Below are 48,478 nucleotides of genomic sequence, written 5' to 3'. Positions count from 1 at the left end.
GTATCAGACACCCTTGGAGTTTGCCTCCGCTCTCCGACTTGGAAAAACTGATTCAAAAGTAACGGACATTACTAGGAATCAGCTGGATTAAAGACTGGGGGCAGGTCAGCACAGCAATAGTTGGATCGCCATGCCGAAAAGAGAGCAATGAAGGATAATCCTAGAAAGCCCGCCAAAACATCAGCTTGGCCGACTGGACGACAGATTAAGCAGTTTGTGTGGATGTTAAGCACTTTGTGTGGCGATTGTTAAGTACATTGTGTTGTCGTCCACAAAACCGCCAATCAGGGCTTCGCGCAAGATCCTATACTACGCATAATGTATATTATGTTAAAAAAGGTATTGGCTCATCTTAGGTTACGTCCAGCTTTCCTGCCCTAAAGCCGCTCAATGGCCTTCAGCAGAGAACTGAAGGCTTTCGAAAAGCTGCGCTCTGCCATCCGATCCATCAATCTTCCAAGCAGTGGTACCTGCACAGCCCCCTCAGAGATCCAGACCACACGCGTCTGTTCACCTTCGGGCTGCAGAACAATTTCGCCCTTCGTGTGCTGCACCGGGAACGGGCTGGATTTCTCGATGCGATAGTCCATCCGGTTGGGTCTTTCAAACCGCGTAATACGTTCCGTCAGCTCGAGCCTGCCGGCGCCGATAAGCCGGAGCGCACCGGTGCCGTTTTTCTCGTCTTTTCCCTCTTCAAGTAGCACAGACCTGCTAACACCCGGGAAGCGGTCATAGCGACCATGGTCTGCGATGGCCTCGAACACCGTTTCAATGTCCTTTCCAAGCACCCGCTCGACGTGAATGCGAAACATAGCTCCCCCTTTAATGACGCGCTGGCTCAAACAATACGCTTACGCTGGTTCAACAGAATGGGTTTTTGATGCTTTGATACCTTCGTGATGATCGAAGTGCGGCGCTGTTTCGCCTCTGGCTACGGGCGAGCGCCAATGTCTGAACCATCCCGCTTCTACTCCGCCTGGATACCCTGCCCCAATGCGATCGCATGGAATGGATGGGCATCCGCCCCGCACACGGTGAGCAAATTCGTGGTGCAATCCGGGACGATGAGTGACAGAGTCGAAATTGATAAAGTGCTGATGAATTCAGGTTTCTCAGGAGTTCATCGCAGTGGAATCCAACAAGTCGGTGTAGGAGGCCCAAGCAAGATGATCATAGCTGTAATTCTGGCCCTTGGGGTCACCGGGTGGGTCCATTACCGCTTGGCTTTCCAGGTTCCGGGTACCCTCCAGCTTTGGGTCGGACGCATCATGCTTCTATTGGTTGGCGCGGGTTTTGGCTGGGCGATGAGCCAGGTTTACACAGACACCCAGGGGCTCGCCGCGACATGGGTTTTCATAACCTCTTTCGGCGTAGCTCATCTGCCCGCCGCCATCATCCTCTGGCTCAAAAAGCAGAGAGATAAGAACTGAACTCCGGCCGATTTCCGATCCGACTGCGGGAGACGGCTTCCCCCACCAGGCGAGTAGGTTCACTCGCTGCACGAGCTAAAAATCCCCTTCCGGGCCAGATCCTCCCGTGAAACTCAACCGGTGCATCGCTTTTAACCTGCGGCCTAGGATTTCCGCCAGTTCCGCGCTATCGGCCAAGGCGGGAGAAAACGCCACGTACAGCGCTTCCTTTGCCGCAAGCCCGGCATGTCTCAGCGGATTCTCGAGACCTCTTGATTGGAAGTGGTAATTGAGAACCTGCTCTTCTGCGACCAGAGCATCGATGCGCCCCAATTGCAGCATCTTGACGAGCCGCGGCAGGACCTTGTTGCCTTTCAGAACGGCCACCCGCGCCGGATCCGCCTCATGGGCACGGATGTAATCTTCGTAGAGGCTTCCGTAGGAATAATCCTGAATCACTCCAATGCGGACTTCATCCAGAGACTTGAGTCCGCGAAATGTCCAGGTTTGTGAAGGCAGCGTGAAAAAACTGTGGTGAGCAAATGCCAGAGGTTGTGAGGGAAAATGAAAGTCCGGTGTTTCGCGCAGCCCTACTCCAACAATCGCATCGTATACGCCATCCCGCACTCCGATGATCGCGCGGCTCCAGGGAATTTGAAGGTAGTTTATCTGGTAGCCGTCCTGTGCCAGGGCAGATTTCGCGCTGTCCACGAGCGTCCCCTGGGTGTTCGGAACAGCCAGGCAATTGAAAGGGCACCACTCGTCGCCCACCAGAGTGATCACTCGATCCTGGGCCAACGCCACCGTGCTCAGTAAGCAGAGCACAATCAGGGCGCTACTCCTCCATCTCTTCATGGCAGTATCCGGTCAGCGCGCACAGTCGATGCAGTAAAGATTGGTTGGGTCGATCTCCAGGCGTTTCGGATTGATGGGCTCGCCACATTCCAGGCATTCCCCATACTCTTCCCGCTCTATCCGGAGCAGCGCCGCGTCGATCAGCCGTAACTGGTGTTCCGCCCGTTCCTTGCCCGCCTGGGCCAGAGCCTGGCTTTGCAACGCGTCCATGCGTGACAGACGCCCGACGCTTTGCTGGTCCAGTTGAACCGTTGCGCTGGTTTCATCCCGCACTTCCCGAGTTGAAAGCAGATCGTCACGTCGCTCAAGCAACCGTTGGCGAAATTTCTCTTGTTCTCTCGGCCTCATTCGTTGATCTCCTGCCTGCGGGGCCACTTTGTACTCTACTTACAGGTCTAAAAATCACCCGGAAAACTTACTTTCAATATCACCTCTGGTATACTCCGCGCCCTCTTTTGCGTGATGCATTCACTTTAACCAAGACACTGACACCAGACTGTGACGATCCTTCCGCCCTAGCGTTCAAGCACTACCCCGCCCTCGGTTATCTGTTGAGCAAGGTTTACACCTCTACGGATTTTACCTGACCCGGTACCCGGACTGTCTTGCTCCGCTGCACGGATGATCAAGGTCCTGGTCCCTGAAAATCATGGTTTTTAACTCCAACCGGATTCACTGAATATGCTCAGTCGTATACGAAGCAACTGGTTTTCCAATATCCGCGGCGACCTGCTCGCCGGCATCGTGGTGGCCCTGGCGCTGATTCCCGAGGCCATTGCCTTCTCCATCATCGCCGGTGTGGATCCGAAAGTCGGCCTCTACGCGTCCTTCTGTATTGCGGTGGTGATCGCGTTCGTGGGCGGCCGGCCCGGGATGATCTCGGCGGCCACTGGCGCCATGGCGCTGCTGATGGTGACCCTGGTAAAGGAGCATGGCCTGGAATACCTGCTGGCCGCCACGCTGCTGACCGGTGTGCTGCAGATCGTCGCGGGTTACCTCAAGTTGGGGGCGCTGATGCGGTTCGTGTCCCGCTCGGTGGTGACAGGGTTCGTGAACGCCCTGGCGATCCTCATTTTCATGGCCCAGCTGCCGGAGCTGACCGGCGTGACCTGGCATGTGTATGCCATGACCGCCGCCGGGCTGGGCATTATCTATCTGTTCCCCCTGATTCCGGTGATCGGGCGCCTGGTGCCCTCCCCGCTGATCTGTATCGTGGCGCTGACGGCCGTTGCCATGATCTACAACATCGACATCCGCACCGTCGGTGACATGGGCCAGTTGCCCGACACCCTGCCGATTTTCCTGTGGCCGGACGTGCCCCTGAACCTTGAGACCCTGATGATCATCCTGCCCTACTCCGTGGCTCTGGCCGTGGTGGGTTTGCTGGAGTCGATGATGACCGCCACCATCGTGGATGACCTCACCGACACCAGCAGTGACCGCCACCGGGAGTGCAAGGGCCAGGGCATTGCCAACATCGGCTCCGGCCTGCTGGGCGGAATGGCTGGCTGTGCAATGATTGGCCAGTCCATTATCAATATAAAGTCCGGCGGCCGGACCCGACTTTCGACACTGACGGCAGGCGTCTTCCTGCTCATTATGGTTTTGGTGCTGGACGCCTGGCTGGTTCAGATTCCCATGGCCGCTCTGGTGGCGGTGATGATCATGGTGTCCATCGGTACTTTCAGCTGGGCTTCGGTTAAGAACCTTCGGGAACACCCGCTGTCCACCAACATCGTCATGGTGGTGACCGTGATCGTAGTGGTGGCAACCCACAATCTGGCTTTCGGCGTTCTGGCCGGCGTGCTTCTGGCGGCGCTGTTTTTTGCCAACAAGGTTGGCCACTACATGCTGGTGACCAGCGAGTATGACGAGGCCACTGACACCCGGACCTACAATGTGGTGGGCCAGGTGTTCTTCAGTTCGTCCGAGAAATTCATCGCCTCCTTCGACTTCAAGGAAGCTACCGACAGGGTCGTGATCGACCTGAGCCGGGCCCACTTCTGGGACATCACAGCCGTGGCCGCCCTGGACAAAGCCGTGGTCAAATTCCGCCGCGAGGGTGCCGACGTAGAGGTCATTGGCCTGAACGAAGCCAGCGCCACCATCGTCGACCGGTTTGGCGTACATGACAAACCCGATGCCGTAGAACAGCTGATGGGCCACTGACGGAGTTGAAGCTATGACAATCGAAGAACACAAGAGAGAGGCCCTTCAGACTCTGCACGTTGTCGCCTGCATTGACGGCTCCGAGGCAGCCCTGGCCGTATGTGACTACTCGGCCTGGGCCAGCCGCCGCATGGAAGCTCCGCTGATGCTTCTGCACGTGCTGGATGAGGAGAAATACCCCGCCAGAACCGATATGAGTGGTAACATCGGCCTGGGCAGCCGCGAGCACCTGCAGGAAGAGCTGGTGAACCTGGACCAGGAGCGCAACAAGCTTGCCCTCAAGCATGGTCACCTGCTGCTGGATGAGGCGGAACAACGGGTTATGGCCGCCGGCGCCGAGAAACCCGCCAAGCGCCAGCGCCACGACGACCTGGCGGGCTCACTGGTGGATCTGGAGCCCGAATCCCGGCTGTTTGTCATGGGGCTCCACGGCGAAAGCAGCGCCGCCGCGGGCCGGCATGTTGGCAGCCAGCTGGAGACCGTGATCCGCAGTGTGCACCGGCCGGTCTTCCTGGTGCCGGACGACTTCACCCCACCCCGCAGCGCGATGCTGGCGTTTGATGGCAGCCCGACGGCTTTCAGAAGCATTGAGTTGCTGGCCGGCACCCCGGTCTTCAGTGGCATGCCGCTTCATCTGGTGATGATCGGGTCGGACACCGATGAGCATCGGGCGCAACTGGAGCGGGCCAAGGCGGCGCTGGATAGCCATGGCATGGACATTCACATGGCCATTCGCGACGGCGACGTGGAGCAGGCGCTGCATGCCTACCAGGAGGAGCACGACATCGACGTGCTGATCATGGGCGCCTATGGCCACTCCCGCATCCGCCAGTTCCTGGTGGGCAGCACCACCACCAAGATGCTGGAAACGGCAAAAAAACCCCTGGTGATACTGCGCTGAGTGAGCGCTGGGCTGATCAGTGCAGGGTTCTGTACACGGCCGCGCGACGCCGCTCAGTGAACGGCAGCGACGGCCAGTTCAGGTAATCCGCGAAGAAGTCGGTCTGACGGGAAGCATCCAACAGAACAGCCACACAGCTCTCAAGCGCAGCACGATCGCCGGAGGGCGCTGTGTTAAGGGTGTCCAGCAGACTTTCCAGTGCCCGCTCGATGACCCGCTGGGCTCCCGCTGACTCGCCCTGGTTGCCAAGGACCCGGGAGACCAGGATGGCCGAAAGTGTCAGTTCTGTATGCATGCCGGTCTGGCCATCAACCAGATCCAGGCACGCCAGGTCGAAGGCGCTGCCCGACAGGCAGATCACATCCTTCCATTGCCCCTGCTCGCTGCTGGTGTAGGCGTTTTCCATCCAGAAGTGCCAGAGATCCCTGCGTTCCTGCGAGCTCAGGTCGGAAAACTGGCGGCGATGATTGGGGCACAAAAATTCCATGGGGCTCTCCCTGTCTGTTGGCTCAAATGATAATAGATATCATTCGCAAAACCTTCAAGGAGAATTGACTGCAATTCTTGCCGCCGAGGCCGTCGAGAATAACTGCGGCCTATTCGGTTTCCGGCTCTGACTCCCAATGCATGAAACTGACCCGGTCCCGGGCGAAGGTGACCTGGCTGCCGTCCGGCCGGGTGAGCACGAACTCCCGGGTGAACAGATTGACGCTCAGATCCCCGGTAAGCTCGCACTCGGTTTTCACGCAGTCGTCCAGCAGCACCGTGACATTCTGCTTGCGCTCGAACAGCGGCGCCAGAAACAGCGCAATGAGGACGATCAGCGGCAAGAGCCACCAGAACCGGATGTGGCGGGTCAGGCTGCCTGGCTCGTGGTTGAATAACATGGGATTGTTCCTGTCGGTGTCTTCCGGCCGCGGCTGGCCGTTTTCGGGCGCAAGAATAGCGCATCTGACCGCGTCACGTCCTATCAACTCGTTGATCGGGGCGCCGCTAATGGCGGTCATCATCGGTCTGGGCCGACTGGTATCCGACCACGGCTCACTCAAGGGTCTGTATCTACTGGCGCGCATCCGCCGGTCCGGCATCAGTCCGGATTACATGGCGCCCTCCATCTGAACCCGGTCGGACTTCCCTGTATTCGCTTTCTCGTATATTCTGTTTCCCGCATATACCGATAACGGCATATTTGAGGCCCGTGATGGAAAACCGCCGTCGTGTCCTGTTTGTCTGTACCGCCAACAGCGCCCGCTCACTGATGGCGGAAGCCATCCTCAGGGATATGGCGGGGGAGCAGTTCGAAGTGTCCAGCGCCGGCACCCAGCCTGGCGCGCCTCACCCCCTTGCCCTGCAAGCGCTGACAGCGGCCGGTTTGCCGGTAGATGGCCTTTACAGCAAGTCCCTGCAGGCGATGACCGGCGGCCACTGGGATTACGTCATCACACTGTGCGACAAGGCGGCCCGGGAGTGCGGGCCCCTGCCCTCGATGGGCCAGATGATCGCCTGGGACTTCCCGGATCCGGTGCCCGGTAACCGCCAGGCCACGTTTACCATGGTCATGAAGGAGATTCGTGAGCGCATCGGCCTGTTCGTGATGGTTCACCAGAAGGCCGTCCATCGGCCCGTCCGGTATTCCCCGGCGGGCATCTTCAAGGCCCTGGGGGACGACAACCGGCTGGCGACGCTGTTGCTCATCCAGCAGCAGGAAGAGCTCTGCGTGTGCGAACTCACCGCAGCCATGGCGCTGTCCCAGCCCCGTATCAGCCGCTATCTCGGGCAGTTGCGTGATCAGGTCCTGGTGGAGGATGAGCGCCGGGGCCAGTGGATCTACTACCGCCTGCACCCGGCCCTGCCGGACTGGGTGATCACCACCCTGCGAGCCGCCCGGGAGGAGAACCGGAGTGAACTCGAGCCCATGCTGGCCCGTCTGGCCGCCATGCCTGAACGCCCCAACCGCGCGGACTGCGCCTGACCCATCACTTCCTGAAAAACGGAGACAAGGAATGACCAAACTCAAAGTCGGCATCAACGGATTCGGGCGTATCGGGCGCTTGGCCCTGAAGGCGGCCTTCGACTGGCCGGACATGGAGTTCGTCGCCATCAACGACCCGGGCGCGGATGCGGCCACCCTGGCCCACCTGCTCAACTTCGACAGCGTGCATGGCCGCTGGCATCACGAGGCCACCGCCGACGGCGAGCAACTGGTGATCGGCAGTCACCGTATCCGGGTCAGCGCCAACACGGCCATCGCCGACAGCGACTGGTCCGGCTGTGACCTGGTGCTGGAGTGCAGTGGCCGGATGCGGTCGGTGCAGTTGCTGGAGGCGTACCTGCAACAGGGTGTCCGGCGGGTGCTGGTATCGGCGCCGGTGAAGGAAGCCGGTGCCAAGAATATCGTCATGGGCGTCAACGATCACGAGTACGACCCGTCCAGCCACCGCATCGTGACCGCAGCTTCCTGTACAACCAACTGCCTGGCTCCGGTTGTTAAAGTAATACATGAGACTTTGGGTATCCGTCACGGTTCCATCACCACCATCCACTGCCTGACCAATACCCAGACCATCCTGGATGCGCCACACAAGGATCTGCGCCGGGCGCGTGCCTGCGGCAGTTCACTGATCCCCACCTCCACCGGCTCCGCCACCGCCATCATCGAGATTTTTCCGGAGCTCAAGGGTCGGCTTGATGGCCACGCTGTGCGGGTACCGCTGGCCAACGCCTCGATTACCGACTGTGTGTTTGAGGTGGAGAAGGCAACGGACCGGGACACCGTCAACCGATTGCTGCGGGAGGCTTCTGAGGGACCGCTTCGGGGCATTCTCGGCTACGAGGAGCGGCCCCTGGTGTCCATCGACTACAAGACCGACCCCCGCTCCGCCATCATAGACGCGCCCTCCACCATGGTGGTCAACGGCACCCAGGTGAAGCTCTACGCCTGGTACGACAACGAGTGGGGCTACGCCAACCGTACCGTTGAGTTGGCCCGCAAGGTGGGTGCCGCCTGACATGGATGCCGCGGTTCGCCAGTACCTGATCATCACCGGCAACTACTGGGCCTTTACCCTCACCGACGGCGCCCTGCGCATGCTGGTGGTGCTGCATTTTCACCAGCTGGGTTATTCGCCGCTGGAAATCGCCCTGCTGTTCCTGTTCTACGAGTTGTTCGGGGTGGTGACCAACCTGGTGGGTGGCTACCTGGGGGCCCGCGTGGGCCTGAACCGCACCATGAACATCGGCCTGTTTCTGCAGATTCTGGCGCTGGCGATGCTGACGGTACCGGCGGCGATGCTGACCGTGCCCTGGGTGATGGCGGCCCAGGCGCTGTCCGGTATCGCCAAGGACCTCAACAAGATGTCGGCCAAGAGTGGTATCAAGCTGCTGGTGCCCGGCAGTGAACAGGGCAGGCTCTACAGATGGGTGGCCCTGCTCACCGGCTCCAAGAACACCCTAAAGGGCGTCGGCTTCTTCCTCGGCGGCGCGCTGCTTATGCTGGCAGGATTCCAGGGCGCGGTCGTCATCATGGCCGGGGTCCTGGCACTGGTGTGGCTGGCCAGCCTGGTGCTGCTGCGCCAGGAGCTGGGCCGCAGCAAGGCCAGACCCAAGTTCCGGGACATCCTGTCCAAGAGCCGGGCCATCAACATTCTGTCTCTGGCACGGATGTTCCTGTTCGGCGCGCGGGACGTGTGGTTCGTGGTGGCCCTGCCGGTCTACCTGCACACCGCATTTGGATGGGATTACTGGCGGGTCGGTGGTTTCATGGCCCTATGGATCATTGGCTACGGCGCCATCCAGGCCCTGGCCCCGACCCTGACCCATCGCAGGGCGGACGTTCTGCCCGGGCGCGGCTCAGCGGCTCTCTGGGCCGGGGCATTGACCATAATCCCCGCCACCATTGCCCTTGCGCTGGGCACCGGTATTTCGCCCCAGATGGTATTGGTGGGCGGCCTGTTGCTGTTCGGCGCACTCTTCGCCGTCAACTCCTCACTGCACAGTTACCTGATTGTCAGCCTGGCCCGTGCCGATGGCGTATCGCTGGATGTGGGCTTCTATTACATGTCCAACGCCATGGGCAGGTTACTGGGCACCCTGCTTTCCGGGGCCATCTTCCAGGTCTACGGCATCCAAGCCTGCCTCTGGGTCTCCTCGCTGATGCTCCTGGTGGCCACATGGGCGGTGGCACGGCTCCCCGAGGCCGCAGGCCCCACGCCTGCGTCAGCTGATCAGGAGCAGATTCTGTAGTAGCGACACTACAGGGTCACTCCGGGCCCGTGCTAACCTCATGACGCTGAGTGTCAGCACCTCGAGGCTGCCACCGACAGTAGTCTGCGACGGAGAGCCACACCCGGATGCACACCTGGCTGATCACGAATCCGAGATCCGGCTCCGGCGAGCGCAACGCGGCCTTCTGGGGGGCGCAGCTGCGGGAGGCCGGTTTCAGCAGCTGGACCGACTGCGACCTGACCGACACCTCCTGGTCCGACCGGGTGGAAGCCGGTGACCGCTTGCTCGTGGCCGGTGGCGACGGCTCGGTGAACCGTGCCGCCAGCCTGGCTCTGAAAACCGGCGCCATCCTCGGCGTACTGCCCTCCGGCACCGCCAATGACTTTGCCCGTCACCTGAACCTGCCGGACGATCCCATCGAACTCTGCCGCCTGATGTACCGGGCCCCCGTCCAGCGTGTGGACGTCTCCTGGCTCAATCAGCGGCTGTTCCTCAACGTGGCCCACATAGGTCTTGGCACCTGGCCGACCCGGGATGCGGATGACCGCAGCAAGCGCCTGCTGGGCCGGTTCAGCTACGGCGCCGTGCTCATCCGCAGGCTCTGGGTCCACCGGGGCTTCCACGCCGACATTCAGGGTGAGAACGCCAGGCTCAGCGGGCGCTGGCTCTCGATTGCCATAGCGAATGGTGTCTTCTACGGCGGCGGCAACCAGATTCCCGAGAGCCGCATTGATGACGGCTGCCTGGATATCGTGGCGGTCCGGCCACGCTCCCGCCTGAGGCTCATCGCCACCTACCTTGCGGTTGGACTGCTGCGGCTGCCGATCCAGAGTCAGTCCACGGTGGTGCACTTGAAAAGCCGGTGGTGCCGGATTCGCCCCCACCGTCAAAAACTGGTGACCGCCGACGGCGAAGAAGCCGGCCACAGTCCGGTCGACGTGCAATGCGACGGCGGCGCCCTGAAAGTGGTCAGCGCCGGCCTCTGGCGTCCCTTCTGACGTTAAACGCAACACTCCCGCTACTTGTCCGCTCGGGCCAGCCGCTGACTGAAAAACGTTCAGCGGTTGATACTGGAGAAATTGTCTACACATAAGAGGTAAGTGCTGGCGATCTTTCGTCAAGTCACTCGAATACAGCCAACAAGGAGACACGAATGATGGGGTATCGCATTCTGTTCAGCTTCGCGATTGTATCGATGTTGACGGCCTTTCCCGCCCTGGCGGCGAACAAGGCCCAACAGAACCCGGACAATGCCACAGTTGCCGTCAGCGGTACGGTCGCCAAGGCTGACGCCCAGGACAGCTTCGTGCTGGATTACGGCACCGGCACTGTCCGCGTGGAAATGGACGACTGGCACAAGGTCAACAAGCCCGGTAACGTCCTGGAAGGAGACAAGGTCAAGGTATACGGTCGTGTCGACCGTGATATCGAAGAGACCGCCACCATTGAGGCCAAAAGTGTCTACCTGCCGAATCTGGGTATCCGTTTCGAGCAGAGCGCCGCGGATGAAGAATCCATGGTAGGCGTTGATCTGGCTTCCGCTCAGTCCGTCAATGTGGGCGATGTGGCCGTCACCGGCCGGGTGGACAGCATTGACGACCGGGTGTTCACGCTGAATACCGGTTTTCAGGCGTTCACCGTCGACACTTCCCGGATGGACTACAACCCGCTCAAGAATCCCGGCCTCCGTGATCGCGCGGTGCGCGTCGGTGACCGGGTAACGGTCCAGGGCACCCTGTCCAGTGACCTCTTCGAGCTGGGCAAGATGAATGCGGATGCCGTCGTCATTCGCGTTAACAGCCGCTACGGCATCGACCAGCCGTGGGATGGGCCCAATCCACGGGCGCCGGCCACCCAGCCCAAGCCGGTGCTTTGACAGCGATGGGGGCCTGATCTGATCAGGAAGTAACTGGGGCGGTATGGCATGAGCCGTACCGCCCTTCTCTACTCCGGCGCAAAATACAGCCGCAGTTGCGGAAAGAAACTCAGGAAGTGCGCCTCCAGCGCCGCGTCCAGCGGTCTGATTTCCTCGATGATTCCGGCAAACTCATTGGCAAAGCGGATCCGACCGGCGACCCGGTCCAGGGCGAAGCCGATGTTTGTCAGGTCCTCATAGGATTCCAGCCAGTTATCCTCGATCATCCGTCTGGTCACCCGGGCCATGGCTTCGGGCATCAGATAGCGGCCCTGCGCCAGGTCCCGATAGGCGTTGTCGATGAACTCGGCCTTGGGGGTATTGGCGAAGGCGTCCCAGTGTCGCAGCAGGTAATGATCGAACAGGATGTCCAGGGCGACGCCGGCGAAACGGCGGCGCTTGCTGGAGAACAGGCGCTTTGCCGCCAGTACATCCGGGTGCTGGTCGGTGAAGGCATCGACGGCACGATGGTTTTCCAGGCCCCGGCGAACTTCCGCCGGCAACTGCTGGGGGTCCAGGCCCCGGGCAAAGTCACCGAGCAGATTGCCGACCCGGGCCTCCATGGAGGGCGGAGAAAGGTACAGGTGAGCGAGGTGGTTCAACCGGTCGCACCTCCGTTTTTTAACGCATGAGTGTCGATTTTGTGGCACTGTGAGAGTAACCTACCGGTTTTTCAAGGCTGACCCTGCTGAAGTGACCCTGTCAGAATGAAAGACCTATCACCGGTGACCTACATTGCCAGCATTATGCTCGTGTTGCTGAGCATTTTCATGTCACTTCCGGTGCTCATGGTGTTCTTCACGGAAGCCCCGAACGCTGTGGCGTTCATCAACTCCGCGATTTTCTCGCTGACCCTGGGCGTGCTGGGCCTGATCCTGACCCGGGGCCACTCCCGCTACCTGAAACCCCGCTCCATGTTCATCCTGACCGTGGGCAGCTGGTTGCTGGTTTCCCTGTTCTCGGCGCTGCCGTTCTATTTCAGCAATCTCAACCTGTCCCTCACCGATGCCCTGTTCGAGAGCATCTCCGGCATCACCACCACCGGCTCCACGGTGCTGACGGGGCTCGACCAGACCTCGCCGGATATCCTGCTGTGGCGGTCGGTTCTGCAGTGGATCGGCGGCATCGGCATCATCGGCATGTTCGTGGCGGTACTGCCCTTCCTCGGTATCGGCGGCATGCGGCTGTTCACCACCGAGTCGTCGGAGTGGACCGACAAGGCCCTGCCGCGGATGAAGACCCTGGGTCGCGGCCTGATGCTGGTGTACATCACCTTCAGCCTGGTGGCGGTGCTGACCTACTGGGCCTCTGGCATGACTTTCTTCGACGCGCTGAACCACGGCCTTACATCCATCGCGACCGGTGGCTTCTCCACGTCGGATCAGTCCATGGGCAAATTCGACTCCAACCTGATCCTGATCGAGGCGTCGGTCTTCATGGTCCTCGGAGCGCTGCCCTTCTTCCTGTACGTCCGTGAACTCAATGGCCAGCACGGGGTGCTGTGGCGGGATCAGCAGGTGCGTGCCTTCCTGCTGCTGGTGCTGGTGGTGGCCTCGGCCATGACCCTGTTCCGCTGGTTCAACGAACACGGCGACCCGTTCAGCACCTTCGCCCATACGCTGTTCAACATAACCTCCATCATCACCACCACAGGCTATGCGTCCCAGGACTATCAGCTCTGGGGGCCGTTCGCCTTTGCCGCCTTCTTCTTCCTGATGTTCGTGGGGGGCTGCTCCGGCTCCACCAGTGGCGGCATGAAGATCTTCCGCTTCCAGCTGTCCATGATGGTGCTGCGTGAGCAGTTCAAGCGTCTGCTCCACCCCCGTGCGGTGCTGACACGGAACTTCAACGGTCGTGCGGTCAGCGACGAAATCATCGCCTCCATGATCGCCTACGCGTTCATCTTCCTGGTCTGCCTGCTGGTGGGTACCCTGGCGCTGTCCCTGCTGGGCCTGGACTTTATCACCAGCCTGTCGGGCGCCCTCACCTCACTGACCAACGTGGGCCCGGGGCTGGGAACCATCATCGGGCCGGCAGGTACCTTCCAGAGCCTGCCGGACGCCGCCAAATGGGTTCTGTGCCTCGGTATGATCGCCGGCCGGCTGGAACTGCTCAGTGTGCTGGTGGTGGTCTCTCCTGGCTTCTGGAAAGGCTAATCCAGCTTCAGGTGTTTGCGCAGGAAGGCCCCGATGTCCTGTATTTCCTCCATGCAGACGCTGTGGTCCATCGGGTAGGTCTGGTACTCCGGTTTGTAACCCATCTCAGTCAGAGTGGTGACACTTTGGCGACCCAGCACTTCCGGCACCATGGGGTCGTGGATGCCGTGGTAGATCTTGATGGGGATGTTGCGGTTCGCCGCTGACGGCTGCACGGTCTTGGCGCTGGCGAAATAGGTGGACAGGCCCAGGATGCCGGCCAGCGGTTCCGGGTAGCTCAGGCCCACCTGGTAGGCCACGGCGCCGCCCTGGGAGAAGCCGGCGATCACCATCCGGTCGGTGGCGACGCCGCGCTCCACTTCCCGCTCGATCAGGCGGTTGACAGCCTCCGCTGACTGCATCAGCTGCTCGGTGTCGATGGCCCGTTCCACGTCCATGGCCTTGATGTCGTACCAGGCCGGCATCCGCATCCCGCCGTTGATGGTAACCGGCAGCATCGGTGCATGGGGGAAGACGAAACGGACAGCGGCGCCTTCCGGCAGGCCAAGGTGTGGTACCACCGGTTCGAAGTCATGACCGCTGGCCCCCAGGCCATGCAGCCAGATCACGCTGGCGTCGGGCGTCGGCCCGGTTTCGATTTCGACACACTTGAGAATGCTCACAAAGTCCCTCACTTGGTTCATTGGGCGGAAATGGCCTCGATTGTACTGTATCGGCGCAGGTTCCGCAGTTGCCCCGGCCGTGCAGTCGATGAAACCTCCGGAAAGGATTACCATGGGGCATGAGCCGACTTTGTTCTTCCTGAGGGAACGAGGGACGCAGAAGAATGACAGGAGACGCGTAATGACGAACGTTCACCAGGTGGCCGACACCGGCCTCCGGGATACCGCCACATCCGCGGAGGCGCCGGTCACGGCAAGCCCTCGCCGACACACCACCGACTGGCACCTGAACAAGGTCATCGACGGCCTGCGCGAGGCCCGCCACGACTGGCGCCAGCGTCATGGCCGCGAGCTGGAGCTGGGCAGCCGGGAACTGCCCTCCCACGCCGCCATCCACAAAGCCATGGATACCCTGTGCGGCATTCTCTTCCCGATGCGTCTGGGACCACCGGAGCTGAACAAGGAAGGTGAGGATCATTACGTGGGCTATATGCTCAACAGCGTGCTCAATGTGTTCCATACCCAGGTGGCCCTGGAGGTGGACTATAAAAAGAACGGCGCCACCTCCATCGATCCGCTGCAGGCGGTGCGCCAGTTCGCCGAGCGCCTGCCGCAGATCCGCCGGACCCTGGACCTGGACGTGACCGCCGCCTATCGCGGGGACCCCGCGGCGACCTGCGTCGACGAGGTGCTGATCTGCTACCCCGGCGTCTACGCGGTGATTTACCACCGGGTCGCCCACGAGTTCTACAAGCTCGGGTTGCCGCTGATCGCCCGCATCATCTCGGAAAAGGCACACTCCGCCACCGGCATCGACATTCATCCGGGCGCCACCATCGGCCAGGAGTTCTTTATTGACCACGGCACCGGTGTGGTGATTGGTGAGACCGCCATCATCGGCAACCGGGTCCGGCTCTACCAGGCCGTCACCCTGGGTGCGGTGCGGTTCCCGGAAGATGAGAGCGGGTCGCTGAAGAAGGGCGAACCACGGCATCCGATCGTGGAGGACGACGTGGTGATCTATGCCGGTGCCACCATCCTGGGCCGGATTACCATCGGCAAGGGCACGGTGATAGGCGGTAATGTCTGGCTGACCCGCAGCCTGCCGGCCAACAGCCAGATCTCCCAGGCCTCCTCCCGCAACTCCCGGGACTGCGTTACCGACGACTGCCTGGAAATCTCCACCCGCGGCAAGAAATAGCCTCGAACGGGCCCGAGCGGATGGTCAGTCCGCTCTGGCCTTGAGCGCGCTGATCACCGGATTGGCATACATGGCCAGCAGGAAGGGCCGGTAGGCGGGATCGCAGGCCTCGAGGCGGCGGTTCATCTCGGCTTCCGCCGCTTCCAGTTCCGCCGGGGTCCAGGCCTCCGCCGTCACCACCGTATCCCGGGAGCGCTCCGGCAGCTCGTGGGCGTCCGGGTGTACCGCGAGCTGGTTGTAGGCCACCAGGTTGGACGCGTGCAGGTGGTAATGGGTGTGCATGTCCTGGTCGATCATCTGCGCCAGTTCCCGGGCGCTGTCCGGGGCCTCGGCGATGCGCTGGCCGAAATGCACGTGGACATGGCCCTTGAATCCGGTAAGACCCTTGACGATCTGGTCGCTGTCCTCGTTGGGCGCTTTGGTGTAGCTGCCGGTACGCTGGCGGATTTCCAGTTCCCGGGCCTTGTCGGCGTCACAGGGGTCGTATTCGTAGGCAATGGACACCGGCACGATATTGAGCTTGTTCATGGCCTCGGCAAAACCTTCCCCGCTTTTCTTGCGGTGCATGTAAAACATCTTGGTTATGGCCGGGTCGGTCCCGTCGATGCCGTCCTTGGCCCGGCCTTCCCGCTGGGCGATCCAGATGCTCTCGTTGGTGTCGATGCTGTGATTGATGAACGCCGACAAGGTCAGGTAGGCATCCCGCATCTCCCGCGGGCTGGGAATGTTGCGGCGCACCACGAAACTCTTGTTGAGCCGCATCAGTTCGGCAAAGACCCGGTTCTGCAGCAGGTTGTCACCGATGGCGATGCGGGTGGTGTGAAAGCCCCGGGTGAACAGCAGGTAATTGACCACCATGGGGTCGAAGACGATGTCCCGGTGGTTGGAGATGAACAGATGGGCCCGATCCGGATCCAGGGCGTCAAGGCCCGAGCAGGTCACCCGGGTGGTGGTGTTGTCCACGAGCTGGCCCACGTAGGTGGACAGCCGGCCCTGGATATCCTCGATGGTGGTGGCGTCGCCGAAGCGCTCCTTCAGCCAGCGCTGAACCTGGCGTCGCACCAGGCCGGGGAACCATCGGCTCAGGGTGGGTGATTTGAATCTGGCCACCATGTCCAGAAACCCGTCATCCTGCAGCAGGCGGGCGATGGCGTCCTGGGTTTCGGCGTCTCCGTAGGGCCGGATGGCGTCAAATTCCTGCATGCGGGTCCTGTTGTTTTGGTAATTTTCGGGCCAGATGGCGTCAAAAACGCCCTTTAGTGTACCTCTTTACCCGGCACTCTGCCCAACTCGATGTGAGCCGCGTCCGGCGGTGGATTCTGCTACCATAGCGATCACTTTGACAAGCCGACCGACGCACAACAGGACAATACAGCCCCGTATGGATTTCCAGCAACTGAGCCGACAGCGCCCCGCCAACGCCGGGCAGGCCCCGGAAACCGTTCTGCAGCAGGTTTTTGGCTACGACCATTTCCGGCCATTGCAGGGTGAGATCATCGAGGAGGTGGTGGCCGGCCGGGATGCCCTGGTGCTTATGCCCACCGGCGGCGGCAAATCCCTGTGCTACCAGGTGCCGGCCCTGGTCCGCCCCGGCACCGGCGTGGTGATTTCGCCGCTGATCGCACTGATGCAGGACCAGGTGGCGGCCCTGCAGCAGCTGGGGGTACGCGCTGCGTTCCTCAATTCCACCATGGACATGCACCAGGCCCGGGAAACCGAGAACGCCCTCCTCACCGGTGAGCTGGACCTGCTCTACTGTGCACCCGAGCGCCTGCTGCAGGCCCGCACCCTGGATCTTCTGCACCAGGCGTCGGTGTCCCTTTTCGCCATTGACGAAGCCCACTGTGTGTCCCAGTGGGGGCATGATTTTCGCTCCGACTATCTGGGCCTGGACATCCTTGCCCGAGAGTTTCCACAGGTGCCCCGCATCGCCCTGACCGCAACCGCCGATGAGCGCACCCGCAAGGAAATCGCCGAGCGCCTGTCGCTGACCGGAGCGCGGCATTTCATCAGCGGCTTCGACCGCCCCAATATCCAATATCGGATCGCGCCAAAAACCAATGCCAACAAGCAGCTGGTGGACTTTATTAAAGCGGAACATCAGGGCGATGCCGGCATTGTCTACTGTCTGTCCCGCAACAAGGTGGAGGCCACCGCCCGACTGCTCCACAGCAAGGGCTATACTGCTCTGCCCTACCATGCCGGCCTGCCGCCGGAAGTGAGGGCCCGTCATCAGGAGCGGTTCCTGCGGGAAGACGGGGTCATCATCGTCGCCACCATCGCCTTCGGCATGGGCATCGATAAACCGGATGTGCGCTTCGTCGCCCACCTGGACCTGCCCAAGAGCCTCGAGGCCTATTACCAGGAAACCGGCCGCGCCGGCCGTGACGGCAATCCCTCCACCGCCTGGATGGTTTACGGCCTGCAGGATGTCATCAAGTTGCGCCAGATGCTGGAGGGCTCCATGGGCTCGGACCATTTCAAGCGTCTGGAACGCCAGAAAATGGATGCCATGCTGGGGTTGTGCGAAATCACCAGTTGCCGACGCCAGGCGCTGCTGCGCTATTTTGGCGACACCCTTGAGAACCCCTGCGGCAACTGCGACACCTGCCTAAACCCACCTCAAACCTGGGACGGCACCGTGGCGGTGCAAAAAGCGCTGTCCTGCGTATTCCGGACCGGCCAGCGTTTCGGGGTCAGCTACCTGATCGATGTGCTGCGGGGCGTGGACAACGAGCGTATCCGCCAGTCCGGCCACCAGGCCGTGTCCACCTTTGGTATCGGTGCGGATATGAGCGCCGCCGACTGGAAATCGGTGTTTCGCCAGCTGGTGGCCAACGGCCACTTGCGGGCCGACCCGGAGGGCTATGGCGCCTTACAGCTCACCGAAAGCTGCCGGCCGCTTCTGAAGGGAGAGGTGCGGGTGGACCTGCGCAAGGACCCGGTGGCGAAGAAGTCGGCTGCCCGGGGCAAGGTGCAGGATCGGGTCACCGATCCGGTCGGCTGGGAGGCGCTGCGGGCCTGCCGCAAGGCCCTGGCGGATCAACAGGGTGTGCCGCCCTACGTGATCTTCCACGACACCACCCTGTTCGAGATCCTGGAGCGCCGGCCCGCCTCGTTGGCGGAACTGGCTGAAGTGAACGGCGTCGGCGCTGCCAAACTGGAACGCTATGGTGAGGCCTTCCTGGCCGCCCTGGCGGATCTGGACAGCACGCCGGCCTGAAGGCTTGGGGCGGCCGCCGTGGTTACGGCTGTGCCGTTGCCTTGGCCGCGTCCGCCTGGAAGCCCTTGCGCCGGACCCGGTAGTGAGCCAGCGAAGTGGCCACATGCTGGCCTTCCTTGTCGTACAGGTAGCCTTCCAGTGAGAAGGCCGCCCGCCCGGTGGTGTCGGCCTCGGCCTTGATGGCTTCCAGGGTCTCGGGGGCGAGGGTGAACTCCACGGTCACGTCGCTGTTGGCCGGCGCCAGGAACTGCAGTGTCATTTCCTTCAGGATCGGGGTGTAGGCGGGCCCCAGATCGAAAAGCGACAACACGCCGCCGGGAATCTCCGCCACCAGGAAATAGGCACCGGCATAGAGACTGCCGAAGTGGTTCTTGTTGCCCTTGAGGCGGATTTTCGCCCGCACATAGCCCGGCCGGACCTCCTCCACGGCAAAACCATTGCGAGTGGCGAAGGGAATCGACAGGCCGATCACCCGGTTCACCGCTGCGTAGCCGCCGGTTTTGCGGGCCCAGGCCAATGGCCGCGCCAGGGTGGCGTCCGGATCCACGCCTGCAAGCCACTGGCCGGTTGCGCCAATTACCCGATCCATCAATGCCATTCGCTGTCTCCTTTCAGGTTGCCGATGCCGGTTTGCGGCCATGATTATCACTGCGCCGGCTGCGGTCAAGTTGCTTGTTCGCCGCGAACTCGGGGCCGGGTTCTGCTAAAATCAGGTTTTCGGGTGTCGCGACCGCCAGGGTTGCGGGGCCAACCGATACCGGCCGGTCCTCGGGCCCGGCCCCTGCATCGTAAGGAGCTTGCCGCTATATGGCGCATGAAGAACTGCACCTGAACCTCAGAAACCTGACCCTGGAAGACTACCCCCAGCTCAAGACCCTGATGGACCGGATCTACGATGACATCGGCGGCGCCTGGCCGCGAGAAACCATCAAGGAGCTGGTGGAGCAGTTTCCCGACGGCCAGATCATCATCGAGGACTCCGGCGAGCTGATTGCGGTAGCTCTGACGGTGCTGGTGAAGTATGAGCGCTTCAGCAACCCCCACACCTATGACGACCTGATACTGCGCAACGAAAAAATCTGGCACAACGCCAAAGGCGACTCCCTGTACGGCCTGGATGTCTTCATCCACCCGGATTACCGCGGCTACCGCCTCGGGCGCCGGCTCTACGAGGCCCGCAAGGAACTCTGCCGGTCGATGAACCTGCGGGCGATCCTGGCCGGTGGCCGCATTCCCAACTACCACAAGTACGCCAACCAGTACTCGCCCGCCGAGTACATCGAGCGGGTGGATCGCAAGGAAATCTACGACCCGATCCTCACCTTCCAGCTGTCCAACGATTTCCAGGTCACCCGGTTGATGCACAAATACCTGCCGGAAGACGAGAAATCACTGGGTTACGCCACTCTGCTGGAGTGGAACAACATCCTCTACACCCCGCCGTCCTCGGTGCTGGACGTGAAGAAAACCCAGGTCCGCCTGGGCGCGGTGCAGTGGCAGATGCGGGAGTTCACCTCCGTCGAGGAGGTGCTCAAGCAGGTGGAGTACTTTGTCGATGCGCTGTCGGACTACAAAAGCGACTTTGCCCTCTTCCCGGAATTTTTCAACGCGCCGTTGATGGGCCTGACCGATCAGCTGGACCAGACCCGGGCGATCCGGTTCCTGGCCGGTTTCACCGAGCAGTTCCGCAACGAAATGTCGGAAATGGCGGTCAGCTACAACATCAATATCATCACCGGCTCCATGCCTCTGCTGGAGAACGACCGGGTCTATAACGTCTCCTACCTGTGCCATCGCGACGGCCGGGTCGACGAGCAGCGCAAGGTCCACATCACCCCCCACGAGCGCCGGGACTGGGTGATCGAGGGCGGTGACCGGTTCAAGGTGTTCGAGACCGACGCCGGCCGGGTTGCCATCATGATCTGCTACGACGTGGAATTTCCGGAGCTCGGGCGTATCGCCGCCAGCGAGGGCGTGGACATCATCTGCGTGCCCTTCTGGACCGACACCAAGAACGGCTATCTGCGGGTTCGCCATTGCGCCCAGGCGCGTGCCATCGAGAACGAATGCTACGTGGTGATCACCGGCAGCGTGGGCAACCTGCCCAAAGTGGAGAACCTGGACGTCCAATACGCTCAGTCATCCGTATTCTCCCCGTCGGATTTCGCTTTCCCCCACGACGCGGTGATGGCGGAAACCACACCCAATACGGAAATGATCATGTTTTCCGACCTGGACCTGGAGAAGCTCAAGCTGGTCCGCAGCGAAGGCTCGGTGAACAATCTCAAGGATCGCCGGGTGGACCTCTATGCGGTCACACCCAATTTCAGCGCTACGACGGACGAAGACAAAGGGTCCTGATGCCCGCAGGGTGTCTTGAGGCCGCGCTTTAGCGGTGCGGGGTATTGATCTGAAACAATTGCCAAAGGTTGATACGCTGGCTATTGTTTAATCACTGACAACGGGGGCCAGCCCATCAGTAACGGTTGGCCTGATCCGACCGGAGGCATGGAACCGCCCGAACAATGACGCAACCCAGACATTTCCAGATCATGAACGAACCACTTCCCGACCTGCGGGCCCGCTTTCTCGTCAAACGTGGCCTGTTCCGGAAAGAACGCATCGAGGCCGCGCTCTACGACCTGGACGAGTACGGCTGTGTATTCAAGACCGACCGGGTCTTCGAGCCGGGGGACACCCTCACCCTGGATCTGGTGATGGCCATGCCGTTCGACGACATCCAGGCCTCCGGCCTCAATGGCCTGGTGACAGAGCGTCGAAAGCACTGCAGCAACTTCTTCTATTCTGTTGATTTTATTGGGCTCGATTCCAGACCCAAAGCGCCGGATTCTGAGAAGCTGGACCGGATTCGAGAGGTTCTCAGCAAGAAGCAGTCACTGCGGTCCCGGCGCGGCAGCCCGTCCAGCCTCAGGCAGACCGCCTGACATTACCGGCGGCCGGTGGCAGTATCCGTGACAGGAACAGACACCCGATAACACTCCGCTTGCAGACAGTCATCCAAAGCCCCGCCGTCGGGGTATCTGTCTGTCGGATTATGCAGGTCCAATCAGTAAAGGGAGAGCGCCTCCATGGCCAAGAAAGAAAAGCCCAGTGTCGACAAGATCGTGAAACGCGTCAGCAAGGAATTCGATAAAACCACCGATCGGGTGGAAGCCATGGTCAGTGAGGCCATGAAGCGCTTCAACGCAGAGGTGGACCGCAGGCTCAAGGAACTGCACGAGCTCCAGGACAGCCTGATGGAGCGCTTCGGCGTTGCGCCCACAAGCCGCGGCGACAAGGACAGCAAGACCACAGAGAAGAGCGGCACCACCACGGCGACCGCCAAGAAAGCCTCGACTGCCGCTGCCAAGCCGGCCGCCAAGCCCGCTGCCAAGACCGCCTCGAAGGCCAAAACCGCCACCAGTAAGCCCGCGGCCAAAAAGCCGGCTGCCAAAAAGCCCTCCGCCCCGAAACCCGCGGCCAAGGCGGCTGGCGCCAAAAGCACGGCCATCGGTAAGGCCGCCAAAACCGCGCCCCTGAACCGGAGCGACCTGAAAATGGTGAAGGGCATCGGGCCTGCCACCGAAAAGAAAATGAAAGAAGCCGGCATCACCACCATCGACCAGATTGCCAATCCTTCCGCTGAGGAGCAGGAAAAACTGAAAGCCTTTGCCAAGGTACGTGGCTCCGAGTCCTGGACCGCCGAAGCCAAGAAACTGCTCTGATGCGAACGACCGAACAGCCTGTACTGCGTGACATAGTCCTTATTGGTGGTGGACACAGTCACGTTGGTGTTCTCAAACGTTTCGCCATGCATCCGGTACCCGGCGTCAGGCTCACCCTGATCTGCCGGGATACCCATACCCCCTACTCCGGCATGTTGCCCGGTTATGTGGCCGGCCATTACAGCTACGACGAGGTTCACATCGACCTGAGTCGCCTGGCGGAGTTCGCCGGGGCCCGCTTCTATCGTGATGAGGCCATCGGCATCGACCGGGCGGCGCAGCGAATCCAGTGTCGAAACCGGCCGTCGGTGCCCTACGACCTGCTGTCCATCAACATCGGTTCGGCCCCGCAGGTCCGGGATGTGCCCGGTGCCGAGGATCACGCCGTACCGGTCAAGCCCATTCACGGCTTCAACGCCCGCTGGCTGGCGCTGTTGGCCCGCCTCGAGAACCATCAGGGGCCCATGACGGTGGCTGTGGTGGGCGCCGGCGCCGGTGGCGTCGAGCTCACCCTGGCCATGCAGCACCGCCTGCGCAAGGAGATATCCGATCGCGGTGGTGACCCGGGGCGGCTGTCATTCCATCTGTTCGATGCCGCTGCCAAGATTCTTCCGACCCACAACGACAAGGTTCGCAGCCGCTTCGAGCAGGTGCTGGCCAAGCGTGGCGTCAGGGTGCATCTGGGCGCCGCGGTGAACCAGGTTGAGCCGGGCCGCCTGGTGACCGAAACGGGCGAGAGCTTCGATGTCGATGAGGTCCTCTGGGTGACCCGCGCCGGCGGCCCCGAATGGCTCCGGGATACCGGCCTGGCGCTGGACGACGGCGGCTTCATCCGCGTTCGGGAGACCCTGCAGACCGAAACCGACGACAACATTTACGCCGCCGGCGATATTGCCAATGTGGTGGCCCACCCCCGGGAAAAGGCCGGTGTCTTTGCCGTGCGCCAGGGCCGCCCGCTTGCGGACAACCTGCAGCGCCAGGCCACCGGCCGCAAACCCCTGCCCTTCATACCCCAGAAAAAGTGGCTGGCGCTGATCAGCACTGGCGACAAATACGCGGTGGCGTCCCGGGGTGAATTCTCGGTCGCGGGCCGGCTGGTATGGCGCTGGAAGGACTGGATCGACCGGCGCTTCATGGCCAGGTTCAACGACCTGCCCGAGATGAGTGAAAATGCCGCCCTGCCCGACACCTCCGCGGCCCAGAACGCCGAGGAGGCCTCCCAGGCCATTTCAGCGGTGGCCATGCGCTGTGGCGGCTGTGGTGCCAAGGTGGGCAGCACCGTGCTGTCCCGGGCACTCAGCGAACTGCGGCCCATCGAGCGGGACGACATCCTGGTGGGTCTGCACGCCCCGGACGACGCCGCGGTACTGACAGTGCCGCCTGGCAAGGCGGTGGTTCATACCGTGGATTTCTTCCGCGCCTTCATCGATGACCCCTATGTGTTCGGCCAGGTTGCTGCCAACCACGCGCTTGGCGATGTCTTCGCCATGGGCGCCCACGCCCAGAGTGCAACCGCGGTGGCGACTGTCCCCTACGGCATCGAGTCCAAGGTGGGGGACGTGGTGTTCCAGATGATGTCCGGCGCCGTGGAAGTGCTCAACGAGGCCGGTTGCGCCCTGGTGGGTGGTCACACCGGTGAGGGCCGCGAGCTGGCCCTGGGTTTTGCCGTCAACGGCTACATCGACCCGGACAAGGTGATGAGCAAGGGTGGCCTTAAGGCCGGTGATGCCCTGATACTCACCAAGCCCATCGGCACCGGCACCCTGTTTGCCGCCCACGCCAAGCTTAAGGCCCGGGGCCGCTGGATCGACTCCGCCCTGGCCTCGATGGTGAAATCCAACAAGCAGGCCGCGGAGTGCCTGAGCCGGTTCGGCTCCCGGGCCTGCACCGATGTGACCGGGTTCGGTCTGCTGGGCCACCTGGTGGAGATGACCCGGCCTTCCGGGGTGGACGCCGAGCTGTCCCTGTCCGCCATTCCGGTGCTGCCGGGAGCGGAGGAAACCGCCGCCTCCGGTATCCTCAGTTCGCTGCAGCCGGCCAATATCCGGCTCAGGCGGGGCATCCGCAACCAGGCGGACTGGGTCCGCCACGAGCGCTATCCGCTGATTTTCGACCCGCAGACCGCCGGCGGCCTGCTGGCCAGCGTGCCGGCGGCCAAGGCCGAGGCCTGTGTGGCGGAACTGCGGGCGCTGGGTTATCCGGAAACGGCCATCATCGGGCGGGTGCTGCCTCAGGGTGAGGCCATCGAGCCGATCCTTCTCAAGGCCTGATTGACCGCCGCCACCAGCGCCGCCTGCTCGGCCTCGGGGGTGAAATGGACAGCCTGGGCGGACACCGCCCGGGTCAGTTCCTGGAGGAAATCCGGTTGCTGTTCGGCTTTGAGCAGCAGCTCCGCCAGGGCGGCCTCGTCTTTGGGCGGGTAGTAGCCCGGGTAATCATCACCCAGCAGGCCCCGGTTGCCGGGTATGTCGGACGCAATGACCGGCAGGCCGGCACGGCAGGCCTCGGATACCACGTTGGCGCCGCCTTCCATGACGGAGCTGATCACCATCAGCCGGGCCCGGATCATCAGCGCTTGCGTCGCTTCGCGGTCCAGCTCCCCCAGCCATTCCAGTCTCGGGTTCCTGGCCAGCTCCCGCTGTACGGCGGTGCGCCATTCCTCATTGTGGGGTTTGCCGGCCTGCAGCAAGTGAAGGCCAGATTCGGCGGGAAGCAGGCGGGCCGCGTAGGCCGCCCGCAGGGAATCCTTTTCTTCCCGCAGGTGGCCGATAACACAGACCTCAAAGCGGTCGTTTCGCGGTTCCGCCGCTGCCCGCTCCGGCGCATCGGCGGATTGCAGGACAACGCGGAGCCGGTCCCGGAACCGCGCCGGGATGTCCGCCGCCAGCCTGCGATGCAGGCCCACCAGTACATCGGCGGCCGCCATGGTGGCATGGGTGACCTCGGGGTCCGTGTACTGGAAGCGGTAGACATCCGTGCCGGTGAGCACCACCAGCAGAGGACCCTGCGGGTAGTGTTGCCGATAGGTCTGGACCGCCTGGTGGCTGCGCCAGCTGTGCAGCGCAATCAGCAGATCCGTCGGCTCGCCCTGGTACTCGGTCACAACCGTGACCCGGAATCCGGCCTGCCGTAGAAGCCCCGCCCAGCGTTCGGCGGTGGCCCGATTGCCGGCCCGGGAGCCCGGCGGCGCCGGGGTGACGAGGGTGATGTGGGTGGCAGGCTGCTGGGCGTTCATGGTTGGGTGGTTGTCCGGCGATTGATGAGTGACAGAAATACGGTTCCGGTCGTCAACTGGCCTATCAAAGCAAAAATAGCCCGCGGTCACCAGAACCAATGGCGCAGGCACAGCGTACCTGAGTTCATCCCGGCGGCGTTTGCCGGTATGCTGGGCAACGGTTTTCCCGATCGGGGACCGAAACCAAAAAAACCACTCAAAGGAAACACATCATGATTCATTCCGTCATACGGACTGCGGTGATGGGCGTTGCCCTCATGTTCACCGCAACCGTGACCCTTGCAGAGGAGACGTTTGTCTTCACTGCCATCCCGGACGAGGACGAGACCAAACTGGTTGAGCGCTTCACAGGTGTTGCCGATTACCTGTCCGAAGAGCTTGGCGTACCGGTCCGTTATGTTCCCGTCAAATCCTACGCAGCCACAGTTTCCGCATTCCGTAACAATCAGGTCCAGCTGGCATGGTTCGGTGGTCTGTCCGGTGTCCAGGCCCGACGCCTCGTACCCGGCTCGGAAGCCATCGCCCAGGGTAAGGAAGACCCTGCCTTTTACAGCTATTTCATCGCCCACAAGGATTCCGGCCTTGAGCCCATGCAGAGCCTGCAGCCCTCACTGGAAGGCAAGACCTTCACCTTCGGCTCCAAGGGTTCCACCTCAGGTCGCCTGATGCCCGAATTCTATATCCGCGAAGCCTTTGGCAAGGCCCCCGACGACATCTTCTCCCGTGTCGGCTACAGCGACAATCATTCCCGTACCCTGCGCCTGGTGGAAGCTGGCACCTATCAGGTCGGCGCGCTCAGCTACCAGGTCTGGGAATCCGAGCTGGAAGCCGGCAACATCGATACAGACCAGGTCCAGGTGATTTACAAGACCCCGGCCTATCCCGACTACCAGTGGACCATCCGCGGTGACGTCGATGAGCGTTTCGGCGAAGGCTTCAAGCAGCGCGTCACCGAAGCGCTTCTGAGCCTGGACGATCCCGAGTTGCTGAAGAGCTTCCCTCGCAGTACCTTCATTCCCGCATCCAATGAGGACTACGAGCCGATCCGCAAGGTTGCTGAGCAGATCGGAATTCTGGATTGATGCCTTTACTGCAACTCGCCGGAATTACGGCATCCTTCGGCGGTGAGCGGGTCCTGGGCCCGCTTTCACTGTCCGTCAACGAGGGCGAGCGTGTCGCCCTCGTTGGCCGAAGAGGTGCCGGCAAATCCACCCTGATTCGCTTGCTGTATCAGCAGAGCCGGGGCCGTGTCGCCATGGTGCCCCAGGATCTGGGGCTGGTGCAGGCGCTGTCGGTGTTTCACAACGTCTACATGGGCAGACTCAACCAGCATGCAACCTGGTACAACCTGCTGACGCTGGTGCGTCCATTCAGGCGTGACCGGGAAGCCATCGGGCCGTTGCTTGAACAGCTCGCCATCGAGGCCAAGCAGTGGTCGCCGGTGGCCAGCCTGTCCGGCGGCCAGCGCCAGCGCGTTGCCATCGCCCGCGCTGTTCACAGCGGCGCGCCGATATTACTGGCGGACGAGCCGGTGTCGGCTCTGGACGGTCCGCTCGCCCATGTGGTGATGGAACTGCTTTGCGAGACCTTCTCCACTGGGGTGATCGCGCTTCACGATGTCGAGCTGGCACTGCGCTACTGCGACCGGATTGTCGGCATTCAGGGCGGGCAGATTGCCCTGGATGCGCCCAGCAGCGAGCTTACCCCCGCTGACATACAACCGTTGTACTGAGCCATCATGCCGACCTCGCCCACCGTCCGCACCAGCCTGCTGTTCGTCGCCATAGCGGCGGTGTGCCTGCTGTTTGCCGACATTGCCATTACCACCGCCAACCCATGGCGGGATCTTGGCCGCTTTTTCATGGGCGTGGCGACGCCGGACTTCTTCAGTACCGATAATCTCTACGTGGCGATACTGCGAACCGTCGCTTTCGCCTTTACCGGTGTGGCCATCGGCAGTGCCAGTGGCTTCCTGCTGGCGCTGGTGTACCGGTTTCGTACGGTGCGGACCTTCTGCGCCTTCATCCGGGCCATCCACGAGCTCTTCTGGGCGCTGATTTTTCTTCAGTTTTTCGGATTCCATCCGCTCACCGGCGTACTGGCCATCGCCATTCCCTATGCCGGCATCTTTGCCAAGGTCTATTCCGAGATCCTGGACGAGGCGGATCCGGAACCCCGCAATCTGTTGCCACCCGGCACCAGCAACGTCGCAAGCTTCCTGTACGCGCGGATACCGGACTGCTGGGGCCAGATCCGCACCTACACCGCCTACCGCATCGAATGCGGCCTGCGCTCCAGCGCCATTCTGGGTTTCGTCGGCCTGCCCACCATCGGCTTCTATCTTGAGGCTGCATTCTCCCAGGGGCATTACTCAGAGGCAGGGGCGCTGCTGATCCTGTTCTACGTGCTGATCGCCACCATGCCGCTGTGGCTGCGGCCGAAACTGCTGCCGCTGTATGTGGGCGGAGCGCCCTTCTTCCTGGGCGAGGGTCTGCCTATCGTGTGGGGCAATGTGGAAAGGTTTTTCACCGAGGACATCGTGCCCGCGCCAATCCGCAATAACGAGGGGATGGCGGAGCTTGGCAGCTGGTTCGGGGACCTGATGATGAATCAGGCCCTGCCCGGCATCTGGAACACCCTGGTGCTGACGCAGATCGCCCTGGTGGCCACCGGGTTGCTGGCACTGCTGGCCTTCCCGCTGATTTCCACCCACTTCGGCGGCCCGGTACGGCGCACTGCCGGGCATGTGTTCCTGGTGATTGCCCGCTCCACCCCCGAGTACATCCTGGCCTACATTCTGCTGCAGCTCTGGGGTCCCTCCATGCTGCCGGCGGCGGTGGCACTGGCGCTGCACAACGGCGGCATCATCGGCCACCTGATCGGCCGCCAGAGCAGCGACATCCGCCTGCGCCCGGATGCGTCCACCGGGGTCAACCGCTATGCGTTCGAACTGGTGCCGCGAATCTACCGCTCGTTCCTGGCGTTTCTCTTCTATAGGTGGGAAATCATCATGCGGGAGACCGCGATCCTGGGCATACTCGGTATCGCCACCCTGGGCTTCTACATCGACAGTGCGATCCAGAACATCAACTTCGACCGCGCCATGGTGCTGATCCTGATCACGGCCCTGCTCAACCTGGGCATCGATGCCATGTCACGCCTCATCAGGCGGCAACTGAAGCTGCAGACCATGCCCACCTGCTGAGTCTCAGACCAGCCCGGCGGGTCCGCGGCTCAGGCCTGGCTGGTGCCCTGCTCGCCAATCAGCGTCCAGTCCCGGCCCAACGGCTCGACCTCTGCACTGGCGTCGGCCCCGACCGGCGAGCCCGCGAGTTCGGGCTTCTCAAGGCTGCCGTCTTCCCTGCGCACCATGGTATCCACATCCACCGAGCGCACCTGGTAGACCTCGCCGTTCACCTCCACCTGGGAGCGATGGGTCAGGCCATAGATAAAGCGGCAATAATCCAGCTTCAACTGCACCAGATCCTGCTCGGCGCGATTGATCTTGCGAATCAGTACCTGCTGGACACTGTCTGCGTATTGCATGGGCTCTTCCCTGGGTCCGTGAATGGGTCTGCGGAATTCTACACCGGATTGCGGCGAATGTGCCCTCCCGGGGTTTGCATCATTTGTCGGCGGGGTCCCGGAAGACGAGTTTTGACGATGCCCGCAACTCGCTGCCGGCACCGGCACCCTGGTAAAGGTACACACGCCAGAGCATCCGGGGGTCCAGGGTACACACGGGCACAGTGAAACTGGCCTGCCAGGTGGTGTCACCGTCGGCCGCAGCCAGCCGGATGGGGTATTCACCCAGGTACATGGATTCGCCCCGCAGAATGGCGGTGAGGCCCGCAAGTGGCTCCGGCGCCCGGACGGTCAGACGCAACCGACGGCTCTCTCCCGCCACCGGCTCAAGGCGGACCTGCCAGTGGCCGTCGGCGGTGGACAGGACGCAGGCCTCCAGGGTCGGATCGCAGACGTTCTGGGACTCGACTTTTCCGGCGCGGTCGGACAACAGCCAGCGGGGCCCCAGCGCCACGACGGCAATCAAGGTCACCAGCAGAGCACCCACGAGAACAGACCGTAACGCCATGGCAATACCCACAGAGAAAATGGAGGCATTATGCCTGCTGTTCCTGCGGTCTCCAACGTTGGAGCGATTGTGGCTGCCGCCACCACAAAACCGGCCCTTGTGCGTATAATTCTGGGTTCCGCCCTGGACGTGGGACATGCAAGAATAGCCGCTTTCGCGGATTTGGCTTGATCATCAACGGGATAAGCCACCTTCACCGGGATACCATCGTGCAGCCAGATATTTCCATCCAGCAGGTCAGCAAGGTTTACGCGGGCGGCTTCCACGCCCTCAAGAACATCAATCTGGACATCCGGCGCGGCGAGATCTTCGCCCTGCTCGGCCCCAATGGCGCCGGCAAGACCACACTGATCAGTATCATCTGCGGCATCGTCAACCTGTCCGAGGGACGCATACTGGCGGCGGGCCACGATATCGTCCGGGATTACCGCGCGGCCCGGGAGGCCATCGGCCTGGTACCCCAGGAACTCAACACCGACGCCTTCGAGACGGTTTGGGACACGGTGTCCTTCAGTCGCGGCCTGTTTGGCAAGGCCCCCAACCCCGGCCACATCGAAAAGGTGCTCCGGGATCTGTCCCTTTGGGACAAGCGCAACAGTCGCATCATGGCGCTATCCGGCGGCATGAAGCGCCGGGTGATGATCGCCAAGGCCCTGTCCCATGAGCCCCGCATCCTGTTCCTAGACGAGCCCACCGCCGGGGTGGACGTGGAACTGCGCCGGGACATGTGGCAGATGGTCCGAAAACTGCGGGAGAGCGGTGTCACCATCATCCTCACCACCCACTACATCGAGGAAGCGGAAGAGATGGCCGACCGCATCGGCGTTATCCGCAACGGCGAGATTATCCTGGTGGAGGAGAAAAACCGGCTGATGGCCAAGCTCGGCAAGAAGGAGCTTCGCCTGCACCTGCAAACTCCCCTCGAATCACTGCCTGGGGACTTTGCCGACGAACCGGTGGAGCTCTCGGAGGATGGATACGAGGTCATCTACACCTTCGACTCCCAGCAGGAGCAGGCAGGTGTGGCGCGGCTGTTGCGGCGGTTGGTGGAATACGGCATCGAATTCCGCGACCTGCAGACCCGGGAGAGCTCCCTGGAAGATATTTTCGTTGGCCTGGTGCACGAGAACGCCTCATGAATATTTACGGTATCCGCGCGATCTACAAATTCGAAATGGCCCGCATGTGGCGCACCCTGATGCAGAGTGTGGCATCGCCGGTGATCTCCACTTCGCTCTACTTCGTGGTGTTCGGCTCCGCCATCGGCTCCCGCATGGGGGAAATCGACGGCATCAGCTATGGCGCCTTCATCATCCCGGGCCTGATCATGCTGTCGCTGCTGATGCAGAGCATCTCCAACGCCTCCTTCGGCATCTACATGCCGAAATTCTCCGGGACCATCTATGAGGTGCTGTCGGCGCCGGTGTCCTACCTGGAAGTGGTCATCGGTTACGTGGGTGCTGCCGCCACCAAGTCGGTGATCCTGGGCATCATCATCCTGATCACTGCACGGCTGTTCGTGCCCTACACCATCCTGCACCCGTTCTGGATGTTCGCCTTCCTGGTGCTGACCTCCGTCACCTTCAGCCTGTTCGGCTTCATCATCGGCATCTGGGCCGACGGCTTCGAGAAGCTGCAGATCGTGCCGCTGATGATCGTCACACCCCTCGTGTTCCTGGGGGGTACCTTCTACTCCATCGACATGCTGCCGGAGATCTGGCAGACCATCACCCTGTTCAACCCGGTGGTCTACCTGATCAGCGGCTTCCGCTGGGCCTTCTACGGGGTCTCTGATGTACACGTGGGCATCAGCGTGGGCATGACGCTGTTCTTCCTGCTGGCCTGTGTCGCCACGGTCTGGTGGATCTTCAAAACCGGCTACCGGTTGCGGTCCTAGGCCGGCACCATGGAGCCGACAGCGCTGAGCCTTCGCGCCGGCAAGCGTCTCGCCGTGCTGGCCATGGCGGGCGGCCTGGGCTGGAGCCTGCTTCACCCCGGCCATGCCCTGGAGCCGCCGGAGCGCCCACCCGTGCGGGTATCCGCCTGCCTGAGCAGCGACACCCAGGCTCACCCCATCCGCGTCGAGCTGGCCCGGACCCCGGCGCAGAAACAGTTCGGCCTGATGGAGCGGGATTCACTGCCGCCCAACGCCGGCATGCTGTTCATCTACGACGAACCCCGCCCGCCAAGCCATTCATTCTGGATGTACAAGACCCGGATTCCGCTGGATATCGCATTCATCGGAGAGAACGGTGAGATTCGTGCCATCCAGAGCATGGTCCCCTGTACCAGCGCCGGCACGGGCTGCCCCTCCTACCCGGCGGGAGTGCCCTTCACCCTGGCGCTGGAAATGAACCGGGGCTACTTCGAGCGCAAGGATATCCGGGTGGGCGACCGATTCTCCCTGGTGCCGCCCTCCCAGTGCCAGTAAGCCCGCTCTCGCTTTATGCGACATGTTGCATATAATGGTAAAAACATCGCCTTATGCAACAAAATGCATTTGCTCCCGGAGGCACCATGGCCCTTGGTTACGCCCTGCTTGCCGCTCTACAGGATGAGCCGGCCACCGGCTACGAGCTGACTCAACGCTTCAAGACCCGCCTGGCCAATGTCTGGAACGCCAGCCACCAGCAGGTGTACCGGGAGCTGAATCGTCTGGCCCGGGAGCGATGCCTGCAGGTGAAGACCATCAACCAGTCGGACAAGCCGGACAAGAAGCAGTACAGCGTCACCATTGCCGGTACCCGGGCGCTGAAGGCCTGGCTGGAGCAGCCCCAGGCCCGGCCGCCGATACGGGATCCGCTGCAGGTCAAGCTCTTTGCCGGCAAGCTTGTGGACACGGCTTTACTGGCGGATGAGCTCGACCGCTGGCGACAGGATGCGGTGGCACAGTTGGGCTATTACCGGGTTATCGAGCACACCTATTTTCGCCGCTCGGTCCGGATGGACCCGGCGACCCGACTGCAATACCTGGCGTTGCGGCGGGGCATGCTGGCTGAGGAAGCTTTGCTGAGTTGGCTGGAGGAGGCGGAGTCGACGCTTGAGGAGCTCTCCCCAGATGAAGGGTTGGACCGTACATCGGTACCCAACAGGGGTGACTGAATGCTCGGATCAGAGCACGGCCCGGCGCTGGCCATGGAATTCCGCCTGCCCCCTTCTATTATCATCGAAAACAGATCGGTACGTCTTTTCTCCAATGACCCTACCCTAAGAGTCCTGAATCGAGGCTGAGATCCGGGGTCGATGAGGACAAATTTGACCTGACCCGGTGCCTTGTACCGTAACGGCGGTTAGACTGTCCGGCAGTTACCAGGAGTAGTGAATCATGCAGACCCAAGCCGACAACAGGCCCTCCATCATCATCATCGGTACCGGTTTCGGCGGCCTGGGTATGGCCATCCAGCTGCGCAAGGCCGGCTACAGCGACTTTATCCTGCTGGAGAAAGCCGAGGGTGTGGGCGGCACCTGGCGCGACAACACATACCCGGGCGCGGCCTGCGATGTGCAATCCCACCTTTATTCCTATTCGTTCGAGCCCAAACACGACTGGTCCCGCAAGTTCGGCCATCAGCGGGAAATCCGGCAGTACATGGTGGACTGCGTGCAGAAGTACAACCTCGGGCCCCACATCCACTTCAACCAGGAGGTGAGCGAGGCACGCTTCGACGCCGGCAGCCATCGCTGGATCGTGCATACCCGCTCGGGCGACCGCTTCGAGGCCAATGTGCTGATCACCGCCACCGGCCAGCTGAACCAGCCCGCCTACCCTCGGATCCAGGGCCTCGACTCCTTCCAGGGGCATGCCTTTCATTCGGCGCGCTGGGACCATGACCACGACTTCGCCGGCAAACGCGTAGCGGTCATCGGCACCGGGGCGAGCGCCATACAGTTCGTGCCCGAGATCCTGCCGCAGGTGGCCCGCCTGAAACTTTTCCAGCGCTCGGCGGCCTGGGTAATCCCGAAGCCGGACCGGCCCTTCAAGCCCGTCGAACAATGGCTTTTCAAGCACCTGCCGGGTCATGACCGGCTCTACCGCAACCTGATCTACTGGAAGAACGAAAGCCGGGCCCTTGCCTTCACCAAGTTCAATTTCCTGCTGGAACTCTTTGCGTGGCAGGCCAAGCGGGAGTTGCGCAAGCACGTCAAGGACCCGGTCAAGCTGGAAAAGCTGGTGCCGGATTACAAGATTGGCTGCAAGCGGGTACTGATCTCCAATGACTGGGCCCCGGCCATGAACCAGGAGCACCTGGAACTGATCACCACGCCCATCACGCGAGTCACTCCGAAGGGCATCCTGACCGAGGATGGCCAGGAGCACGAGGTGGACACCATCATCTACGGTACCGGGTTCAAGGCGACCGATTTCCTCTCCCCCATGACCATCACCGGCGCTCACGGTCAGGACCTGAACGCCGCATGGCGACAGGGTGCCGAGGCCTACAAGGGCATCACGGTGAACGGCTTCCCGAACCTGTTCATGCTCTATGGGCCCAATACCAACCTGGCCCACAATTCCATCATCTTCATGCTGGAGAGCCAGATACGTTACGTGCTTTCCGCCCTGAGTCTGCTACAAAAGAAAGGCAGTGGCTGGGCCATGCAGGTCCGGCCGGAGCGTCAGAGTGAGTACGTGGAGAGTCTGCAGGAGTCCCTCAGAAACAGCGTCTGGGAGGCGGGCTGCACGTCCTGGTATCGCAACGAGCAGGGCCGCAATACCGTCAACTGGCCGGGTTTTACCTTCACCTACCGTCTGGCCACCCGGGAGGTGGACCCCGAGGACTACGAGCTGCGGCCGGCAGCCGCTGACGCGCCGGGCTGATCTTTCCCGGTTCGAAATGCGTATGGCCTTGTGTAGCGGAATTTCTTTCAGTCCATGTCTACAGGAGAGCCAGCGTGAAAGTCACACTCAGCGAGCTCAAGGCACGCCCCGATAAAGCCATCGACCTGCTGGAAATTGTTTCCCTGGAGGGCAGATACTACCTGGCTCGCGTGACGATCGACGGCCAGACGCACGTGGTCACCGACAACCACGGCGAGCCCCTGCTTTATACCGGAACAGCCGCAGCCCAGGAGGCACTGAGCGCCTTCCCCATCGCCCGCACCGAAGTGATGCCACCGTCCGGCTACGATGAAATGGTAGGCCTCAGTGATGAAGGCGAGCCTTTCATGCGGGTGCCGGTCCACCGCTCGAAGTAAGCCGTTTCGGGCACCGGATTTCTGGTCACAGTCAGCGGGCGCCCTGCCCTGTCAGCTCGCGGATCCTTGCTAGCGATCTGTCAGCTTCAGCTCGATTCGCCGATTCTTTCGCAAGGCCTCCGGCGAGGTCCCTTCCGCCACCGGATAGAACTCACCGAAGCCTGCGGCCGCCATGCGATCCTCGGGCACACCCTGTTGCGCCAGATAACGCACCACCGCCACCGCCCGGGCCGTGGAAAGCTCCCAGTTGGAGGGAAAGGCCGGCGTATTGATGGGGATGATGTCGGTGTGGCCATCGATGCGCAGTATCCAGTCGATATCCTCCGGGATGGCCTCGGCCACTTCCAGTAGCAGGGCCGCCAGCTTGTTCAGCTCGGCGATGCCTTCCTCCTCCAGGCGGGCAGAGCCCGAGGCGAACAGCAGCTCGGACGGCAGCAGGAACCGATCACCGACGATACGGATGTTCTCCTTGTCCGCCAGTATTTCCCGCAACCGGCCAAAGAACTCAGACTGGTATTTCTCCAGCTCGCTGACTCGCTCGGCCAGCAGTGTATTGAGGCGCTGACCCAGCTCCGCCAGCTCGGCCTCTTTCTCCGCCGTGAGGTCGGTCTGAAGCTTCAGGGCCGCCGAAATCTGGCCCAGTTGCTCCTGCAGGGCCTCGATCCGATCAGACAACCGCTTGATGAAAGCCTGCTGGGTCGCGGTGAGCGCCTCTTCCTCGGTCAGTTGGTCCCGAACCGAGGTGACCGACTCCTGCATGTCCTCCAGGCGCATACCCTGGGCCTCAAGGTCGTAGCGTTGCGCCAGGATGATGTCCTGCTTGGCGTCGATTTCGCTTTTGAGGGCGTCATTCTCCGCCAGCACTTCGTTGTAGGTGGCCTGCAGCGAGGCCATGGCCTGCCGCAGCTCGGCGGTTTCCTGCTGCTTCAGACCCAGCAACGTGGAGATTTCCGCCAGGCGCTCGTTGAGGCTGGCAAGCTGGGCATCTCTGGCGGACAGGGTCTGTGACAGGTAGAGCTGGCTGACCACGTAGATCAGCAACATGAAGATCACCAGCATCAGCAGCGCCGACAGGGCGTCCACGTAGCCCGGCCAGACATTGATGTTGCTGCGCGCTCTGCGCCGGGAGCCTAGCATGGCCGCACTCCCGCCAAACCGGAAAGTCTAGGCATCGCTGTCGCCCTGGTCCCTGAGCCGGCTGCGCAGGCGTTCGTTCTCCTCGCGGAGCTGTTCCAGGTCCACCGGTGAGGTGTCCACCGCCGGCCCGGCCACGGTGTCCACCAGGTTGGTGACGCCGGTCAGCCACTCCTCAAGGCCGTCATAGAAGCGGTTCTGGGCATGGCCGGCCTGGATGTCCAGGAAGCCGAGAATCAGCGAGCCGCCGAGCCCCAGCAGCGAGGAACTGAACGCCGTGCCCATGCCCTGAAGGGGCGTCATCAGACCGGCCTGCAGCTCAGCAAACACCGCGCCAAAGTCGCCCTGCCCCATGTCCAGACCCGCGATCACACCACCGACCGCATTGATGGTACCCAGCAGACCCCAGAAAGTGCCCAGCAGCCCGAGAAACACCAGCAGGCTGATGAAATAGCGGGTGATTTCCCGCTGCTCGTCCATCCGGGTGTGGATGCCGTCCAGCACCGTGCGCAGGGACATGGTGGACAGCGAGAACTGGTCGCGTTTGTAGTTGTCCCCCAGCTGCTTGGCCAGGGGCTTCAACAACCGCGGCTCCTGAAGCACGGAAAGACCGGCATGGCCGGTGCGGAACTGGGCGATCCAGCGCAGTTCCGGGAAGAGCACGAAGACCTGGCGGTAGGTCAGCCCGATGCCGACAAGAAGCACGCAGACAATCAGCAGGTTGAACACCCAGTTCGCCATGAAAGCGGTGGCCAGTGGCCGGTAGATCAATACACAGACCGCCAGCACGATGGCCAGAAAGAGTGTCATCCAGAAAAGGGTGTGTTTGGGATTGCTCATCAACACTCTCCGTCGATTGCTGCCAGGCCCTGATGACCGGCGACGGGCCATCCAGAGCAAACCCTAGCATACCGCACCGGTAGGTTGGTTAATCCGCGCTCATTTTTTGAGGGAGGAACGGGAACCGGAATCCTGTTTGCACTGCGCCACCGATCTTCCCGACCATGCCTGATGATGAGGTGGATTATGTCATCAGGGCTTTCCGCGATGCCATCACTGGGCACCGCAGCACTCTGCCTAGCGATCACATCGAATAATTTCTGTAAAGGTGCATTTAGTTTAATTGTTACAGAGTGTGAGCGGTGTCATACTTGAACCCTGTCTTGATGATCGTCGGTCTTTTGCTGTGTCCGGACATTGATGAACCCTGAGACTCGAGCAAAAGCCACATGTCCTTTGAAATCCTGTTTGATGGCAGTTACGAGCGCGTTCGCCGCCACGGAGACGCCTTCTTCGAAGCCTTCTATCAGCGCTTCCTGGCCTCCTCGCCCCTGGTCCGCCAGAAGTTCCACAACACCGATCTGGTGGAACAGCGACGGATGCTGAAGAAATCCTTCTACAGCCTGGTTGTGTTCTACGCTTCCGGCTCCGCCGACGGCGTGCTGGAGCGGATCGCCCGGACCCACAGCGCCCGCGGTTACAACATCACACCGCCGCTCTACGATTACTGGCTGGAGAGTCTGGTGGCCACGGTACGGCAGTTTGATGCCGAGTGTGATGACGATGTGGAGCTGTCCTGGCGGCTGGTACTCAGCGCCGGCATCACCTACCTGAAATTCAAGTACAGCCGTTACTGAGGGATCAGCGGCTCCTGACTCAAGAACTGATCCACCTGCTCATAAATGCGCTTTCCTGCCGGGCTGAGCTTCACCCTGGCAAGCTCCCGATTGAACCGCTCGAGCAGGGCTTCGGCACCTGGCCTCGCCTTGGGTACCAGCAGATGCAGGGTGGCGTCGTCCTCGAACAGCTCAATGGTGCGGATCGACGGTGGCGTGTCGAAGGTGCGCTTGATGGTGTAGCGGCCGGTCGCGAGATTGATGGGTATCAGGTCCACCCGACCCCGCTCCAGCATCAAGAAACAGGATTCCAGGGAGTTGGGCCGGATCCACTGGATCTCTTCATGGTGCTGTAGGTAGGGCCGCAAATCCTCGTTCAAGGCATAACCGTTGGGCCGGCAGAGCCGCACGGGCTGTTCTGCCGACCCAAGATCCCAATCTCTGCCATCGTCTGCCAGGCCGAAGAAGCGCAATTTGATGTGGAACAGGGGATCGGAGGCCAGGAAGTCCTTGGCCCGCTCCGGCGTCACAACGTAGGGGTAGATAGCGGCCAACTCCAGGTTGCGGGCTTCCCGCATGAGCCTGTTCCAGGGCTGACGGCGCATCTCGACCTGGTAATCCAGGCCCTGGAGTACCAGTTCCACCAGCTGCGTTGCGACCCCCGGTACGACCATCTTGGCATCGGAGAATGGTGGATAGGCCGGGCCAGTGCCCACCAGAAGACGTGGACCGTCGCCATGAGCCGTGGTTACCAATCCTGACAGCAGCAAAACCCCGAGTAAAAGCCGGAACCTGGCCACAAACGACCTCCCTGAAACCAACCGTGCTCGCTTTTTAGTACAGTTGATGCAGCAGCACAGTTCAAGGGTTGGCATCGTTATCATTTCCCGCCTCGGACACGGTAGTGCGAAAGCTGCCCGTTTTCGGACCTTCTCACGAAATTGGGAGAAGCCTCCGAAGCTTGATCGCGCACAAATTCTGTTCGGAATTGTTCACTTTTTAGCACCGGTGTTTGCAGGATCTTCTAAGCTCAAAGAAACGGGTAATCGGCGTGACGGGCATTCGTTCTTTTAAAGAGAACGAGTTGTCCCATATAAAACATTTAATTTATCGTTGATGAGGGTATATCTTGGCACGACTCTGATGGAGCCAAAAGGAGCTAGCCTTGTCCGCCTATCTACTGCCATACCTGCCACCGGCCGTGCTTATGCTGGCGGCTCTCGCCGCCTTTACCTTATCTCCGAGGAAGGTTCGCTTTAGCGCCCGGCTGGCCGAGGCATCCGCACTACTCGCTTTCCTGCTTTCCCTGCTGTCCGGGCTTGCGCTGCTGATTTACGGCCCCGGCAACAGCCCCTTGTTGGGTGGCGCGGGCGTCGGCTTTTCCGCCCGCATCGACGTGGTCAGCGCCATCATGCTGCTTCTGGTGTCTTTCGTGGGCTGGATCGTGCTCCGCTATTCTGCCACCTACCTGCGGGGCGAGCCTCGCCAGGGCATTTTCACCGGCTGGATGTGCGCCACGCTGGTTGCGGTGCTGTTGCTGGTCCAGGCCGGTAACCTGCTCCAGCTCATCGTCGCCTGGGTGGCCATTGGCGTTTTCCTGCACCGGCTGCTGCTGTTCTATCCGGATCGGGTTCCCGCGCAGCGGGCAGCCCGCAAGAAAGCATTGACCGGCTGGATTGGCAATCTTTCGCTGCTTGGCGCCGGTCTGTTGCTGGTGGCCGGTTTCGGAACCGGCGATATCGCCGCCATCGCCGAGGCCATCCGGGCCGGCAACATTCCCATGGCGACACCCTGGGCGGCGGCGCTGATCACCGTGGCCGCACTGATGAAATCGGCGCAGTTTCCGGTCCACAGCTGGCTGACCGAAGTCATGGAGACACCGACACCGGTCTCTGCCCTGCTCCACGCCGGCGTGATCAATGCCGGCGGCTTTCTGCTGATCCGCCTGGCCGACGTCATGCTGGTGGCGCCAGGCATGCTGGCAGTCCTGGTCATGGTCGGTGGCTTTACCGCCCTGTTCGGCGGTCTGGTGATGCTGACCCAGCCCACCGTCAAGACCTCACTGGCCTGGTCGACGATCGGACAGATGGGCTTCATGATCCTTCAATGCGGTCTCGGCCTCTTCCCCATCGCACTGCTGCACATCGTGGCCCACTCGCTCTACAAGGCGCATGCTTTCCTGAGCTCGGGCGGCGCCGTCGAGCAGGTGACCAAGCTCCGCCGCCCCGGCCCCATCGCCATCCCCGACGGCGGTGCGGTGGGCAAGGCCTTCCTGGTGGCATTACTGCTGTACGGAGCCATTGGCGCGGTGTTCGGGTTTGAGGGCAAATCGCCCCAGGCCATCGCCCTGGGTGCGGTCCTCATCCTGGGGGTTGCCTATCTGCTGGCCCAGGGCCTGGCGGACGCCGCGCCCCGCACCCTGACCCGTCGCACCGCGATCTATTCCGTGCTGGCCGGTGTCGGTTACTTTGCCTTGCAGACCGGCGCTGAATGGCTCACCCGGGGCACCTTGCCGCCAACCCCGGAGCCCAGGCCGCTGGAATGGGCCCTGGTGATACTGACCGTGGTCAGCTTCGGCCTGGTTGCGGTGGCGCAGGCGATGTTCCCGCTCTGGGCCTACCATCCGGCCGCCGCGGGTCTGAGGGTACACCTGTCCAACGGTCTGTACATAAACGCACTGTTTGATCGCTTCCTGAAAGGCTGGGCGGTACGCAGTAAGCCAGGTAAAACCGGAGCGGAGTCCTCGCAATGATGACCACTGTCAACAGCGCCACCCAACATGCCCACACCCTCGAGCTGGCCGCCGCCGCTATCGCCAGTGTGCCCCCGTTGTGGCCGCTGGACTCGAGCGTGGCCGTCAATCCCTTCCTCGGCCAGACCCACCTGGACCTGGCCACCACCGGTGCCCACCTGGGCCGGGTGGCCGGAGTCCCGGTGACCATGCCGAGGGCCTGGTATCACCAGCGAATTCTTGCCGGTGACATCAGCGACCGCGACCTGGCAGAGACACTGGCGAACGCACCAGCCCGGTCTCGCCCGGCCAACGTCGCCGAGCTGAAGCAGGCATCCGCGAAGAATTCGCCCAAAGCGAAACCGCTGCCCACCGTCGCCGACCTGGCCGCCAGCATCGACGGCATGGATTGGCCAGCCTTCCTGGCCGAAAGATTCGGCGTCTGGGCGGCGGCTTACCTGGACCGGGGCCAGGCGCTCTGGGCAGCCCCCCGCAGCACCAGTGCCTTCGCCGCGTGGCGTGCTTTCGCCAGTCGCGACCTGACGCCGGAGATCATGGGGCTCTCGGGCTTTGCCGCCCACATCGAGAACGCGCCTCAAAGGGCCGAGGAAGTGATTCTGCGGGCGGTTTACCGGCTCGGCCTGGATCAGGAGTCGCTGGACACCTATTTCCACCAACTGCTGATGACCTTGGGCGGCTGGGCGCAATCGGCCCGCTACAGGCTCTGGCAGGCCGAACTGGACGGCGGCTGGGACAGCACCGGCCGGGATTTCCTCGCCATTCGGCTGATGTGGGAAGAGGCCCTGTTCGCCCAATACGAAACCCGCATCGCCACTCAATGGCAAAGCGTCCGTGCCGCCCATGCGGTACGCCCCGAGCCGGAGGCCAATGGCATCATTGACGCCATTCTGCAGGAAGCCTTCGAGCGTGCCTCCCAGCGCGCCCTGGCCGCCACCCTGGAGGCGCAGCCGACATCACAGCCGCAAACACGCCCTGCCCTGCAGGCAGCTTTCTGTATCGATGTCCGCTCGGAAGTCTTCCGCCGGGCGCTGGAATCGGTGGATCCGGACACCCGCACCCTCGGGTTTGCCGGCTTCTTCGGCATTCCCACCGCCCACCGGCGCTTTGCCTCCGATCTTTCCGAGTCAAGGCTACCGGTTCTGCTGACGCCCGCGGTGTCCAGTTGTGCCACCGGCCCGGAGAATGCCGAAGCTGACAAGGAGACCCGTTTCAAGTCCCGGGCAATACGCGCCTGGAACCGCTTCAAGCTGGCGGCGGTCTCCTCCTTCGCTTTTGTGGAGGCCACCGGCCCCATCTACATGGCCAAGCTGGTCCGCGACGCCATCGGTGTGCGCAGCCCCTCGCTGCCCTCCGATCCGCCGCCCCGCTTCGATCCGGAGCTGAGCGACGACGCCAGGGTCGACACCTCCGAGAAGATCCTGCGGGCCATGTCGCTGACCAGCAATTTTGCACGCCTGGTGCTGCTCACCGGCCACGGCGCCCGGGTAGTCAACAACGCTCACGCCAGCGCGCTTCATTGTGGCGCCTGTGGTGGCTACTCCGGTGAAGTCAATGCCCGGCTGCTCGCCCAGCTGCTCAATGACCCGACCGTGCGTCAGGGTCTGGCCGAGCGGGCCATAGAGATTCCGGAAGATACCCTGTTCCTTGGCGCCCTGCACGACACCACCACGGACGCGGTGGTCATCTTCGAGGACGGCCATGACACCCAAAACCACCAGGAGGATCTCCGCCAGGCCCGTGCCAAGCTGGCCAAAGCCGGCGCCATGACCCGCACAGAGCGGGCCCTGCGCCTGCCCGGAGCCCGCAAGGAGCGCCATGTCACGAAGCGCAGCCAGGATTGGGCCGAAGTCCGGCCGGAATGGGCGCTGGCGGGGTGCAAGGCCTTCATAGCCGCGCCGCGGCATCGTACCGTCGGCAAGAGCCTGGAGGGACGCGCCTTCCTGCACGACTACGACTGGCAACAGGACGATGGCTTCGGTGTGCTGGAACTGATCCTGACCGCTCCGGTGGTGGTGGCCAGCTGGATCAGCCTGCAGTACTACGGCTCAACCGTGGCACCGGAGACCTTTGGCGGCGGCAACAAACTGCTGCACAACGTGGTGGGCGGCATGGGTGTGGTTGAGGGCAACGGTGGCGTGCTGCGGCCGGGCTTGCCCTGGCAGTCCGTGCACGACGGCGAGCGCTATATCCACGAACCTCTGCGGCTGTCGGTCTGCATCGAAGCGCCAACCCAGGCCATTACGGACATCCTCGAAAAGCATGAGAACGTCCGTCAGCTCTTCGACAATCGCTGGCTACACCTGTTCGCACTGGACGAGCATGGCAGCATGGCCTGGCGTTACGCCGGTAACCTGGAATGGCAGCCCACTGCGGAACAGAATGTTTGAAATGGTGCCCCGGGCCGGACTTGAACCGGCACAGCCTAACGGCCGAGGGATTTTAAGTCCCTTGTGTCTACCAATTTCACCACCGGGGCATGGGCGGGATTTGCGGCGAGATTGTATAAGGCCCCCCAGGTGAACGCAATTCGGATGCGCTTCACAGGTGTGCGCTACCCCGGTAGACATAGCCGGCGATTTTCGGCGTCTTCGGCACGTACATCTTTTCCAGCTTGTCGATGACGAAACCGGCCTCCTCAAGCAGGCTGGCGATGGGTCGGTTCAGGTGGCAGCCGCCAGCGATTTTCTTCCACGCCGGGGTGATCCTGTTCTGCCATTTCCGCACGCCGGGGTCCGGGGACTGGCCGTGCTCGAGGAATAGCAGCTGGCCGTCGGGTTTCAGTACGCGGCGCATTTGCGCCAGGGCGGCCTGGGCGTCCGGTATGGTGCAGAGAGTGAAGGTCAGCAGCACCGTATCAACGCTGTTGTCCGCCAGCGGTATCTTCTCCCCCGGCAGATCCAGCCACTCCACCGGTACCGGGGATTCTGCCAGGTTGGCGGCCGCCTTCCGGCGCATGCCGGCGGACGGCTCCAGGCCATACACCAGGCTTACCCGGTCCGGATCATAGAACGACAGGTTGATGCCGGAGCCCATACCCACCTCCAGAACCTTCCCTTTGCAGTCAGGCACCACCTGGCCACGGAGTTTCATGACCTGCCCTACCGAGCAGGTGCAGTCGATGAGATGCGGCAGTATGCGTTCGTCGTAGAAGCCCATGGTTCACGAAGGTCCTGGCATTCTGTAGAGTGAAATTTTGATCAGCGGCCTCCATCATATCCTGAGGCCTTGACCTAAAGCATGAAAGTGAGCCAACGGGTACTACAATATACAAAACCGTAGACCATGTAGTGTGATTGACCGCATGCCATGAACGTTTTTGTGCCAGAGCCGGAGGTCCCGTGGAACTAGATCCTATCCTGTTGTCCCGTATTCAGTTCGCGTTCGTGGTGTCTTTTCATGCCATCTTCCCTGTTTTCACCATCGGTCTTGCGTCCTTCATAGCGCTGCTTGAGGCACTGGCATTCAAGACCGGAGACCCCATGTGGCAGCGGCTCTCCGGCTTCTGGACCAAGGTCTTTGCCGTGGTGTTCGGCATGGGGGTGGTGTCGGGCATCGTGATGTCTTTCCAGTTCGGTACCAACTGGAGCAATTTTTCCCAGGCAACCGCCAACTTTATCGGGCCGGTTCTGAGCTACGAGGTGGTCACGGCGTTTTTCCTCGAAGCCGCCTTCCTCGGGGTTCTGCTGTTTGGCCGGGACAAGGTACCGCCGGGGGTTCACCTGCTGTCGGCAATGATGGTGGCGCTGGGCACATTCATCTCGTCCTTCTGGATACTTTCCGCCAACAGCTGGATGCACACCCCCGCCGGTGTGGAGCTTCGGGACGGCATCTTCCACGTGGTGTCCTGGAGTGAGGCCATTTTCAACCCCTCCTTCCCCTATCGTTTTGCCCACATGGCGCTGGCGTCCTTCCTGACCGGCGGTTTTGTGGTGGCCGGTGTCAGCGCCTGGTACCTGCTCAATGGGCGCGAGGTGGAAACCAACCGCAAAGCCCTGTCCATGTGTCTCTGGATGCTGCTGATCATCGCGCCCGCCCAGGCGGTGGTGGGTGATTTCCACGGCCTCAACACCCTGGAGCACCAACCCATGAAAGTGGCGGCCATGGAGGGCAACTGGGAAACCCAGCCCCGGGTGCCGCTGATCCTGTTCGCCCTGCCCGACCAGGAAAACCAGACCAATCACTTTGAGCTGGCGATACCCGGCCTGGCGAGCCTGATTCTCACCCACGAGTGGGACGGAGTGGTGCCGGGGCTCAACGAGGTACCGGTGGAGATGCAGCCGCCGGTGGCACCCGTGTTCTGGTCGTTCCGGGTCATGGTGGGGCTCGGGCTGCTGATGATTGCGGTCGCGATTACCGGGCTGATCCTGCGACGCGGCGACCGGTATTGGCGCACGCCCTGGTTCCTCCAGAGCCTGAGGGTGATGAGTGTGACCCCGTTCATCGCGGTTCTGGCGGGCTGGTTTGTCACCGAAATGGGGCGCTCGCCCTGGCTGGTGCACAACATGATGTCCCATGCCGATTCGGTCACGCCATCGCTCACCGGCGGCATGGCCCTGTTCAGCCTGATCGGCTACATCGTCGTCTATGGCCTGGTCTTCAGCGCCGGGGTTTACTACCTCATGCGAGTGCTCTACGCCGGTCCCGAGGACGAGCGCAACACCGGGGAATCCGACAGCGACCGGCCCAAGCGCCCGTTCTCGGCGACACACGTCCCCTTTGAACTGGACGAGAAAAGCTCCGATGACCACAAAGCCGCGCCGCAGGGAGGGAAATGAACATGCTGGGAATTGATCTGGTCATTATCTGGTCCTTCATCATCGGCTTTGGCGTGATCATGTATGTGCTGATGGATGGGTTCGACCTGGGCGTGGGTATTCTCTTCCCGTTCGCGCCGGACGAGGAATCCCGGGACATCATGATGAATACCGTGGCGCCGGTCTGGGACGGCAACGAAACCTGGCTGGTGCTGGGTGGTGCCGGCCTGCTGGCGGCGTTTCCACTGGTCTACTCCATTCTGCTGCCGGCCCTGTACATCGGCGTTTTCCTGCTGCTCACGGGGCTGATCTTCCGGGGTATCGCGTTCGAGTTCCGATTCAAGGCCCGAAGCTCCCGCTACCTGTGGAACTGGGCCTTTGCCGGCGGCTCCACCGTTGCCGCATTCGCCCAGGGGGCGGTCGTTGGCGCCTATATCGAGGGCTTTGAGACCGCAGACCGGATGTTCGTGGGCGGCGCCCTGGACTGGCTGACGCCCTTCTCCGTGCTCACCGGTTTCGGTCTGCTGGCGGGCTACGCCCTCCTCGGCAGTACCTGGCTGATCATGAAAACCGAAGGGGAGCTGCAGGAGTGGGCCTATCGGCTGGCACCGCCGCTGCTGTTCGTTGTTCTGGCGGTCTTTGCGGTCATCGGCATCTGGACGCCCTTTGTTGACGAGATGGTGCGCGAGCGCTGGTTCGGCACCCTGACCATCATCTGGATCCTGCCGGCACTCACGCTGCTCTGCGCCTACCAGATCCTCAGGTCCGTCAAGCGGCGTCTCGAGGGTACACCGTTCGTGGCAACCCTGGGTCTTTTCCTGTTCACCTATCTGGGTCTGCTGGTCAGCCGGTGGCCCTATGTGGTGCCGCCGGATTACACGGTCTGGGACGCCGCCTCGGCGCCGGAATCGCAGCTTTTCCTGCTGGTGGGCGTGCTGTTCGTGGTTCCCGTTGTGCTCGCCTATACCGCCTGGACCTACTGGGTCTTCCGGGGCAAGGTGCGGGCCGGTGAGGGCTACCACTGAGTGGGTTCCGAGCCACCCTCCGATTCTGCGTGTGACGCCCGGCAATGGCTGGCGGGCCTGGCCTTGGAGGCTCGTCGTGAGATCCGGATGGCCGTGGTGGCGGGCAGCCTGGCCGGGCTGATGACCATACTGCAGATGGTGGCTATTGCCGCCATCGTGCACAAAGCGGTAGTCGGTGGAATGGCCGTGGCGGCCCTGGCGCCCTGGTTCGCCCTCCTGCTGGTTTCGCTGTGTGGCCGGGCCGTCGCCCAGAGCCTGCAGGGAAAAATGATGGCCCGCAGCAGCGATGTGGTGCGCCGCCACGCCCGGGAGCAGCTGATGACGGCCTGGGAGCACCTCGGCCCTGTCCGGTTGCGTGAGGAGTCCGCCGGCAGCCTGAGCCGCGAATGGCTGGACCACATCGAGGCCCTGCACGGGTATTTTGCCCGCTACCTCAGCCAGCGCACCCTGGCGCTGCTGGTGCCACTGCTGATTCTGGCGGTGGTTGCCTGGTTCGACTGGCTGGCTGCCCTCTTGCTGTTGCTGGCGGCGCCGCTGATCCCGATGTTCATGGCGCTGGTGGGTATGGGGGCGGAGAACCTCAACCGGCGTCACTTTGAAGCCATCGGGCGCCTTTCCGGCCAGTTCCTCGACCGCGTCCGGGCACTCACCACGCTGCAGCTGTTCGGGCGCGCCGAAGCCGCGGCGAACCAGTTGCAGAGGCGCTCGGATGAGTACCGCCGGCTGACTATGCGGACCCTCAAGGTGGCCTTCCTGTCCTCCGCTGTGTTGGAGTTCTTTGCCGCCGTCAGCATTGCGGTGGTGGCGATGTACATCGGCTTTGGTCTGCTGGGTTATATCGATTTCGGGCCGGCACCGGAGCTTACGCTCTTCAGTGGTCTGCTGATCCTGATGCTGGCGCCGGAGTTCTTCCAGCCCCTGCGCCTGCTGGCCCAACACTATCATGACCGGGCTGCGGCCCTGGGCGCCGGCCAGCTGATCACCCAGCGCCTGGCCAGGGCGCGGCAAGTGGCGGCACCGGAAACCGCTCCGTCGGGCTCCCGCTCCGGTAATACCATCGAGCTTGAACAGGTTTGCGTCCGGTTCGAGGACGGTCGCCTCGGTCTGGACACCCTGTCACTGACCCTGCATGCCGGCGAGCGTCTTGCCGTGACCGGTCCCTCCGGCAGCGGCAAGACCACTCTACTGAGCCTGTTGGCGGGCTTCGTGCAGCCCAGCCAGGGCAGGGTCTCGGTGTTTGGCAGCCGGCCCGGGGCACGGCCGTTCGGTTGGCTGGGTCAGTCACCCTATCGGGTGCATGGCAGCTGGGCTGAACACCTTCGACTGGTGGCACCCGAGGCCAGTGACGAGGCCCTGATGACGGCACTGGAGCAGGCCGGCCTCGGGGAGCTGGTGCTGGCCCGTCCGAAGGGCCTGGCCAGCAGCATCACCGAACAGGGACAGGGGTTGTCCGGCGGCCAGGCCCGGCGCCTGAGCCTGGCGCGACTGTTTCTGGCAAAGCCGGATCTGATCCTGCTGGACGAACCCACCGCCGGCCTGGACCCGGACACCGAACAGCGGGTGCTCAGCGCTCTGGCGGACTTTACCAGCCGCGGCTGCACCCTGGTGTTTGCAACCCACCACGACAGCCTGCTTGCGCTGGCAACCCGGACACTGGCACTGCCGGTCAGGGGCGGTGGCCGTGCGTGACCTCTGGCCCTGGTTGAAACTGATTGGCCGGCGACGGGGCCGGCTGGCTGTCGGCCTGCTGTTGCTGACTCTGACCCTGGCGGCCGGCATTGCACTGCTGGCCCTGGCGGGCTGGTTCCTGACCGCCGCCTCGCTGGCGGGACTTTTGCTGGCCGCCGGAGCCGCGGTCAGCTTCGATGTCTATGTGCCCGGCGGTGGTATCCGTTTCTTCGCGCTGACCCGAACCGTCAGCCGTTATGCCGAGCGGGTTTACAACCACGACACCGTCCTGCGCCTGCTGGCGGATCTGCGGGTGCATCTGTTCCGGAATCTGGCCCGCCTCGCATCGGGACGAAGGCCCGCCCTGCGCGGCGCCGACTGGCTGGCCCGCCTCACCAGTGATCTGGACAGCCTGGACAGCCTGTACCTGCGCCTGGTGGCCCCCCTGGCGCTGGCCCTGTTGTTGTCGTTGGTTTTGACGGTGGTGACCGCCTGGTTGCTGGGGCCAGGCGCGGCGGCCCTGGTGGCGTTGCTGCTGGGGCTGTCACTGCTGTCTGCGACCTGG

General features: G+C 62.3%; 47 protein-coding genes, 1 tRNA gene and 1 pseudogene. 32 read left to right on the top strand and 17 right to left on the bottom strand.

Annotated elements, in window-relative coordinates; all coding sequences use genetic code 11:
- Positions 1 to 377 precede the first annotated feature (377 nt).
- Complete coding sequence (locus tag R3280_RS05780; RefSeq protein ID WP_318997632.1) at positions 378 to 812, bottom strand: SRPBCC family protein; 435 nt, start codon at positions 810 to 812, stop codon at positions 378 to 380.
- A gap of 135 nt (positions 813 to 947) precedes the next feature.
- Here R3280_RS05780 and R3280_RS05775 point away from each other — a divergent pair, with 135 nt between their 5' ends.
- Complete coding sequence (locus tag R3280_RS05775) at positions 948 to 1,430, top strand: hypothetical protein (RefSeq protein WP_318997631.1); 483 nt, start codon at positions 948 to 950, stop codon at positions 1,428 to 1,430.
- A 75-nt stretch (positions 1,431 to 1,505) separates the two neighbouring features.
- Here R3280_RS05775 and R3280_RS05770 read toward each other — a convergent pair whose 3' ends face one another.
- On the bottom strand, positions 1,506 to 2,192 hold the full coding sequence (locus R3280_RS05770; RefSeq protein ID WP_318997630.1) for a transporter substrate-binding domain-containing protein: 687 nt from the start codon (positions 2,190 to 2,192) through the stop codon (positions 1,506 to 1,508).
- An 84-nt stretch (positions 2,193 to 2,276) separates the two neighbouring features.
- The gene (locus R3280_RS05765) at positions 2,277 to 2,612 is read right to left on the bottom strand and encodes a TraR/DksA family transcriptional regulator (protein WP_318997629.1); all 336 of its coding nucleotides are present in this window, start codon (positions 2,610 to 2,612) and stop codon (positions 2,277 to 2,279) included.
- A gap of 333 nt (positions 2,613 to 2,945) precedes the next feature.
- Between R3280_RS05765 and R3280_RS05760 the strand changes: the two genes are divergently transcribed.
- Both R3280_RS05760 and R3280_RS05755 read left to right on the top strand, forming a co-directional pair.
- Complete coding sequence (locus tag R3280_RS05760; RefSeq protein ID WP_318997628.1) at positions 2,946 to 4,433, top strand: SulP family inorganic anion transporter; 1,488 nt, start codon at positions 2,946 to 2,948, stop codon at positions 4,431 to 4,433.
- Between the two features lie 13 nt (positions 4,434 to 4,446).
- Positions 4,447 to 5,334: a universal stress protein gene (locus R3280_RS05755; protein ID WP_318997627.1), complete on the top strand. Its 888-nt coding sequence runs from the start codon at positions 4,447 to 4,449 to the stop codon at positions 5,332 to 5,334.
- A 16-nt stretch (positions 5,335 to 5,350) separates the two neighbouring features.
- On the opposite strand, the gene R3280_RS05750 is transcribed toward R3280_RS05755, so the two are convergent.
- Together R3280_RS05750 and R3280_RS05745 are read right to left on the bottom strand one after the other, a co-directional pair.
- Complete coding sequence (locus R3280_RS05750; protein WP_318997626.1) at positions 5,351 to 5,821, bottom strand: hypothetical protein; 471 nt, start codon at positions 5,819 to 5,821, stop codon at positions 5,351 to 5,353.
- Positions 5,822 to 5,930: 109 nt separating this feature from the next.
- Complete coding sequence (locus tag R3280_RS05745) at positions 5,931 to 6,221, bottom strand: hypothetical protein (protein WP_318997625.1); 291 nt, start codon at positions 6,219 to 6,221, stop codon at positions 5,931 to 5,933.
- 109 nt (positions 6,222 to 6,330) lie between these two features.
- Here R3280_RS05745 and R3280_RS05740 point away from each other — a divergent pair, with 109 nt between their 5' ends.
- The 6 genes from R3280_RS05740 to R3280_RS05715 all read left to right on the top strand — a co-directional run bounded on the left by R3280_RS05740 (position 6,331) and on the right by R3280_RS05715 (position 11,434).
- On the top strand, positions 6,331 to 6,453 hold the full coding sequence (locus tag R3280_RS05740) for a hypothetical protein (protein WP_318997624.1): 123 nt from the start codon (positions 6,331 to 6,333) through the stop codon (positions 6,451 to 6,453).
- 82 nt (positions 6,454 to 6,535) lie between these two features.
- The gene (locus R3280_RS05735; protein WP_318997623.1) at positions 6,536 to 7,306 is read left to right on the top strand and encodes a metalloregulator ArsR/SmtB family transcription factor; all 771 of its coding nucleotides are present in this window, start codon (positions 6,536 to 6,538) and stop codon (positions 7,304 to 7,306) included.
- A 31-nt stretch (positions 7,307 to 7,337) separates the two neighbouring features.
- Complete coding sequence (locus tag R3280_RS05730) at positions 7,338 to 8,342, top strand: ArsJ-associated glyceraldehyde-3-phosphate dehydrogenase (RefSeq protein WP_318997622.1); 1,005 nt, start codon at positions 7,338 to 7,340, stop codon at positions 8,340 to 8,342.
- 1 nt (position 8,343) lies between these two features.
- Complete coding sequence (arsJ, locus tag R3280_RS05725; protein WP_318997621.1) at positions 8,344 to 9,576, top strand: organoarsenical effux MFS transporter ArsJ; 1,233 nt, start codon at positions 8,344 to 8,346, stop codon at positions 9,574 to 9,576.
- A gap of 107 nt (positions 9,577 to 9,683) precedes the next feature.
- On the top strand, positions 9,684 to 10,556 hold the full coding sequence (locus R3280_RS05720; protein ID WP_318997620.1) for a diacylglycerol/lipid kinase family protein: 873 nt from the start codon (positions 9,684 to 9,686) through the stop codon (positions 10,554 to 10,556).
- A 155-nt stretch (positions 10,557 to 10,711) separates the two neighbouring features.
- Positions 10,712 to 11,434 carry a NirD/YgiW/YdeI family stress tolerance protein gene (locus R3280_RS05715; protein WP_318997619.1) on the top strand — a complete coding sequence of 241 codons (723 nt, stop codon included), beginning with the start codon at positions 10,712 to 10,714 and terminating at the stop codon, positions 11,432 to 11,434.
- Between the two features lie 68 nt (positions 11,435 to 11,502).
- On the opposite strand, the gene R3280_RS05710 is transcribed toward R3280_RS05715, so the two are convergent.
- The gene (locus tag R3280_RS05710; protein ID WP_318997618.1) at positions 11,503 to 12,075 is read right to left on the bottom strand and encodes an ACP phosphodiesterase; all 573 of its coding nucleotides are present in this window, start codon (positions 12,073 to 12,075) and stop codon (positions 11,503 to 11,505) included.
- Between the two features lie 144 nt (positions 12,076 to 12,219).
- Between R3280_RS05710 and R3280_RS05705 the strand changes: the two genes are divergently transcribed.
- Complete coding sequence (locus tag R3280_RS05705) at positions 12,220 to 13,629, top strand: TrkH family potassium uptake protein (RefSeq protein WP_318997634.1); 1,410 nt, start codon at positions 12,220 to 12,222, stop codon at positions 13,627 to 13,629.
- Here the strand turns inward: R3280_RS05705 and R3280_RS05700 are convergent.
- Positions 13,626 to 14,291 (bottom strand): carboxylesterase, encoded by a 666-nt coding sequence (locus R3280_RS05700; RefSeq protein WP_318997617.1) that lies wholly within the window; start codon positions 14,289 to 14,291, stop codon positions 13,626 to 13,628. The two genes, R3280_RS05705 and R3280_RS05700, sit on opposite strands and share 4 nt — an antisense overlap.
- A 181-nt stretch (positions 14,292 to 14,472) precedes the next feature.
- Here R3280_RS05700 and epsC point away from each other — a divergent pair, with 181 nt between their 5' ends.
- Positions 14,473 to 15,492, top strand: coding sequence for a serine O-acetyltransferase EpsC (gene epsC, locus R3280_RS05695; protein WP_318997616.1), 1,020 nt, complete (start codon positions 14,473 to 14,475; stop codon positions 15,490 to 15,492).
- A gap of 24 nt (positions 15,493 to 15,516) precedes the next feature.
- On the opposite strand, the gene R3280_RS05690 is transcribed toward epsC, so the two are convergent.
- Positions 15,517 to 16,695 (bottom strand): 1-acyl-sn-glycerol-3-phosphate acyltransferase, encoded by a 1,179-nt coding sequence (locus tag R3280_RS05690; RefSeq protein WP_318997615.1) that lies wholly within the window; start codon positions 16,693 to 16,695, stop codon positions 15,517 to 15,519.
- Between the two features lie 178 nt (positions 16,696 to 16,873).
- Between R3280_RS05690 and recQ the strand changes: the two genes are divergently transcribed.
- A complete protein-coding gene (recQ, locus tag R3280_RS05685; protein ID WP_318997614.1) occupies positions 16,874 to 18,715 on the top strand; it encodes a DNA helicase RecQ in 1,842 nt (613 codons plus the stop codon).
- A gap of 22 nt (positions 18,716 to 18,737) precedes the next feature.
- Here recQ and R3280_RS05680 read toward each other — a convergent pair whose 3' ends face one another.
- Positions 18,738 to 19,313: a PaaI family thioesterase gene (locus R3280_RS05680; protein ID WP_318997613.1), complete on the bottom strand. Its 576-nt coding sequence runs from the start codon at positions 19,311 to 19,313 to the stop codon at positions 18,738 to 18,740.
- Between the two features lie 209 nt (positions 19,314 to 19,522).
- On the opposite strand from R3280_RS05680, the gene R3280_RS05675 reads away from it, so the two are divergent.
- The 4 genes from R3280_RS05675 to selD all read left to right on the top strand — a co-directional run bounded on the left by R3280_RS05675 (position 19,523) and on the right by selD (position 24,710).
- On the top strand, positions 19,523 to 21,076 hold the full coding sequence (locus R3280_RS05675; protein ID WP_318997612.1) for a bifunctional GNAT family N-acetyltransferase/carbon-nitrogen hydrolase family protein: 1,554 nt from the start codon (positions 19,523 to 19,525) through the stop codon (positions 21,074 to 21,076).
- A gap of 191 nt (positions 21,077 to 21,267) precedes the next feature.
- Positions 21,268 to 21,660, top strand: a complete 393-nt coding sequence (locus R3280_RS05670) for a hypothetical protein (protein ID WP_318997611.1) — start codon at positions 21,268 to 21,270, stop codon at positions 21,658 to 21,660.
- A gap of 144 nt (positions 21,661 to 21,804) precedes the next feature.
- Positions 21,805 to 22,440 (top strand): helix-hairpin-helix domain-containing protein, encoded by a 636-nt coding sequence (locus R3280_RS05665; protein WP_318997610.1) that lies wholly within the window; start codon positions 21,805 to 21,807, stop codon positions 22,438 to 22,440.
- Positions 22,440 to 24,710, top strand: a complete 2,271-nt coding sequence (selD, locus tag R3280_RS05660) for a selenide, water dikinase SelD (protein WP_318997609.1) — start codon at positions 22,440 to 22,442, stop codon at positions 24,708 to 24,710. The genes R3280_RS05665 and selD overlap by 1 nt, the downstream gene beginning before the upstream one ends.
- On the opposite strand, the gene senB is transcribed toward selD, so the two are convergent.
- On the bottom strand, positions 24,671 to 25,675 hold the full coding sequence (gene senB / locus R3280_RS05655; RefSeq protein ID WP_318997608.1) for a selenoneine biosynthesis selenosugar synthase SenB: 1,005 nt from the start codon (positions 25,673 to 25,675) through the stop codon (positions 24,671 to 24,673). The two genes, selD and senB, sit on opposite strands and share 40 nt — an antisense overlap.
- Before the next feature lie 212 nt (positions 25,676 to 25,887).
- On the opposite strand from senB, the gene R3280_RS05650 reads away from it, so the two are divergent.
- Genes R3280_RS05650 through R3280_RS05640 form a run of 3 tightly spaced genes read left to right on the top strand, consistent with a single transcriptional unit; the run spans position 25,888 to position 28,880 of the window.
- Positions 25,888 to 26,757: a putative selenate ABC transporter substrate-binding protein gene (locus R3280_RS05650; protein ID WP_318997607.1), complete on the top strand. Its 870-nt coding sequence runs from the start codon at positions 25,888 to 25,890 to the stop codon at positions 26,755 to 26,757.
- A complete protein-coding gene (locus R3280_RS05645; RefSeq protein WP_318997606.1) occupies positions 26,757 to 27,407 on the top strand; it encodes a phosphonate ABC transporter ATP-binding protein in 651 nt (216 codons plus the stop codon). Before R3280_RS05650 ends, R3280_RS05645 begins: the two co-directional genes overlap by 1 nt.
- Before the next feature lie 6 nt (positions 27,408 to 27,413).
- Positions 27,414 to 28,880, top strand: coding sequence for an ABC transporter permease (locus tag R3280_RS05640; RefSeq protein ID WP_318997605.1), 1,467 nt, complete (start codon positions 27,414 to 27,416; stop codon positions 28,878 to 28,880).
- 29 nt (positions 28,881 to 28,909) lie between these two features.
- Here the strand turns inward: R3280_RS05640 and R3280_RS05635 are convergent, their stop codons facing one another.
- Entirely contained in the window at positions 28,910 to 29,221 is a 312-nt protein-coding gene (locus R3280_RS05635; RefSeq protein ID WP_318997604.1) for a hypothetical protein, read from the bottom strand.
- Positions 29,222 to 29,300: 79 nt separating this feature from the next.
- Positions 29,301 to 29,768, bottom strand: coding sequence for a hypothetical protein (locus tag R3280_RS05630; RefSeq protein WP_318997603.1), 468 nt, complete (start codon positions 29,766 to 29,768; stop codon positions 29,301 to 29,303).
- Positions 29,769 to 29,977: 209 nt separating this feature from the next.
- Between R3280_RS05630 and R3280_RS05625 the strand changes: the two genes are divergently transcribed.
- From R3280_RS05625 to R3280_RS05600, 6 genes are all read left to right on the top strand, one after another.
- A complete protein-coding gene (locus tag R3280_RS05625) occupies positions 29,978 to 30,907 on the top strand; it encodes an ABC transporter ATP-binding protein (RefSeq protein WP_318997602.1) in 930 nt (309 codons plus the stop codon).
- A complete protein-coding gene (locus tag R3280_RS05620) occupies positions 30,904 to 31,665 on the top strand; it encodes an ABC transporter permease (RefSeq protein ID WP_318997601.1) in 762 nt (253 codons plus the stop codon). Before R3280_RS05625 ends, R3280_RS05620 begins: the two co-directional genes overlap by 4 nt.
- Positions 31,666 to 31,674: 9 nt before the next feature.
- Positions 31,675 to 32,199: a DUF192 domain-containing protein gene (locus R3280_RS05615; RefSeq protein WP_318997600.1), complete on the top strand. Its 525-nt coding sequence runs from the start codon at positions 31,675 to 31,677 to the stop codon at positions 32,197 to 32,199.
- An 86-nt stretch (positions 32,200 to 32,285) separates the two neighbouring features.
- Positions 32,286 to 32,870, top strand: coding sequence for a PadR family transcriptional regulator (locus tag R3280_RS05610; protein ID WP_318997599.1), 585 nt, complete (start codon positions 32,286 to 32,288; stop codon positions 32,868 to 32,870).
- Between the two features lie 223 nt (positions 32,871 to 33,093).
- Positions 33,094 to 34,587, top strand: a complete 1,494-nt coding sequence (locus tag R3280_RS05605; RefSeq protein WP_318997598.1) for an NAD(P)/FAD-dependent oxidoreductase — start codon at positions 33,094 to 33,096, stop codon at positions 34,585 to 34,587.
- Positions 34,588 to 34,661: 74 nt separating this feature from the next.
- Positions 34,662 to 34,964 (top strand): DUF6482 family protein, encoded by a 303-nt coding sequence (locus tag R3280_RS05600; protein WP_318997597.1) that lies wholly within the window; start codon positions 34,662 to 34,664, stop codon positions 34,962 to 34,964.
- Positions 34,965 to 35,033: 69 nt separating this feature from the next.
- Here the strand turns inward: R3280_RS05600 and R3280_RS05595 are convergent, their stop codons facing one another.
- A complete protein-coding gene (locus R3280_RS05595) occupies positions 35,034 to 36,101 on the bottom strand; it encodes a peptidoglycan -binding protein (RefSeq protein ID WP_318997596.1) in 1,068 nt (355 codons plus the stop codon).
- A gap of 27 nt (positions 36,102 to 36,128) precedes the next feature.
- Positions 36,129 to 36,938, bottom strand: a complete 810-nt coding sequence (locus R3280_RS05590) for a flagellar motor protein MotA (RefSeq protein ID WP_318997595.1) — start codon at positions 36,936 to 36,938, stop codon at positions 36,129 to 36,131.
- A 389-nt stretch (positions 36,939 to 37,327) separates the two neighbouring features.
- On the opposite strand from R3280_RS05590, the gene R3280_RS05585 reads away from it, so the two are divergent.
- Positions 37,328 to 37,735 carry a globin gene (locus R3280_RS05585; RefSeq protein WP_318997594.1) on the top strand — a complete coding sequence of 136 codons (408 nt, stop codon included), beginning with the start codon at positions 37,328 to 37,330 and terminating at the stop codon, positions 37,733 to 37,735.
- Here the strand turns inward: R3280_RS05585 and R3280_RS05580 are convergent.
- Positions 37,729 to 38,430, bottom strand: a complete 702-nt coding sequence (locus R3280_RS05580) for a substrate-binding periplasmic protein (protein WP_318997593.1) — start codon at positions 38,428 to 38,430, stop codon at positions 37,729 to 37,731. The two genes, R3280_RS05585 and R3280_RS05580, sit on opposite strands and share 7 nt — an antisense overlap.
- Positions 38,431 to 38,879: 449 nt before the next feature.
- Between R3280_RS05580 and R3280_RS05575 the strand changes: the two genes are divergently transcribed.
- Positions 38,880 to 40,466 (top strand): proton-conducting transporter membrane subunit, encoded by a 1,587-nt coding sequence (locus R3280_RS05575; RefSeq protein ID WP_318997592.1) that lies wholly within the window; start codon positions 38,880 to 38,882, stop codon positions 40,464 to 40,466.
- Positions 40,463 to 42,853, top strand: coding sequence for a DUF2309 domain-containing protein (locus R3280_RS05570; protein WP_318997591.1), 2,391 nt, complete (start codon positions 40,463 to 40,465; stop codon positions 42,851 to 42,853). The genes R3280_RS05575 and R3280_RS05570 overlap by 4 nt, the downstream gene beginning before the upstream one ends.
- Before the next feature lie 2 nt (positions 42,854 to 42,855).
- Here the strand turns inward: R3280_RS05570 and R3280_RS05565 are convergent.
- Positions 42,856 to 42,942: transfer RNA gene (locus R3280_RS05565), tRNA-Leu, on the bottom strand.
- A 62-nt stretch (positions 42,943 to 43,004) separates the two neighbouring features.
- On the bottom strand, positions 43,005 to 43,622 hold the full coding sequence (locus R3280_RS05560) for a class I SAM-dependent methyltransferase (RefSeq protein WP_318997590.1): 618 nt from the start codon (positions 43,620 to 43,622) through the stop codon (positions 43,005 to 43,007).
- A gap of 182 nt (positions 43,623 to 43,804) precedes the next feature.
- Here R3280_RS05560 and R3280_RS05555 point away from each other — a divergent pair, with 182 nt between their 5' ends.
- From R3280_RS05555 to R3280_RS05540, 4 genes and pseudogenes are all read left to right on the top strand, one after another.
- Entirely contained in the window at positions 43,805 to 45,241 is a 1,437-nt protein-coding gene (locus R3280_RS05555; protein ID WP_318997589.1) for a cytochrome ubiquinol oxidase subunit I, read from the top strand.
- Between the two features lie 5 nt (positions 45,242 to 45,246).
- Positions 45,247 to 46,245, top strand: coding sequence for a cytochrome d ubiquinol oxidase subunit II (gene cydB / locus R3280_RS05550; RefSeq protein WP_318997633.1), 999 nt, complete (start codon positions 45,247 to 45,249; stop codon positions 46,243 to 46,245).
- A gap of 63 nt (positions 46,246 to 46,308) precedes the next feature.
- Entirely contained in the window at positions 46,309 to 47,934 is a 1,626-nt protein-coding gene (cydD, locus tag R3280_RS05545; protein ID WP_318997588.1) for a thiol reductant ABC exporter subunit CydD, read from the top strand.
- Positions 47,927 to 48,478 (top strand): annotated as a pseudogene (locus tag R3280_RS05540) (thiol reductant ABC exporter subunit CydC); the annotation flags it as partial. The gene cydD and the pseudogene R3280_RS05540, both read left to right, overlap by 8 nt.

It is taken from the genome of Marinobacter sp. (genome assembly GCF_033722195.1).
GTDB lineage: Bacteria > Pseudomonadota > Gammaproteobacteria > Pseudomonadales > Oleiphilaceae > Marinobacter.
This window is presented reverse-complemented; position numbering and strand designations above follow the sequence as displayed.

Excerpts from the sequence above, each read along its gene's own strand:
- R3280_RS05780 (WP_318997632.1), bottom strand. The coding sequence starts at position 812 with ATGTTTCGCATTCACGTCGAGCGGGTGCTTGGAAAGGACATTGAAACG.
- R3280_RS05775 (WP_318997631.1), top strand. The coding sequence starts at position 948 with ATGTCTGAACCATCCCGCTTCTACTCCGCCTGGATACCCTGCCCCAAT.
- R3280_RS05765 (WP_318997629.1), bottom strand. The coding sequence starts at position 2,612 with ATGAGGCCGAGAGAACAAGAGAAATTTCGCCAACGGTTGCTTGAGCGA.
- R3280_RS05760 (WP_318997628.1), top strand. The coding sequence starts at position 2,946 with ATGCTCAGTCGTATACGAAGCAACTGGTTTTCCAATATCCGCGGCGAC.
- R3280_RS05755 (WP_318997627.1), top strand. The coding sequence starts at position 4,447 with ATGACAATCGAAGAACACAAGAGAGAGGCCCTTCAGACTCTGCACGTT.
- R3280_RS05750 (WP_318997626.1), bottom strand. The coding sequence starts at position 5,821 with ATGGAATTTTTGTGCCCCAATCATCGCCGCCAGTTTTCCGACCTGAGC.
- R3280_RS05745 (WP_318997625.1), bottom strand. The coding sequence starts at position 6,221 with ATGTTATTCAACCACGAGCCAGGCAGCCTGACCCGCCACATCCGGTTC.
- R3280_RS05740 (WP_318997624.1), top strand. The coding sequence starts at position 6,331 with ATGGCGGTCATCATCGGTCTGGGCCGACTGGTATCCGACCACGGCTCA.
- R3280_RS05735 (WP_318997623.1), top strand. The coding sequence starts at position 6,536 with ATGGAAAACCGCCGTCGTGTCCTGTTTGTCTGTACCGCCAACAGCGCC.
- R3280_RS05730 (WP_318997622.1), top strand. The coding sequence starts at position 7,338 with ATGACCAAACTCAAAGTCGGCATCAACGGATTCGGGCGTATCGGGCGC.
- arsJ (WP_318997621.1), top strand. The coding sequence starts at position 8,344 with ATGGATGCCGCGGTTCGCCAGTACCTGATCATCACCGGCAACTACTGG.
- R3280_RS05720 (WP_318997620.1), top strand. The coding sequence starts at position 9,684 with ATGCACACCTGGCTGATCACGAATCCGAGATCCGGCTCCGGCGAGCGC.
- R3280_RS05715 (WP_318997619.1), top strand. The coding sequence starts at position 10,712 with ATGATGGGGTATCGCATTCTGTTCAGCTTCGCGATTGTATCGATGTTG.
- R3280_RS05705 (WP_318997634.1), top strand. The coding sequence starts at position 12,220 with ATGCTCGTGTTGCTGAGCATTTTCATGTCACTTCCGGTGCTCATGGTG.
- epsC (WP_318997616.1), top strand. The coding sequence starts at position 14,473 with ATGACGAACGTTCACCAGGTGGCCGACACCGGCCTCCGGGATACCGCC.
- R3280_RS05690 (WP_318997615.1), bottom strand. The coding sequence starts at position 16,695 with ATGCAGGAATTTGACGCCATCCGGCCCTACGGAGACGCCGAAACCCAG.
- recQ (WP_318997614.1), top strand. The coding sequence starts at position 16,874 with ATGGATTTCCAGCAACTGAGCCGACAGCGCCCCGCCAACGCCGGGCAG.
- R3280_RS05680 (WP_318997613.1), bottom strand. The coding sequence starts at position 19,313 with ATGGCATTGATGGATCGGGTAATTGGCGCAACCGGCCAGTGGCTTGCA.
- R3280_RS05675 (WP_318997612.1), top strand. The coding sequence starts at position 19,523 with ATGGCGCATGAAGAACTGCACCTGAACCTCAGAAACCTGACCCTGGAA.
- R3280_RS05670 (WP_318997611.1), top strand. The coding sequence starts at position 21,268 with ATGAACGAACCACTTCCCGACCTGCGGGCCCGCTTTCTCGTCAAACGT.
- R3280_RS05665 (WP_318997610.1), top strand. The coding sequence starts at position 21,805 with ATGGCCAAGAAAGAAAAGCCCAGTGTCGACAAGATCGTGAAACGCGTC.
- selD (WP_318997609.1), top strand. The coding sequence starts at position 22,440 with ATGCGAACGACCGAACAGCCTGTACTGCGTGACATAGTCCTTATTGGT.
- senB (WP_318997608.1), bottom strand. The coding sequence starts at position 25,675 with ATGAACGCCCAGCAGCCTGCCACCCACATCACCCTCGTCACCCCGGCG.
- R3280_RS05650 (WP_318997607.1), top strand. The coding sequence starts at position 25,888 with ATGATTCATTCCGTCATACGGACTGCGGTGATGGGCGTTGCCCTCATG.
- R3280_RS05645 (WP_318997606.1), top strand. The coding sequence starts at position 26,757 with ATGCCTTTACTGCAACTCGCCGGAATTACGGCATCCTTCGGCGGTGAG.
- R3280_RS05640 (WP_318997605.1), top strand. The coding sequence starts at position 27,414 with ATGCCGACCTCGCCCACCGTCCGCACCAGCCTGCTGTTCGTCGCCATA.
- R3280_RS05635 (WP_318997604.1), bottom strand. The coding sequence starts at position 29,221 with ATGCAATACGCAGACAGTGTCCAGCAGGTACTGATTCGCAAGATCAAT.
- R3280_RS05630 (WP_318997603.1), bottom strand. The coding sequence starts at position 29,768 with ATGGCGTTACGGTCTGTTCTCGTGGGTGCTCTGCTGGTGACCTTGATT.
- R3280_RS05620 (WP_318997601.1), top strand. The coding sequence starts at position 30,904 with ATGAATATTTACGGTATCCGCGCGATCTACAAATTCGAAATGGCCCGC.
- R3280_RS05615 (WP_318997600.1), top strand. The coding sequence starts at position 31,675 with ATGGAGCCGACAGCGCTGAGCCTTCGCGCCGGCAAGCGTCTCGCCGTG.
- R3280_RS05610 (WP_318997599.1), top strand. The coding sequence starts at position 32,286 with ATGGCCCTTGGTTACGCCCTGCTTGCCGCTCTACAGGATGAGCCGGCC.
- R3280_RS05605 (WP_318997598.1), top strand. The coding sequence starts at position 33,094 with ATGCAGACCCAAGCCGACAACAGGCCCTCCATCATCATCATCGGTACC.
- R3280_RS05595 (WP_318997596.1), bottom strand. The coding sequence starts at position 36,101 with ATGCTAGGCTCCCGGCGCAGAGCGCGCAGCAACATCAATGTCTGGCCG.
- R3280_RS05590 (WP_318997595.1), bottom strand. The coding sequence starts at position 36,938 with ATGAGCAATCCCAAACACACCCTTTTCTGGATGACACTCTTTCTGGCC.
- R3280_RS05585 (WP_318997594.1), top strand. The coding sequence starts at position 37,328 with ATGTCCTTTGAAATCCTGTTTGATGGCAGTTACGAGCGCGTTCGCCGC.
- R3280_RS05570 (WP_318997591.1), top strand. The coding sequence starts at position 40,463 with ATGATGACCACTGTCAACAGCGCCACCCAACATGCCCACACCCTCGAG.
- R3280_RS05560 (WP_318997590.1), bottom strand. The coding sequence starts at position 43,622 with ATGGGCTTCTACGACGAACGCATACTGCCGCATCTCATCGACTGCACC.